The sequence below is a fragment of the Streptococcus wuxiensis genome (assembly GCF_040888245.1).
Lineage (GTDB): Bacteria > Bacillota > Bacilli > Lactobacillales > Streptococcaceae > Streptococcus > Streptococcus wuxiensis.
Window position 1 is genome coordinate 1 of sequence record NZ_JBFNFE010000006.1, and the last position, 57671, is coordinate 57671.

46 protein-coding genes and 2 pseudogenes are annotated in these 57671 nt (G+C 41.1%); 9 read left to right on the forward strand and 39 right to left on the reverse strand.

What is annotated here, in order from left to right:
- Positions 1–76 precede the first annotated feature (76 nt).
- The 5 genes and pseudogenes from AB2B47_RS07130 to AB2B47_RS07150 all read right to left on the reverse strand — a co-directional run bounded on the left by AB2B47_RS07130 (position 77) and on the right by AB2B47_RS07150 (position 5058).
- On the reverse strand, positions 77–2068 hold the full coding sequence (locus AB2B47_RS07130) for an ABC transporter permease (RefSeq protein WP_320693953.1): 1992 nt from the start codon (positions 2066–2068) through the stop codon (positions 77–79).
- A 1-nt stretch (position 2069) separates the two neighbouring features.
- Positions 2070–2828 carry an ABC transporter ATP-binding protein gene (locus AB2B47_RS07135; RefSeq protein ID WP_006152604.1) on the reverse strand — a complete coding sequence of 253 codons (759 nt, stop codon included), beginning with the start codon at positions 2826–2828 and terminating at the stop codon, positions 2070–2072.
- A 475-nt stretch (positions 2829–3303) separates the two neighbouring features.
- Positions 3304–3405: pseudogene (locus AB2B47_RS08665) on the reverse strand (sensor histidine kinase); the annotation flags it as partial.
- An 8-nt stretch (positions 3406–3413) separates the two neighbouring features.
- Complete coding sequence (locus AB2B47_RS07145; RefSeq protein ID WP_320693954.1) at positions 3414–4388, reverse strand: sensor histidine kinase; 975 nt, start codon at positions 4386–4388, stop codon at positions 3414–3416.
- Positions 4381–5058, reverse strand: a complete 678-nt coding sequence (locus tag AB2B47_RS07150) for a response regulator transcription factor (RefSeq protein WP_000548968.1) — start codon at positions 5056–5058, stop codon at positions 4381–4383. The genes AB2B47_RS07145 and AB2B47_RS07150 overlap by 8 nt, the downstream gene beginning before the upstream one ends.
- A 95-nt stretch (positions 5059–5153) precedes the next feature.
- On the opposite strand from AB2B47_RS07150, the gene AB2B47_RS07155 reads away from it, so the two are divergent.
- Positions 5154–6230, forward strand: coding sequence for a DUF2974 domain-containing protein (locus AB2B47_RS07155; protein WP_320694015.1), 1077 nt, complete (start codon positions 5154–5156; stop codon positions 6228–6230).
- Positions 6231–6334: 104 nt separating this feature from the next.
- Positions 6335–6964, forward strand: a complete 630-nt coding sequence (locus tag AB2B47_RS07160; protein WP_049495469.1) for an MBL fold metallo-hydrolase — start codon at positions 6335–6337, stop codon at positions 6962–6964.
- 38 nt (positions 6965–7002) lie between these two features.
- Here AB2B47_RS07160 and AB2B47_RS07165 read toward each other — a convergent pair whose 3' ends face one another.
- Positions 7003–8895 (reverse strand): M13 family metallopeptidase, encoded by a 1893-nt coding sequence (locus AB2B47_RS07165; protein ID WP_320693955.1) that lies wholly within the window; start codon positions 8893–8895, stop codon positions 7003–7005.
- Positions 8896–9074: 179 nt separating this feature from the next.
- Between AB2B47_RS07165 and AB2B47_RS07170 the strand changes: the two genes are divergently transcribed.
- From AB2B47_RS07170 to AB2B47_RS07190, 5 genes are all read left to right on the forward strand, one after another.
- Positions 9075–9797 (forward strand): metal ABC transporter ATP-binding protein, encoded by a 723-nt coding sequence (locus AB2B47_RS07170; protein ID WP_006152594.1) that lies wholly within the window; start codon positions 9075–9077, stop codon positions 9795–9797.
- Complete coding sequence (locus AB2B47_RS07175) at positions 9794–10642, forward strand: metal ABC transporter permease (protein ID WP_004251242.1); 849 nt, start codon at positions 9794–9796, stop codon at positions 10640–10642. The genes AB2B47_RS07170 and AB2B47_RS07175 overlap by 4 nt, the downstream gene beginning before the upstream one ends.
- Positions 10643–10668: 26 nt before the next feature.
- Positions 10669–11601, forward strand: coding sequence for a metal ABC transporter substrate-binding protein (locus tag AB2B47_RS07180; RefSeq protein WP_006152619.1), 933 nt, complete (start codon positions 10669–10671; stop codon positions 11599–11601).
- A 120-nt stretch (positions 11602–11721) separates the two neighbouring features.
- The gene (tpx, locus tag AB2B47_RS07185) at positions 11722–12216 is read left to right on the forward strand and encodes a thiol peroxidase (RefSeq protein ID WP_006152627.1); all 495 of its coding nucleotides are present in this window, start codon (positions 11722–11724) and stop codon (positions 12214–12216) included.
- 238 nt (positions 12217–12454) lie between these two features.
- On the forward strand, positions 12455–13105 hold the full coding sequence (locus tag AB2B47_RS07190) for a metal-dependent transcriptional regulator (protein WP_006152601.1): 651 nt from the start codon (positions 12455–12457) through the stop codon (positions 13103–13105).
- Positions 13106–13145: 40 nt separating this feature from the next.
- On the opposite strand, the gene dtd is transcribed toward AB2B47_RS07190, so the two are convergent.
- From dtd to AB2B47_RS07290, 20 genes and pseudogenes are all read right to left on the reverse strand, one after another.
- Positions 13146–13589: a D-aminoacyl-tRNA deacylase gene (dtd, locus tag AB2B47_RS07195; protein ID WP_006152589.1), complete on the reverse strand. Its 444-nt coding sequence runs from the start codon at positions 13587–13589 to the stop codon at positions 13146–13148.
- A 30-nt stretch (positions 13590–13619) separates the two neighbouring features.
- Positions 13620–15836, reverse strand: a complete 2217-nt coding sequence (locus tag AB2B47_RS07200; RefSeq protein ID WP_006152626.1) for a RelA/SpoT family protein — start codon at positions 15834–15836, stop codon at positions 13620–13622.
- 145 nt (positions 15837–15981) lie between these two features.
- Positions 15982–17112: an ABC transporter ATP-binding protein gene (locus AB2B47_RS07205; protein WP_004251267.1), complete on the reverse strand. Its 1131-nt coding sequence runs from the start codon at positions 17110–17112 to the stop codon at positions 15982–15984.
- A gap of 112 nt (positions 17113–17224) precedes the next feature.
- On the reverse strand, positions 17225–18094 hold the full coding sequence (locus tag AB2B47_RS07210; protein ID WP_320693956.1) for a PucR family transcriptional regulator: 870 nt from the start codon (positions 18092–18094) through the stop codon (positions 17225–17227).
- A complete protein-coding gene (locus AB2B47_RS07215; RefSeq protein WP_006152609.1) occupies positions 18091–18483 on the reverse strand; it encodes a Mini-ribonuclease 3 in 393 nt (130 codons plus the stop codon). Before AB2B47_RS07215 ends, AB2B47_RS07210 begins: the two co-directional genes overlap by 4 nt.
- Positions 18476–19819, reverse strand: coding sequence for a cysteine--tRNA ligase (cysS, locus tag AB2B47_RS07220; RefSeq protein WP_006152599.1), 1344 nt, complete (start codon positions 19817–19819; stop codon positions 18476–18478). Before cysS ends, AB2B47_RS07215 begins: the two co-directional genes overlap by 8 nt.
- A gap of 43 nt (positions 19820–19862) precedes the next feature.
- Positions 19863–20624 carry a nucleoside phosphorylase gene (locus AB2B47_RS07225; protein WP_006152602.1) on the reverse strand — a complete coding sequence of 254 codons (762 nt, stop codon included), beginning with the start codon at positions 20622–20624 and terminating at the stop codon, positions 19863–19865.
- A gap of 34 nt (positions 20625–20658) precedes the next feature.
- Entirely contained in the window at positions 20659–21276 is a 618-nt protein-coding gene (gene cysE / locus AB2B47_RS07230) for a serine O-acetyltransferase (protein ID WP_004251281.1), read from the reverse strand.
- Between the two features lie 14 nt (positions 21277–21290).
- Positions 21291–23513, reverse strand: a complete 2223-nt coding sequence (gene pnp, locus AB2B47_RS07235) for a polyribonucleotide nucleotidyltransferase (RefSeq protein ID WP_320693957.1) — start codon at positions 23511–23513, stop codon at positions 21291–21293.
- A gap of 679 nt (positions 23514–24192) precedes the next feature.
- Positions 24193–25053 carry a methylenetetrahydrofolate reductase [NAD(P)H] gene (gene metF, locus AB2B47_RS07240; protein ID WP_320693958.1) on the reverse strand — a complete coding sequence of 287 codons (861 nt, stop codon included), beginning with the start codon at positions 25051–25053 and terminating at the stop codon, positions 24193–24195.
- A gap of 62 nt (positions 25054–25115) precedes the next feature.
- Positions 25116–27365 (reverse strand): 5-methyltetrahydropteroyltriglutamate--homocysteine S-methyltransferase, encoded by a 2250-nt coding sequence (gene metE / locus AB2B47_RS07245; protein WP_320693959.1) that lies wholly within the window; start codon positions 27363–27365, stop codon positions 25116–25118.
- 243 nt (positions 27366–27608) lie between these two features.
- Entirely contained in the window at positions 27609–27971 is a 363-nt protein-coding gene (locus AB2B47_RS07250; protein ID WP_320693960.1) for a TIGR02328 family protein, read from the reverse strand.
- On the reverse strand, positions 27955–28359 hold the full coding sequence (locus AB2B47_RS07255) for a YbgA family protein (RefSeq protein WP_320693961.1): 405 nt from the start codon (positions 28357–28359) through the stop codon (positions 27955–27957). Before AB2B47_RS07255 ends, AB2B47_RS07250 begins: the two co-directional genes overlap by 17 nt.
- Before the next feature lie 80 nt (positions 28360–28439).
- Positions 28440–28652 (reverse strand): annotated as a pseudogene (locus tag AB2B47_RS07260) (type I restriction-modification system subunit M); the annotation flags it as partial.
- A 67-nt stretch (positions 28653–28719) separates the two neighbouring features.
- Positions 28720–29595, reverse strand: coding sequence for a hypothetical protein (locus AB2B47_RS07265; protein ID WP_320693962.1), 876 nt, complete (start codon positions 29593–29595; stop codon positions 28720–28722).
- Complete coding sequence (locus AB2B47_RS07270) at positions 29588–31015, reverse strand: DUF262 domain-containing protein (protein ID WP_320693963.1); 1428 nt, start codon at positions 31013–31015, stop codon at positions 29588–29590. The genes AB2B47_RS07265 and AB2B47_RS07270 overlap by 8 nt, the downstream gene beginning before the upstream one ends.
- Before the next feature lie 62 nt (positions 31016–31077).
- Entirely contained in the window at positions 31078–32283 is a 1206-nt protein-coding gene (locus AB2B47_RS07275) for a restriction endonuclease subunit S (RefSeq protein WP_320693964.1), read from the reverse strand.
- Entirely contained in the window at positions 32276–33880 is a 1605-nt protein-coding gene (locus AB2B47_RS07280; protein WP_320693965.1) for an HsdM family class I SAM-dependent methyltransferase, read from the reverse strand. The genes AB2B47_RS07275 and AB2B47_RS07280 overlap by 8 nt, the downstream gene beginning before the upstream one ends.
- Positions 33880–36942 (reverse strand): type I restriction endonuclease, encoded by a 3063-nt coding sequence (locus tag AB2B47_RS07285; protein WP_320693966.1) that lies wholly within the window; start codon positions 36940–36942, stop codon positions 33880–33882. Before AB2B47_RS07285 ends, AB2B47_RS07280 begins: the two co-directional genes overlap by 1 nt.
- Before the next feature lie 130 nt (positions 36943–37072).
- Positions 37073–39718, reverse strand: coding sequence for a DEAD/DEAH box helicase family protein (locus tag AB2B47_RS07290; protein ID WP_320693967.1), 2646 nt, complete (start codon positions 39716–39718; stop codon positions 37073–37075).
- A 136-nt stretch (positions 39719–39854) separates the two neighbouring features.
- On the opposite strand from AB2B47_RS07290, the gene AB2B47_RS07295 reads away from it, so the two are divergent.
- The gene (locus AB2B47_RS07295; RefSeq protein WP_074324833.1) at positions 39855–40475 is read left to right on the forward strand and encodes a TVP38/TMEM64 family protein; all 621 of its coding nucleotides are present in this window, start codon (positions 39855–39857) and stop codon (positions 40473–40475) included.
- 41 nt (positions 40476–40516) lie between these two features.
- Here the strand turns inward: AB2B47_RS07295 and AB2B47_RS07300 are convergent, their stop codons facing one another.
- The 13 genes from AB2B47_RS07300 to AB2B47_RS07360 all read right to left on the reverse strand — a co-directional run bounded on the left by AB2B47_RS07300 (position 40517) and on the right by AB2B47_RS07360 (position 56211).
- Positions 40517–41671, reverse strand: a complete 1155-nt coding sequence (locus AB2B47_RS07300) for an MFS transporter (RefSeq protein ID WP_320693968.1) — start codon at positions 41669–41671, stop codon at positions 40517–40519.
- A gap of 179 nt (positions 41672–41850) precedes the next feature.
- On the reverse strand, positions 41851–42777 hold the full coding sequence (ftsX, locus tag AB2B47_RS07305; RefSeq protein ID WP_223332616.1) for a permease-like cell division protein FtsX: 927 nt from the start codon (positions 42775–42777) through the stop codon (positions 41851–41853).
- Positions 42770–43462: a cell division ATP-binding protein FtsE gene (gene ftsE, locus AB2B47_RS07310; RefSeq protein WP_004251332.1), complete on the reverse strand. Its 693-nt coding sequence runs from the start codon at positions 43460–43462 to the stop codon at positions 42770–42772. Before ftsE ends, ftsX begins: the two co-directional genes overlap by 8 nt.
- A 15-nt stretch (positions 43463–43477) precedes the next feature.
- A protein-coding gene (gene prfB / locus AB2B47_RS07315) for a peptide chain release factor 2 (RefSeq protein WP_115253954.1) occupies positions 43478–44573 on the reverse strand; the annotation gives its coding sequence in 2 pieces (ribosomal slippage) (positions 43478–44500 and positions 44502–44573; 1095 coding nt in all).
- A gap of 180 nt (positions 44574–44753) precedes the next feature.
- A complete protein-coding gene (locus AB2B47_RS07320; RefSeq protein ID WP_320693969.1) occupies positions 44754–46013 on the reverse strand; it encodes a TRZ/ATZ family protein in 1260 nt (419 codons plus the stop codon).
- Positions 46014–46297: 284 nt separating this feature from the next.
- Positions 46298–47236: a peptide-methionine (R)-S-oxide reductase MsrB gene (msrB, locus tag AB2B47_RS07325; protein ID WP_320693970.1), complete on the reverse strand. Its 939-nt coding sequence runs from the start codon at positions 47234–47236 to the stop codon at positions 46298–46300.
- 124 nt (positions 47237–47360) lie between these two features.
- A complete protein-coding gene (gene thrB, locus AB2B47_RS07330) occupies positions 47361–48230 on the reverse strand; it encodes a homoserine kinase (RefSeq protein WP_320693971.1) in 870 nt (289 codons plus the stop codon).
- 1 nt (position 48231) lies between these two features.
- Positions 48232–49518, reverse strand: coding sequence for a homoserine dehydrogenase (locus AB2B47_RS07335; protein WP_320693972.1), 1287 nt, complete (start codon positions 49516–49518; stop codon positions 48232–48234).
- A gap of 130 nt (positions 49519–49648) precedes the next feature.
- Complete coding sequence (gene yaaA / locus AB2B47_RS07340; protein ID WP_320693973.1) at positions 49649–50371, reverse strand: peroxide stress protein YaaA; 723 nt, start codon at positions 50369–50371, stop codon at positions 49649–49651.
- 45 nt (positions 50372–50416) lie between these two features.
- Entirely contained in the window at positions 50417–50827 is a 411-nt protein-coding gene (locus AB2B47_RS07345; protein ID WP_320693974.1) for a peptide deformylase, read from the reverse strand.
- Positions 50828–50936: 109 nt separating this feature from the next.
- Positions 50937–53621, reverse strand: coding sequence for a cation-translocating P-type ATPase (locus tag AB2B47_RS07350; RefSeq protein ID WP_320693975.1), 2685 nt, complete (start codon positions 53619–53621; stop codon positions 50937–50939).
- A gap of 189 nt (positions 53622–53810) precedes the next feature.
- Complete coding sequence (locus AB2B47_RS07355) at positions 53811–54779, reverse strand: glycosyltransferase family 2 protein (RefSeq protein ID WP_320693976.1); 969 nt, start codon at positions 54777–54779, stop codon at positions 53811–53813.
- 1 nt (position 54780) lies between these two features.
- Positions 54781–56211 (reverse strand): hypothetical protein, encoded by a 1431-nt coding sequence (locus AB2B47_RS07360; RefSeq protein ID WP_320693977.1) that lies wholly within the window; start codon positions 56209–56211, stop codon positions 54781–54783.
- 145 nt (positions 56212–56356) lie between these two features.
- On the opposite strand from AB2B47_RS07360, the gene AB2B47_RS07365 reads away from it, so the two are divergent.
- Positions 56357–57607, forward strand: coding sequence for a cation diffusion facilitator family transporter (locus AB2B47_RS07365; RefSeq protein WP_320693978.1), 1251 nt, complete (start codon positions 56357–56359; stop codon positions 57605–57607).
- The last annotated feature ends 64 nt before the right edge of the window (positions 57608–57671 follow it).

Here is a 57671-nt window from a genome sequence, read left to right on the forward strand (position 1 = left end):
CGGAGGTGGGACGACGAAATCGAATTCTACCGAATTAACGATTTCTGTCCCACTCTCTTTTTTGATGTTTCTGTTTTTACATTTGAACAATTCTACGATAGCTTCTTGAAGTAATCATAAAGATAAGTACGTAGATGAGGGCAAAGATACCACAAATAGAAAGTGTTACACTTAACATCATAGCTGTATCTACTACCCCAATGACCTTAAGAATCAAACTTAACATATGATAGGCAAAAGCCAAGTGTAGGAAAGCAAAGATTACAGGGAGGAAGAAAACAGTCAAGACCTGCTTGTTAATGGTTTGTTTGATTTGTTTTTGATCCAAGCCCACTTTTTGTAGGATGACAAAGCGTTCACGATCCTCATAACCTTCTGAGATTTGTTTATAGTAGATAACGAGTACAGTTCCAATCATAAAGATGATAGAGAGGAAAATACCAATAAAGAGAACTCCTCCAAAGAGAGCATTCATTTGGGCAATTGCGTCACTTGCAGTGCCTCCACCATAAACCATGCCGTCTTCATTTTTGAGATTATGACTAAAATTATTTACAAACTCCTCAAAATCATCAGATAGCTTTAACTGTTCCTCTAGACTAGCTGTTACATCCATACCACCGTAGAGCTGTGTGTATACAGCTGAATCCTGGTACTGTTCCAAAAAACTTTGAATATCAGCTACTACAAGATAGTTATAATCCGATACCAATAGTACATAGGGATTAGAAACATGATTGGCAATAAAATCCTGCTGGATTGCTTCCTTGATTGTATAGTTCTGATTGTTCAGACTAAATGCTTTCTGATTTTTAAGTTGGTCATTTCGAGCCCAAAGTCCTACTTCGTTACCAGTAAGGTTCAGCTTTTGTCCAGTCATTTTTTCATAATCTTTTTGATCAAAAACCAGGAAGACTGTCTTAGGCATGACATTGTTTTGCCCTTTTTCAAAGATGGTTAATTTGGTCCCTTCTTGACTCGAAAGACCGAAACTTGCATAATTGAGGACGTCCTTATTGCTGATGGTTAGGTTCTTTTCGCTAGCGTATTGAGTCAAAAGCTTGTCTAAATCCTCAACTTCTACATGTTGTCCCTTAACATCAAAATCATGAGGATACATGAGTTTTTTCATATTCTCAGATCCGTTGTAGATACTAGTAGCTGCAGACATAGTAACCAAAACCATGGTTGAAAGGATGGCAATGGTTGCTAATCCGACAGCATTTTTCTTCATACGAAAGATAAGGTTAGAAACAGAGATGAGGTTGTTGGGTTGGTAGTAATATCTCTTGTTTTTCTTGAGCAACTGTAAGAAAACTGTAATACCAGCATTGAATAAGAGATAGGTCCCTACAATAACTAACATAACCGCAATAAAGAAAGTAGCGACAGCTTTGAAAGCATCTGTTACGCTTAGTGCTAAGTAGTAGCCACCACCTAGTGCAATTAGCCCTACAAGTGTCTGAAGAACTAGGAAACGCCCCTTCTTCTCACCCTTCGCTTTTTCTCTAGAAAGCTGGAGAGCATCCATACGGATAATACGTACAGCGTTCAGGAAAACGATGACTAAAAAGATAAGACCAAATACAAGAAGGATTGAAAGCACTACGGACCATTGGAAAGTTGCAACTAACTCTACCTTCATCTTTGCAAGTTTGAGCAGTAAAGCGAAAATCAGATTATCAAAGAGGGCACCAATTCCAATTCCGGCAGTGACTGTTACTAGCCCAAATACCAAAAGTTCCTTAAAGGTCATACCAATCAAATGGCGTTTTTCTAAGCCCAACATGCCATATATACCCAGTTCTTTGGAACGATTTTTCATGACAAAACTGTTGGCATAAAGAACGATAATGGCAGATGCAAATGTCACAACGACAAGCCCTAGTTGTAGGGTAAATTGAATAGCAGATGCACCACGTAAATCCACAATTTTAGGATTAAAGGCTAGAGAGTAAAAGAGATAGCTGATAGTGACTGCCAAAATGACAGACAAAGCAAACGGATAATAGAGTTTGCGGTTTTTAATTAAGTTGGATATGGCCAACTTATTGGTTAATCGAAACATACTAGTTCACCTCACTTGCCATAACAGTCAAGGTGTCAGAGATTTCTTGGAACATCTGACGATCCGTCTTTTCACCACGATAGATTTGATTATAGAGAATACCGTCCTTGATGAAAAGAACACGTTTTGCACGGCTGGCCGCAGCTGTTGAGTGGGTCACCATGAGAATGGTTTGCCCTTGTTCATTGATCTGATCAAAGATATCAAGGAGAGCTGCAGACGATTTAGAGTCTAGGGCACCTGTTGGCTCGTCCGCAAGAAGAATTTCTGGTTCTGTGATGATAGCCCGTGCAACTGCTACCCTTTGTTTTTGCCCTCCAGAGATTTCATAAGGGTACTTCTCCTGCAATTGATTGATTCCAAGATTTTCGGCCGTCACGACCAATTTTTTCATCATTTCTGTAATAGGCTTTCTAGACAATACCAAAGGGAGTAAGATATTGTCTTTAACAGAAAGCGTATCTAACAAATTGAAGTCTTGGAAGACAAAGCCTAACTTTTCACGACGAAAGCTTGATGCTTCAGAATTTTTAATGGTAGCTGTGTCAGTTCCGTTTAGGAAGACCTGCCCACGCGTTGGCTTGTCAAGCATAGCAAGAATATTCAGTAGAGTAGATTTACCAGATCCAGACTCACCCATGATAGCGACGTAGTCGCCTTTTTCAACGGTAAAGTGAATATCTTTCAGGGCTTCTACTTGGTTGCCTTGAAAGCGAGTTTTATAAATCTTTTGAACGTGTTTTACATCTAATAGTGTCATTTTTACTTCTCCTTCTTAATATCCCATTAATTGAAACTGAGCTTGCATCATTTCGATGCCGATTTGAACTCGCTCGATATCCTTTGGACTCGGCTTACTTGTTTGTTTCTTTTGTAAAATTGTTTTCATGGTTCCTCTCCTTTTTTTTATGCTCTAAGTTTACTCCAAAAAAAGAGGGCTTGCCATAACATAACCTTACAAAAGAGACCTTTAATCTTACATTTTTGTAAGATTAAAATTGTTATCTGATTGGAGCCTATTGCCCCCCCTATTTGAAGTCTAAAGAAGAGAGTGGGACAGAAATCGGTAATTCGTTAGAATTCGATTTCGTCGTCCCACCTCCGCACAGTTGAGTAGGGTTGTAAAAGCTGATGAAATCAGCCTAGTAGAGCCCACTCAGCCACTGCGTCTTGCTCGATAATCCAAAGACAATTGAGAGGCTAGGACTTTTGTCCCAGCCTCTTCACAATTCTTTTCACTCAACCAGTAGGTTCACTTCAGAGAACTTGATGCGTACGGTCGTTCCTTGCCCAAGCTCGGATTCTATTCGGATTTGGTGTCCTAATTCTTGGCNCACAATTCTTTTCACTCAACCAGTAGGTTCACTTCAGAGAACTTGATGCGTACGGTCGTTCCTTGCCCAAGCTCGGATTCTATTCGGATTTGGTGTCCTAATTCTTGGCTGATTTTCTGGGTTAGATAGAGCCCAAGTCCAGATGACTGCTGGGTCATTCGACCATTATATCCTGAAAATCCACGTTCAAAGACTCGCAACCGATCACTGTTTTTGATTCCAATCCCAGTGTCTTTGATACAAAGCTCTGAACCTTCCATGTAGATTTCAAGACCACCTTCCTTAGTGTACTTGAGGCTGTTTGAGATGATTTGCTCAAGGACCACTAGTAGCCACTTCTTATCTGTAACAATCCTTCTGTCCAAATCATGCAAATTGACGCTAAGACCTTTCTGAATAAAGAAAATAGAATATTTACGAATGACTTCCTTGACCAGGTCCTCTATATTTTCTTTCTTCAACACTAGATCATCATGGAAACTTTCTAAGCGTAAGTATTGAAGAACGAGGTTAGTATAGGAATCAATCTTAAAAATTTCCTGCTCCAACTGTTGTTTCAGTTGGCGATCTGCCACCTCACTCACTAGGAGTTTACTGGCTGCAATTGGTGTTTTTATCTGATGAACCCAGAGTGTATAGTAGTCCACCAAATCATTATAGCGGTTTTCAGCATCTGATTTCTTTTGATAGAGTTCAGATTCGCTTTTCTCTAATTTTTCAGTTAAAAGGACTTCCATTGGTGACTTAGCTTTTCTTTCGCCATAGAGTAATTCCTTACGATAACGTTGCAATTCTATCAAGAAATCAAATATCAAAAACAAAAATGTCAAAAATGTAGATAGAAAGAAGAAATAGTTAAAGTAGGGCCCTTGCTTATCAAACAAGATTTCAAAGAGAAAAAGCAAACCTGTAAGCGATAGAATAAAAGCAAAAAAACGGCTACGAGAACGGATATAAGCTAGAAAAAAACTTTTAATATCAAGCATGTTTCAATCCGTACCCTATTCCTTTCTTGGTTTCGATAAAACCAATCAAACCTTCTTCCTCCAGTTTCTTGCGCAAACGAGCGACATTAACAGATAAGGTATTGTCATCGATAAAAAAGTCACTGTTCCAGAGTTCCCGCATCAAATCATCACGCGCTACGATATTTCCTGCATGTTCAAATAAAACTCGCAAAATCTGAAATTCATTCTTGGTTAGGCTGATAGCTTTGCCATTGACATGCACATCCATAGACTTGGTATTGAGGATAACTCCTGCATACTCTAGGAGACTCTCATCTCTTCCAAATTCATAAGAGCGGCGCAATAATCCTTGTACCTTAGCTAAAAGGACCTGCTGGTCAAAAGGCTTGGTTACAAAATCGTCAGCTCCCATATTAATAGCCATCACGATGTCCATAGCCTGGTCTCTTGAAGACAGAAACATAATAGGAACTTTGGAAATCTTGCGAATTTCCTGACACCAATGATAACCATTAAAGAGAGGCAATCCAATATCCATGAGAACCAGATGAGGCTCAGACTGAACAAATAGCGTCAGAACTTCCATAAAGTCTTCTACCATGACTACTTCAAAACCCCATTCGGAAAGCATTTTCCCAACTTGCTGACGGATTACTGGATCATCTTCTACTAGTAAAATCTTGTGCATCTGCTCCTCCTTTTTTAATATTATAGCAAAATTCTCCTGACTACTAGCAAAATTGATGTAAATCTGATATGATAAAAGTTAAGAAAGGAATTCTCATGGCCAATATTTTTGACTATCTAACTGATGTTCAATACGATTCTTTTTATGATATCCCATTAAATGAACTGGATGTACTTGCTCTGACTGAGCTGACTTATCTGTCTTTTGATAACTTACTAGACGAATCAGATAATCGCTTACTAGATGTCGCAACACGTGTTCCTCGTGACATTAACGTGTTGACTAATAAAGAACGTCTGCAACTCTTAGATCAACTCTCCACACACAAGCGTTTTAAAAATAGCAAGCTCTCTAACTTTGTCAACGATATTGATGAAGAACTCCAAAAGCAATTCGCTGCTATGACCTATCGTCTGAACCTAGATACCTATCTGATTGTCTTTCGTGGCACAGACGACAGTATTATTGGTTGGAAAGAAGATTTCCATATGACCTATATGAAGGAAATTCCAGCTCAAAAACATGCTCTCCAGTATTTACAGGACTTTTTTGCTCAACATCCTAACCAAAAGGTGGTCCTAGCAGGACACTCAAAAGGGGGCAATTTAGCTGTCTATGCTGCCAGTCAACTCGACCCACTTTTACAAAAAAACATTGTCGCCGTCTATACTTTTGATGCGCCTGGACTTCACAAGGAACTGACCGAAACAGCTGGCTATCAAAACATGATGGAAAGAACAAAAGTATTTGTCCCACAAGGTTCTATCATCGGGATGATGCTGGAAATCCCTGATAAGAAAATCGTCGTTCGAAGCACTGCTTTAGGCGGTCTTGCCCAGCATGACACCTTTAGTTGGCAGGTTGAAGACAAACACTTTGTCCAACTAGAGGAAATTAGTAGCGAAAGTCTCCAAATCAAAGACACTCTTAAAGAATGGGTGGACAGTGTGCCCGATGAAGAACTAGAGCTCTACTTTGATCTCTTTTTCGGAACCATACTAGAATCTGGAATCACTTCCATCAACGATTTATCTTCTAGAAATGCTATTGAACACATTCGACAACTTGTTTCTCAAGCCCAGACACTGGAGCCCGAGCAAGTCGAAATCTTAAGAAACCTGACGCAACTCCTACTGGATGCACGCTTCCAAGCTTGGAAAAATCATTTTTAAAAAGTTAAAAGTCCCTTCCTTTATGGAGGGACTTTCTTGTTGATTCCTTATTTTATTCTTCTGTGTTATACTAGAAACTGTAAATCTATGAAAGAGGAAATCCTATGAAAATCCATAAAACTGTGAATCCTGTCGCCTATGAAAATACTTATTATCTTGAAGGGGAGCAACACCTGATTGTAGTCGATCCTGGTAGCCATTGGGAGGCCATTCGCAAGACTATCGAAACCATCAACAAACCGGTCTGTGCCATTCTTCTGACCCACACTCACTACGACCATATTATGAGTCTTGACTTGGTCAGAGATACTTATGGAAATCCTCCAGTCTATGTGGCAGAAAGTGAAGCTTCTTGGCTCTATACCCCTGTTGACAACCTTTCAGGTCTCCCTCGACATGACGATATGGCAGATGTCATCTGCAAACCAGCTGAACACACTTATGTCTTTCATGAAGAATACCAGATTGAAGAATTCCGCTTTACAGTCTTACCAACGCCAGGCCACTCTATCGGTGGAGTTTCATTGGTTTTCCCAGATGGACACTTGGTCTTAACGGGAGATGCCCTTTTCCGAGAAACCATTGGTCGGACAGACTTGCCAACTGGTAGTATGGAACAACTTCTTCATAGTGTCCAAACCCAGCTCTTCACCCTTCCAAACTACGATGTCTATCCAGGGCACGGACCTGCTACGACTATCGCGCACGAAAAAACCTTCAATCCATTTTTCTAAAGCATAAAAACCAAGGACAATCATCCTTGGTTTTTTGATTACCAAATAATCACACGGTCTTCTGGTGAGCGCCACATGCCGTCGCCTTCTTTGACATCATAGGTTGTAAAGAAGTCATCAAAGTTTGGCACTTGGACATTAACACGGAGTTTAGCTGGGGCGTGCACATCAACGCTGGCCATGAGTTTCATCAACTCTGGGCGACCTTTCATACGCCAGATACGAGCAAAGTTATGGAAGAACTCTTCAGCTGAGAAGTCTGGCTCTCTCTTAGCAGCTTCTAGCGCTGCAGCGATTCCTCCAAGGTCAGCAACGTTTTCGGATACAGTTAATTTCCCATTGATTTTTGCACCGTAAGATTCTTGACCATCAAACTGGTCGATAACCTTCTGTGTTTTTTCTTTAAAGGCTGCGTAGTCGCTCTCAGTCCACCAATCCTTGAGACTTCCATTTTCATCAAAGGAAGCTCCATTAGTATCAAAGGCGTGAGAGATTTCATGGGCGATAACTGCACCAATACCACCATAGTTGGCAGAAGATGACTGATGCAAGTCATAGAATGGTGCCTGTAAGATAGCAGCTGGGAAGACAATCAAGTTCTTTTGTGGATTGTAGTAGGCATTGACCATATGAGCAGGCATTCCCCACTCCTTGTAGTCAACCGGCTGATTCCACTTGCTCCAACTGTGCTTAATTTCCACACGCGCAAAGGCTAGGGCATTATCAAAGAGGCTAGCAGATTCATCTACAACCTTGTCCTTATAGCGAGCTGGCAGTTCTTCTGGATAACCGATATAAGGCTTGATCACATTGAGTTTAACGATGGCTTTTTCTCGAGTTTCAGGAGTCAGCCAGTCGTTTTTAGCCAAACGTTCCTTATAAACATCAATCATGGTCGCCACTTTTTTCTCTACGTCTGCCTTGGCTTCTGGAGAGAATTTTTCATGTGCATACCAAAGACCGAGCGCTTGTTTGAATGGTCCTTGAGCTAAGTGGTAAGCAGCCTTGCGCTTGTCTTGGGCTTCTGGAACTCCTGAAAGGGCACGGCCATAAGCACCTGACAAAATACGGATTTCGTCTGTTAGATAACTAGTTGAAAGATTGACCACACTCAAGATCAAGCTTGCTTTGAGCAAAGGCCAAGCTTCTTCACTATAGAATTGCTCTGCTGCTTGCCAGAAACGTTCTTCATCTACGATAATCTTGTCTGGTGTTTGTCCAATCACCGCTTGGAAAAAATCATCTAAAGGAAGTGCAGGAGCAAACTTTTTGAAATCTTCATAAGAGTATGGATGGTAAAGTTTAGCATATTCTGAACTCTCTTCGTTTGAAAGTACGACTCCTGCGATACGGCGGTCCAACTCCAATCGTTTCTCTAAAAGATCTTCGATTTCTTCATCTGAGAAGTTATAGGCTTTGAGGAGATTAGAAGTACTTTCTTTCCAAAGGTTCAATAATTCCTCACGCTGAGGATGGTCTTCCGCATAGTAGGTTGTATCAGGTAAAATAGTTCCTGGTGCACTAGCCCAGAGAACATTGGTTCTAGCATCCATAAAGTCTGGTGATACACCAAATGGAAGGAAGTTTGGTTTACCAGCTAATTCAAACTCTGCTAGCTTTCTTGTAAAGTCCGCGAAGCTCTCCAAATCTTGGTATTCCTTAAGCATAGGAAGGACTGGCTCAATTCCATCTGCTTCTCGCTTGTCGAAATCTCTCACCATGCTGTGGTACTTGACAAAGTTTGCTAAGATGGCATCTTCTGGCACATCTTCTCCTGCCAACCATTTGTCCGTCGTCGTTAGCATCAACTCTTCAATTTCTTCGTCAAGGTCGATAAAACCACCTGTTCTCGATTTATCTGCTGGAATAACAGCAGTCTTTTCCCACTCACCATTTATAGCATCATAAAAATCATCTTGATATCGTGTCATCTTGTTCTCGCTTTCATTTTTCACTTATTCTTAGCTTAGCAAAAATCCCTGGGGAATGCAATTAAAAATGCCGTCTCCTCCTATTTGATTTCAACGTTAATATTTTAAATTTTTACCAAAATTAACTTGACTTAAAAATAAAATTAATGTATATTAAAATCCAGGAGGAATACAACTGTATGATACGTATCGAAAACCTCAGTGTCTCCTACAAAGAAACGTTGGCACTAAAGGATATTTCACTAGTGCTCCAAGGACCAACGATTACCGGAATTATTGGTCCAAACGGCGCCGGGAAATCAACATTATTAAAAGGTATGCTGGGCATTATCCCACATGAAGGACATGCTTTTATCGAAGATAAAGAAATGAAAAAATCTCTTAAGAAAGTTGCCTATGTCGAGCAAAAAATTCATATCGACTACAACTTCCCTATCAAGGTAAAAGAATGTGTCTCTCTGGGACTCTATCCATCCATTCCACTCTTTCACACTTTAAAAGCAAACCACTGGCAAAAGGTGGCTGAAGCACTAGAAATTGTTGGACTTTCTGACTACGCAGATCGTCAGATTAGTCAACTCTCTGGTGGCCAATTCCAGCGTGTCTTGATTGCCCGTTGTCTAGTTCAAGATGCTGATTATATTCTCTTAGACGAGCCCTTTGTGGGGATTGACTCTGTCAGTGAAGAGATCATCATGAACACGCTGAGAGAACTTAAAAAAGCTGGCAAGACTGTCCTTATCGTTCACCATGACCTCGGCAAGGTTGCCCATTATTTTGACCAGGTACTCCTTCTCAACAAGGAGCTAATTGCCTTTGGTCCAACAAAGGAGACCTTCACCCAAGCCAATCTCAAACAAGCTTATGGTGACCGACTCTTTTTCAATGGAGGTGACCTATGATTGCAGAATTTATAGATGGATTGCAGAACTTCCACTTTCTCCAAAATGCCTTGATTACAGCTGTTGTGATTGGTATTGTTGCTGGAGCGGTCGGATGCTTTATCATTCTCCGTGGTATGTCCCTTATGGGAGATGCTATCTCGCACGCTGTCTTACCAGGTGTAGCTCTTTCTTTTATTTTAGGAATTGACTTCTTTATTGGTGCTATCATCTTTGGACTGCTTGCCTCTGTCATCATCACCTACATCAAGGGGAACTCTATTATCAAGAGTGACACTGCCATTGGGATTACCTTTTCATCTTTATTGGCTCTGGGCATTATCTTGATTAGTGTGGCTAAAAGCTCGACTGACCTCTTCCATATTCTCTTTGGGAATATCTTAGCTGTGCAAGACATAGACATGTATATTACCATCGGTATGGGAGCTCTCATTCTATTGATTATCGGGATTTTCTTCAAGCAACTCTTGATTACATCCTTTGATGAACTCCTAGCCAAAGCTATGGGCATGCCAGTTAATTTCTACCACTATCTACTCATGATACTCTTGACTTTGGTGTCAGTGACTGCTATGCAAAGTGTCGGAACCATCCTTATCGTAGCCATGCTGATTACTCCAGCCGCGACAGCTTATCTTTACGCCAATAGTCTAAAGACCATGATTTTTCTTTCATCAGGCTTGGGAGCTCTAGCTTCTGTCTTGGGACTTTTTATCGGTTATAGCTTTAACCTGGCTGCAGGTTCAAGTATCGTGCTGACATCTGCAAGTTTCTTTCTCATCAGTTTCTTTATCGCACCAAAACAACGTTATCTGAAGCTGAAAAATAAAAAAATCAAACAATAATGAGGGAGCCCCTCTGGAGGAATATAATGAAAAAATTAGGTACATTGCTTGTTCTTTTTCTTGCTATCATTGGATTAGCTGCCTGTGCTAGCGGAAAAAAAGACACAGCATCTACAAACCAAAAACTAAAGGTTGTAGCAACTAACTCTATCATCGCTGATATTACTAAAAATATCGCAGGAGACAAGATTGATCTTCATAGTATCGTGCCTGTTGGACAAGATCCACACGAGTACGAGCCACTACCAGAAGACGTCAAGAAAACTTCGCAAGCCGACTTAATTTTCTACAATGGTATCAACCTTGAAACAGGTGGAAATGCCTGGTTTACAAAATTAGTTGAGAATGCTAAGAAAACTGAAAACAAAGACTACTTTGCAGTTAGTGAAGGCGTTGATGTCATCTACCTAGAAGGGGAAAATGAAAAAGGGAAAGAAGACCCACACGCTTGGCTCAATCTTGAAAATGGGATCATCTATGCTCAAAATATTGCTAAGCAACTCATCGCCAAAGACCCTAGCAACAAGGAATTCTACGAAAAGAATCTCAAAGAATACACTGAAAAACTAGACAAGCTTGACAAGGAAGCCAAAGAGAAATTTAACGCTATTGATGCGGACAAGAAACTCATCGTAACCAGCGAAGGATGCTTCAAATACTTCTCTAAAGCTTACGGTGTCCCAAGTGCCTACATCTGGGAAATCAATACTGAAGAAGAAGGAACACCTGACCAAATCAAGACTTTGGTTGAAAAACTTCGCCAAATGAAAGTTCCATCACTATTTGTTGAATCCAGTGTCGATGATCGTCCAATGAAGACTGTTTCACAAGACACAAATATTCCAATTTACGCACAAATCTTTACTGACTCAATCGCTGAAGAAGGTAAAGAAGGTGACAGCTACTACAACATGATGAAATACAACCTTGACAAGATTGCTGAAGGTTTGTCAAAATAATCCATTAAAAAACGTCAGTCACCATGAATTGGCGTTTTTTGTCTAATCAATTTTCGGTCAAACTATTGGAAAAGTCTGAACGTTTAATGTAAAATGAAAGAAAAAAGATTGGAGTAGCTTATGACTACATTCCTCGGAAACCCTGTTACGTTTACAGGAAAACAACTACAAGTAGGAGACAAAGCACTTGATTTCTCTCTCACAACGACTGACCTCTCTAAAAAAACACTGGCTGACTTTGAAGGCAAGAAAAAGATTTTGAGTGTCATCCCTTCTATCGATACAGGCATCTGCTCGCTTCAGACTCGTCGCTTTAACCAAGAATTAGCTAGCTTAGACAACACTGTTGTCCTAACGGTATCTATGGACCTTCCATTTGCACAAAAACGCTGGTGTGGTGCTGAGGGAATTGAGAATGCCATCATGCTTTCAGACTACTTCGACCACTCCTTTGGACGCGATTATGCCCTCTTAATCAATGAATGGCATCTGCTTGCACGCGCAGTTTTTGTTCTCGATACCGATAATATCATCCGCTACGTCGAATACGTAGACAATATCAACAGCGAGCCAGACTTTGAAGACGCTATTGCAGCTGCAAAAGAACTCAACTAAGTCAAGCTCTTGTAGCAATAGAGAGTGGGACAGAAATCGGTAATTCGTTAAAATTCGAGTTCGTCGTCCCACCTCCGCACAGTTGAGTAGGGCTGTACAAGCTGATGAAATCAGCGTAGTAGAGTCCACTCAACCACTGCGTCTTGCTCGACAATCCAAAGACAAGTGAGAGGCTAGGACTTTTGTCCCAGCCTCTTTTTTGGTATACTAGATGGAGATAATAAACAAGGAAATGCGAATGACACCAAATAAAGAAGACTACTTAAAATGTATTTATGAGATTGGCATGGATGTTCCTAAGATTACCAATAAGGAAATTGCTGCTCGAATGCAGGTATCTCCTCCAGCTGTAACTGAAATGATTAAACGCATGCAGTCTGAAAATCTCATCTTAAAAGATAAGAAGAAAGGATACTTGCTAACCGATATTGGGCTAACACTTGTATCAGAACTTTATCGTAAACATCGTCTGATTGAGGTTTTTCTGGTCCACCATCTAGACTATACTAGTGACCAAATTCATGAGGAAGCTGAAGTATTAGAACATACCGTTTCAGACTTTTTTGTAGAGAGATTAGAAAGTATGCTAGGTTTCCCAAAAACTTGCCCTCACGGTGGTACCATTCCTGCTAAGGGAGAGCTTTTGGTTGAAATCAACAACCTACCACTATCAGAAACCAAAGAAGCTGGAACCTATCTCCTGACTCGGGTTCACGATAGTTTTGATCTCCTAAAATATCTGGAAAAACATGCCATCAATATCGGAGACAAACTCCAAGTTCAACAGTTTGATGACTTTTCTAACACCTTTACTTTGATTCATAAGAACGAAGAACTCTTGGTAAGTCTAGAAATCGCCAAACAGCTCTATGTTGAAAAGATGAACTAAATCCGTCACAAAAAAACCAAGCTAACAAGCTTGGTTTTTCTTATCTATTTTTTGTATCAAGGATGATAGTTACCGGCCCATCATTGACTAATCCCACCTGCATATCTGCTCCGAAGACACCTGTTTCAACAGGAACCTCTTTGGCTAGTTCCTGGTTAAAATCTTGATAGAAGGCCTCAGCCATATCTGGTTTAGCGGCGCCTGTAAATGCTGGACGATTGCCTTTTTTGGTATCAGCAAACAGAGTGAATTGAGAGATGGAGAGAATTTCTCCTTGGATATCCTTAACAGAAAGATTCATCTTGCCTTCACTATCCGAAAAGATACGCATGTTGACAAGTTTTCTGACCGCATACTCCAAATCCTCTTGCTGATCCTCAGGTCCAACACCCACTAAGAGCAAAAGTCCTTGTTTGATTTGACCATGAATCTGCCCCTCAATAGAAACCTGAGCTTGCTTGACTCGCTGAACGATGATTTTCATAGAAATCCTTTCTGACTGTATCGAGCTAACTTAACCATTGGTCCGTTTGACTGAGTAGACTTCTGGTACACTCTTAATCTTATCAACTACCGTTGTCAACATTGAAAGGTTAGAAATTCCAAAGGATACATGGATATTGGCAAATTTCATGTCCTTGGTCGGTTGGGCATTAACCGAAGAAATATTCTTAGTTGTGTTTGATAGGACTTGCAAGATATCATTCAAAAGACCAGAACGGTTGAGTCCATAGATATCGATATGAGCCATATATTCCTTGGTTGAAAATTGGTCTTCCCATTCAACATCTAGCAGACGTTGCTCATAGTTTTCCTGTGAACGAAGGTTCATACAGTCCACACGGTGGATGGCAACTCCGCGACCTTTGGTAATATAACCAACGATATCATCTCCTGGAACAGGGTTACAACATTTGGCAATCCGGACCAAGAGCCCAGAAGCACCTTGGATGACAACTCCACCCTCATGCTTCACCTTAAGCGTGTCCTTGTTCTCTACCTTGACTTCGCCACCCTTGACCAGTTCTTCTGCTTCTGCCTTAGCCTTGGCACGTTCTTCTTCACGACGTTCTTTTTCCGTCAAACGGTTGAAGACGGTAATGGCTCCGATTTCTCCAAAACCAATGGCTGCAAAAAGGGCTTCTTCTGTCTTGTAGCTGGTTTTTTGAAGGACTTCATCCATGTGGCGCTTGTCCATAAATTTATTGGCCACATAGCCGTTTTCTTGGAGCTGACTAATCAGCATTTCACGGCCTTTATTGATGGACAATTCTTTATCTTGGTTTTTAAAGAATTGACGAATTTTGTTGCGAGCCTTACTGGTCTTAACCATGTTGAGCCAGTCGCGGCTTGGTCCAAATGAATTTGGATTGGTGATGATTTCAACCTGGTCCCCTGTTTTCAGCTTGGTAGTCAAGGGTACCATACGGCCATTGACCTTGGCACCAGTTGCTTTTTCCCCGATCTTGGTATGAATCTCATAGGCAAAGTCAATCGGTCCCGAATCCTTTGGAAGAGAACGAACCGCCCCATCTGGAGTAAAGACGTAAATCTCCTCAGCCAGATAGTTTTCTTTGACCGTATCTACAAATTCCTTGGCATCATCCGCCTGATCTTGGAGTTCCATCATCTCCTTGATCCAGTTCATCCCAATGGCAGATTCTTTACTATTAACTTGGCCTTTCATTCCTTTTTTGTAGGCCCAGTGAGCCGCAACCCCGTACTCAGCAACCTCGTGCATTTCCTTGGTACGGATCTGGAACTCAATCGGTCCTTTTGGTCCATAAACAGTCGTATGGATAGACTGGTAACCATTGGCCTTACGATTAGCAATGTAGTCCTTGAAACGTCCTGGCATTGGTTTCCATAGCTCATGAACGTAACCCAACATGGCATAGACATCACTCTGAGTATCTAGGATACAGCGAATGGCAATCAGGTCATAGATCTCCTCAAAGCGTTTTTTCTTGTCCTGCATCTTACGGTAAATAGAGTAGATATGCTTAGGACGGCCATAGATTTTTCCTGTAAGATTACGCTCAGATGAATACTCCTCAAGCTTCGTCACAACTTCATCGACCAAGGCTTCACGTTCTTGACGTTTCTCCTTCATCATGTGAGTTATCTTGTAAAACTCTGTCGGATTGAGATAACGGAAGGAAAGATCCTCTAGTTCCCACTTAACACTTGAAATCCCCAGACGGTGAGAAAGTGGTGCGTAGATTTCCATGGTTTCTCGGGAAATACGTTCTTGCTTGTCCTTACGAAGATGCGTGAGGGTACGCATATTGTGCAGGCGGTCAGAGAGCTTAACCAAAATAACGCGGATATCCTCTGACATGGCCATAAGCATCTTGCGGTGATTCTCAGCCAACTGCTCTTCTATAGACTTGTATTCGACCTTACCAAGCTTGGTAACACCGTCTACAATCACTCGAACATCATGGCCAAACTCGCGCTCTAAATCATCCAAAGTAGCATCTGTGTCTTCTACCACGTCATGCAAAAAACCACAGGCAACAGTAACGGCGTCCAGCTTGAGCTTAGCCAAGATACCTGCTACCTGGATAGGGTGGATAATGTAAGGCTCGCCTGATTTACGATATTGGCCACTGTGGCACTCTACAGCATAAACCAAGGCCTTATGGACAAAAGCCACATCTTCTTTCGATAAATATTTTTGCGTTAAAGCGACGACTTCATCGCCAGAATAAATTACTTCTTTTGGCATGCATACTCTCCAGTTCTTCCTACCATTTTAACACTTTTTAGTCAATAAGAAAACTAGTAAAGTCTCCTTCTATCCGAGTTTCTAAACTTTATAAAAAAACACTACTAGAAAAACTCTAGTAGTGTTGTTTTAGTTCAAATCTATCTTAGTAAACTGTCTTTTCAGTTTCTACGTCAAAGAAGTGAGCTTTGTTCAAGTCAAATCCAAGTTCCACAGTTGCACCAGCTTGCAAGTAGTCACGTGCGTCAACCTTAGCAACGAATTCATCTTTACCAACTTGGCAGTATAGGTGAGATTCTGAACCAAGCAATTCTGATACAGAGATCGTTGCTTTCACAACTGATTCTGGGAATGTTTCAAGGAAAGCAGGTTCTGCGTTCACGTCTTCTGGACGGATACCGAAGATCAACTCTTTACCTTCGTATCCTTTATCGCGAAGAACTTTCAAAGCACCTTCTGGAACTTTCAAGTTAAAGGCGTCACCAACGATGTGGTCACCGATCAATTTTACGTTGATGAAGTTCATAGCTGGGCTTCCGATGAATCCTGCTACGAATTTGTTAACTGGGTTTTTGTAAACTTCTTGAGGAGTACCGATTTGTTCAACACGTCCGATAGTACCAGTACCAGCAGGGTTTTTAGTTGCTGACATGATAACGATACGGTCTGCAAGTGTCATCGCTTCTGTTTGGTCGTGAGTTACGTAGATAGTTGTAGCTCCGATACGACGGTGGATTTTAGCGATTTCAGCACGCATGGATACACGAAGTTTCGCATCCAAGTTTGACAAAGGTTCGTCCATCAAGAATACTTTTGCATCACGGACGATCGCACGACCCATGGCAACACGTTGACGTTGACCACCTGAAAGGTCAGCTGGTTTACGATCCAAAAATTCTTTCAAACCAAGAATTTCTGCTGCTTCTTGTACACGTTTGTCGATGTCTTCTTTGCTGTATTTACGCAATTTCAAACCGAAAGCCATGTTATCGTATACAGTCATGTGTGGGTAAAGAGCGTAGTTTTGGAATACCATGGCGATGTCACGGTCTTTTGGAGCTACGTCATTGACAACAACGCCATCGATAGATGCAGTACCTTCTGTGATATCTTCAAGACCTGCAATCATACGGAGAGTAGTTGATTTACCACATCCTGAAGGTCCTACGAAAACGATAAATTCTTTGTCTTTGATGTCCAAGTTGAAGTCTTCAACTGAGTAATGTTCGCTGTTTGGATATTTTTTGTAAATGTTTTTAAGATTTAATTCTACCATTTCGGTGAACTCCTTTAATTGTTGATAGTTTAATTATAAATGAAAACGCTTTACATTTCTATGGCAAAGTGACCAAAAAAATAAAAAAGTTCTGTGCAACTTGCACAAAACTTTAAATAATATCTGGTAAAATCAATTGATAACACAAGGTCAAATCTGTCAGTTCTTTCAACTGAAGCCCTGTCAATTCTTCCCATTTATCAATCTTGTATTGGAGAGAATTACGGTGCAAATACAGTTGCTGTGCTGTTTTAGTTAGGACTGCACTATTTTCCCATAAGGAGAGAATGATTTCCTGAATTTGATCCTGATCCAAAATCATCTGGTGGAGATAATCTTTTATCAAATCAAGATCCACCATTTTTTCCCCCATACTCCAAAGGTAGAGCTGAGAAAACGTATGGAATCCTTGATGACCTTGACGCCACCAGTTTTTAAACAAGTCACGTTCTGCTTTGATGAGATCTGTCAAACTCTGATTTCCTGTTTGCGACCAGACCTGCCCCAGCATAATGGATAAGCGAACCCCAAAATCGTATTCTACGGCTTCCAAGGTATCTGTTAAGATAGACCGAACAGAAGTGTATTTGTCCTGTTGGAGAACAAATAGGTAATCCTGAACTCCCACCTGAAGCACTGTCTCGCAATTAGGAAAGAGGGTTCTCATCATATCCAACCAAGAAGTCAAGTTTTCCTGTTGGTAATAGGAAAGGTGACAATAGACAACTTGTAGCTTTTTAAAACTTTGCGGTGCTGGTCCCTTGCCTTCAATCAAATAGCTATACCATGGATTGAGAGAGATGGTTTGTTCCTGCTGGGTTAAGAGAGCCACCAACTGTTTCTCACGTTCACTAAGTCCAGCTTCTTCCAGTAAAACCCACTGATTTGCGGATACTGGAAGCGTCAGATAACCTTCCTTATCGACTGGTTGGTCTACGATTTGAGCTTGTGGAAACCAATCTAGTAATTCTTTTGCAATCATTCCAAGCCCTCCACTTTTTGGATGCACCAAGAAATCAAGGTTTCAAGGCGCTCCACATTTTCAGTCATATGAAGATAACCCATGACCGCTTCAAAACCAGTAGACATACGGTAGGTCACTACATCTGCGTTCTTTGCCTTGGTATGACTATTGGTATTACGACCCCGTTTATAGATTTCTTCTTCCTTTTCCGTTAGGACTTGCTCCTCCAACATGAGGGAAATCAAGCGTGCCTGAGCCTTGGCTGACACATACTTAGTTGCCTCTTGGTGGAGTTTATTGGGCTTGGTCATGCCTTTTAGGATGAGGTGACGGCGAATATACATTGAATACACCGCATCTCCTTCAAAGGCTAGAGCAATCCCGTTAATGAGATTGACATCAATCACGTGTCCACCTCACTCCATCCTTGGTATCCAGTAGCTTAATCCCTTGAGCAGCCAGTTGGTCACGGATTTGGTCAGCTGTCGCAAAATCACGATTGGCACGCGCTTCTTGACGTTTTTGAATCAAGGCTTCAATCTCTTCATCCAAAACTTCCTCAACAAAGACAATACCAAAGACCTCTAACATAGCTGCAAGAGCTTCCTTAACCGCTTCATCATAGTTGCCTGAGTTGATCCACTTGGCCATTTCAAAGACGACTGTGATACCATTTGCTGTATTGAAATCTTCATCCATTGCAGCTACGAACTTATCTTTATAAGTTTGCAACTCCCCCGCATCTACAGTTCCAGAAAATGGTTGCTCATAAGTGTTCTTCAGATACTTGAGATTGGTCTCAGCATCACGCACAGCTTTTTCCGTAAAGTTGATTGGCTTGCGGTAATGCTGAGTCGCAAAGAAGAAACGCAATACTTGACCGTCGATCGTTTCGAGGGCATCGTGTACCGTAATGAAGTTCCCCAAAGACTTGGACATCTTGACATTGTCAATATTGACAAAACCATTGTGCATCCAGTAGTTGGCAAAGGTCTTACCTGTCTTGGCTTCTGACTGGGCAATTTCGTTGGTGTGGTGTGGAAACTCAAGGTCAGCTCCACCACCGTGAATATCGATGGTATCGCCTAAAATCTCAGTAGACATGACCGAACACTCGATGTGCCAGCCTGGACGACCAGGACCCCAAGGGCTGTCCCAAGAAATCTCACCTGGTTTAGCTGCTTTCCAAAGGGCAAAGTCTACAGGGTTTTCCTTGCGAGCTGTTTCTTCGTCTGTCCGACCTGAAGCTCCTAGCTCCAAGTCTTCTAAGCTTTTATTGGCTAACTTAGCATAGTTATGGGATTTTTCCACACGGAAATAGACATCGCCCTGACTCTCATAGGCATAACCTTTTTCAATCAGGTCTTCCACAAAACGGATGATGTCAGCCATAAACTCGACTACTCGTGGATGACGGGTAGCAGGCTTGACGCCCAAGGCCGTAACATCCTCACGAAATGCAGCGATATACTTGTCAGCTACTTCTTGAGGTGTGATGCCTTCTTCTTTGGCACGGTTGATAATCTTATCATCCACATCGGTGAAGTTAGAAATATAGGCAACCTCATAGCCACGATACTCAAAGTAGCGACGAATGGTATCGAAAGCTACTGTCGAACGGGCATTCCCCACGTGGATATAGTTGTAGACGGTTGGCCCACAGACATACATCTTGACCTTACCGTCCTCGATTGGGACAAATTCTCGCAAATCACGAGACATGGTGTCATAGATTTTAATCACTCACTGACTCCTTTCTGTGTCTTGTTTATCGTAAAGAGTCGTTTCAATCCAACTCTCTAGCAATTACTAATGCTATCTCAAAGAAAGTCATAGCATCTGCTTTTCTTTCTTCGTATCTTGCATCCCACTCATGATTATGATGGTCAACATAATCAGCTGTATAAAAAAATTGATAAACTTTTGCTTGTCGAAATTGTGCCCAAGCCATGATTGCTGAGGCTTCCATATCTACAACAGTCGCACCTGCTGCTAGTCTACGTTTGACCTTATCAGCTGTTTCACGATAAAAAGCATCTGTGGTCCAAGCCTTTGTTCGAATGTGCTCAATATCAGATTTGTTTAAAGCTTCTTCTATGGTTAAGAGTAGAGTTTCATCATAAGCTATTTCATCACTTGCAGGAGCGTAATGGTAACTTGTACCTTCATCACGTAGAGCTGAACTTGGTAGGATAATCTTATCTGCCTGAATAGACTGATCTAGAACTCCGCAAGAACCCAAAACAATAAAGTTCTTAAATCCTCTTGCTTTGAGTTCTTCTAAGAGTCCAACAACCATCGGGGCTCCAATCGTAGCTATAGCAACTGCTACCTTACTCCCATCTTTTTCATAGATATACCATGGAAATCTACCATTTAGATTGGTTAGATAGCCACCTTCGTAAACATCTTCAAACTGCTTTACTCGTTCAACGATTTCTCCATTAAAAGATAAAATAATCGTATCACAGATTTCTCCACCACTAAGGAGGCTTCGATCAGTTGGCTCGATAACAGCAGGTACATTTTCAAATTCTTCTAATAGCATCGGCCTAACTTCCTAATTAAAGAGTCACTTCTCATTACAAACCAGACGACCTGTGGCTGGCTTCTCTAGCATGCTCAAGTTTATTGACGTAGTATTCACGTTTTTCTTCGACTTCGTGAATGGTTGGTTCATCCTTTTGCCCGTGAACACGAACAATCTTAGCAGGAATACCGACAACCGTCACATCACTAGGAACATCTGCCACAACGACCGCAGCGGCACCGACTTTGGCATTTTCACCGATTTCTACAGGTCCGATGACTTGGGCATGAGCAGAGATGAGAGCTCCTTTACGAACGGTCGGATGGCGTTTGCCACTATCCTTACCTGTCCCACCAAGAGTAACCCCATGGTAGAGAAGAACACCTTTTTCAACGATAGCTGTTTCCCCAATCACAAGTCCTGCTCCATGGTCAATAAAGACACCTGATTCGATCTGAGCACCAGGGTGAATCTCTATCTGCGTCCAAAAACGCCAAAACTGGCTGTGCATACGAGCTAAAAGCTTAAAGCCATGTTTCCAGAGAAAATGAGAGAGACGGTGAGCAGCCAAGGCTTTGACACCAGGATAAGTCAGCAAGACTTCCAAGGTAGTGCGAGCCGCTGGATCATTTTCTTTTACGATATCAATGGTTTCACGCCACCATCCCATACATTTCTCCTTTCTTATTCTGAGTCTTTTGGTGTTTCTGTAGTTTCTTTCTTAGGTTTGTGGTCCTTGTGGTGGTGACGAGGACGATCGCCATGACGATGACCTTTATCCCCTTTTTCTTCTGAACGTTCAGGTTTTGGCGGACGTGGCAAGAGTGCCTTCATAGAAGCATCTACACGACCTTTTTCATCGATCTTAATAATCTTCACATCTACAAAATCACCAATTTGAACTAAATCTTCTACATTATTAGTACGAGTCCAAGCCATTTCAGAAATGTGTACGAGGGCATCTGTCTTGTCAAAGAGGTTGACAAAGGCACCAAATTTCTCGATACGAACAACTTTGGCATGGTAGACTTCGTCCACTTTCGCTTCACGAACCAAACCAGCAATGATTTCTTTAGCACGGTTGATGGCATCTTGGTCGCTAGAGTAGATAGATACGTTACCTTCTTCGTCGATGTCAATCTTAACGCCTGTTTCAGCGATGATCTTATCGATGGTTTCTCCACCTTTACCGATGACAATCTTGATCTTATCAACATCAATCTTAATAGTATCAATTTTCGGAGCTGTTGGAGCCAATTCTGGACGCACTTCTGGAATAGTTGCTTCGATCACATCAAGGATTTCAAAACGAGCTTTCTTGGCTTGAGCAAGAGCTTCCATCAAGATTTCAGCAGTAATCCCTTGGATCTTAATATCCATCTGAAGGGCTGTAATACCATCGCGAGTACCTGCAACCTTAAAGTCCATATCTCCAAAGTGGTCTTCCAAACCTTGGATATCTGTCAATACTGTATAGTTATTACCATCTGAGATGAGACCCATCGCAATACCTGCTACTGGTGCCTTGATTGGCACACCACCAGCCATAAGGGCAAGTGTTCCCGCACAGATAGAGGCTTGAGATGAAGAACCGTTTGATTCCAAGACTTCTGCTACTAGGCGGATAGCGTATGGGAATTCTTCCAAGCTTGGCAAAACTTGAGCAAGGGCACGCTCACCAAGAGCACCGTGACCAATTTCACGACGACCAGGCGCACCGTAACGACCTGTTTCCCCTACAGAGTATTGTGGGAAGTTATAGTGGTGCATAAAGCGTTTCTTGTACTCTGGATCCAAACCATCGATGATTTGCGTTTCACCCATTGGCGCCAAAGTCAAGATAGAAAGAGCCTGAGTTTGTCCACGAGTAAAGAGACCTGAACCGTGCACACGGGGAACGAAGTCAACAACCGCATCCAAAGGACGGATTTCATCGACCTTACGACCATCAGGACGTACCTTGTCTTCTGTGATCAAACGGCGCACTTCTGCGTGTTCCATTTGTTCCAAGATTTCAGCCACATCACGCATGATACGGTCAAATTCTTCGTGGTCTGCATATTTTTCTTCGTAAACGGCTGTGACTTGGTCCTTCACTGCTTGAGTTGCAGCTTCACGAGCCAATTTTTCTTCTACTTGAACCGCTTTTTGGAGGTCACTGTTGTAAGCTGCGATGATTTCAGCTTGCAAGTCAGCATCTACATGAAGCAATTCTACTTCTGCTTTTTCTTTACCAACTGCCGCAACGATTTCTTCTTGGAAGGCAATCAATTCTTTGACAGCTTCATGTCCTTTCAGAAGAGCTTCCAACATGATTTCTTCTGACAATTCTTTGGCACCAGACTCTACCATGTTGATAGCGTGTTTCGTACCAGCTACTGTCAATTCAAGAAGTGATTGATCTGCTTGTTCTTGCGTTGGGTTGATGATAATTTGACCATCAACATAGCCTACTTGTACCCCAGCGATTGGGCCGTCAAATGGAATATCTGAGATAGACAAGGCCAATGATGAACCAAACATAGCTGCCATTGGTGCAGATGCATTTTCATCGTAAGAAAGAACCGTATTGATGACTTGCACTTCATTACGGAAACCTTCCGCAAACATTGGACGGATTGGACGGTCAATCAAACGCGCTGTCAAAGTCGCATCTGTTGAAGGACGTCCTTCACGTTTCATAAAGCCACCAGGAAACTTCCCAGCCGCATACATTTTTTCTTCGTAGTTGACTTGAAGCGGGAAGAAGTCCCCAGTTGCCATCTTCTTAGACATAACGGCAGCAGTCAAGACAGTTGACTCACCGTAACGTACCACAACAGAGCCATTTGCTTGCTTAGCAACCTGACCAGTCTCTACGATTAACTCACGACCCGCAAAAGTCGTTTGAAACACTTGTTTTGTCATTTTAATCCCCTTTGGATTGATAAAATTATACGCCTTGCCTACAAAGATCAAGATACTAAGGCCGTCAAAAGCAAAGTAAAAATAGGAAACTGACGAAGTCTTCGATGAAGACAAGACAGTTTATCTTTTTTACACGGCTTTTCGGCCGGGTTCAATTAATCAAGATATTTTGGACGTTTCGGCTTGCCGAACATTTCTGTAGAAAAATAGGAAGGTGACGCCGCACTCGATGAGTGCTAGAAAGCTTATCTTTTTTCCTAAGAAATGAGGCCAAAATTCAATTATGAATCTTTTTGATATTTCACTGGTACAGTGCGGACGGGAGGTAAAATTATCCAGTGGATGATTTTAGAAATCCAAGGAATTTCATCCCTAATTTTTAAGCCTGAAGTCTCAAAAATTCCGTCCTAGAAAATAACAGAGTTATTCTCTAGGATACCACTATAGCGTGAAATATCTTTTAACACTCACTTCGTTCGTATTTTTTATAGACACCAATTTTCAGATTTTGATTAAAAATTAATCGACTATTAAAAATCGTTAAAACCTAAATACCCTCATCTTTGTATCAAGTACGTACAGAGTCTATTTTATCATATTTTTCTTAAAAAGTACGGTCTTTTCTATAAAAAAGGAACCATTCTGCTATGAAAAGAAGAATGGTTTGCTTTTGATTATTTTAAGGTTGGTGATTGAACAAGGCATGGGTTGCTTGGTGAATGTACTGAGCAGTGTCTGCATTGTTCATGGTGTAGAGATGCACGCCTGCTACGTCTTGCGTTACCAAGTCCACGATTTGGTCTACGGCATAGGCAAGTCCTGCTGCTCTGAGTGACTCAGGGTCATTCTCATACTTGTCCAAGATAGCCTTAAATTTACGTGGGAGATGGATATTCTCACAAGTCTTCAAGAGACGAAGCGCTTGGTTACGATTCAGGATTGGCATGATACCTGCATGAATGGGAACATCAATCCCTGCCAAGGTACACTTGTCTTGGAAATCGTAGAATCGCTCATTGTCAAAGAATAGCTGAGTGACAAGACTTGAACAGCCTGCATCCACTTTTCTCTTGAGATTTTGAATATCTGAGATTTGGTTTGGCGAATCCGGGTGCCCTTCTGGGTAACAAGCTCCAATAATATCAAAGTGTGGTGCCTGTTCATTAATAAACTCAATCAAGTCTGTGGCGTAACGGAAATCCTTCTGTGGCTCAACACCTGGAATGATATCCCCACGAAGAGCCAAGATTTTTTGAACACCAACTTTATCCAAATCCGCAATGGTCTCAGCCACCTTATCCTTAGTCAAGTAGATAGCTGGCAAGTGAGCAATGGTTGGGATCTCCAAATCATTTTGGATATAGTCTGCCAAACGAACCGTCGTCTCTTTGATATTAAATTTATTATTACTAGCAGTCACACTGATGAAGTGTGGTGCCAAGCCCTGCATGTCTTTCAGGGCTGCGATAATTTTGTCATTGCCTACTTCTGGGTTTGGAGGGAAAACTTCAAATGAGAGGGACGGTGTTTGACGTGACATATGTATGAACCTTTTCTAGTTGATTTCTTACTGATCAACCGTGTAGAGAGAACTGTCTTTTCTTACAATTTCTCACGCGCAGCTTTCGCAGCGTCTACAAGGCGGATCAAGCTTTCTTTCGTTTCTGGGATACCACGTGTTTTCAAACCACAGTCAGGGTTGATCCATACTTTCTTGCTTGGAACTTTCGCAAGGATGGCTTCGATGGTGTGGTCGATTTCGCCTTCGTTAGGCACACGAGGAGAGTGGATATCGTAAACTCCAGGACCCACTTCTGTCTGGAAGTTTTGAGCTTTGAGTTCGTCCAAGATTTCAAGATTTGAACGGCTAGCTTCAAATGAGATAACGTCCGCATCCATGTTGTCGATAGCTGGGATGATATCTGTAAATTCTGAGTAACACATGTGAGTGTGGATTTGAGTGTCTGGCGCTACTGTAGAGTGTACCAAGCGGAAGGCTGGAATAGCCCAGTCAAGGTAGTCTTCGTACCAGTCGCTACGACGAAGTGGCAATTTCTCACGAAGAGCAGCCTCGTCGATTTGGATGATTTTCACGCCTGCAGCTTCAAGGTCAAGAACTTCATCCTTAATAGCAAGGGCGATTTGAAGAGTTGAATCCTTGATAGAGATGTCTTCACGTGGGAATGACCAGTTAAGGATGGTAACAGGTCCAGTCAACATACCTTTAACAGGTTTGTCAGTACGGCTTTGTGCGTAGCTAGACCATTTCACAGTGATTGGGTTGAGACGAGTGACATCACCCCAGATGATTGGTGGTTTAACCCCACGCATACCGTATGATTGTACCCAACCATTCTTAGAGAAGAGGTAACCTGACAAGTTTTGACCGAAGTACTCAACCATGTCATTACGCTCGAATTCACCGTGTACAAGAACGTCAAATCCAACTTCTTCTTGCCATTTAATCCATTCGTCGATTTGCTCTGCCAAGAACTTGTCATAGTCTTCTGCTGACAACTCACCCTTACGGAAGGCCAAACGTTTAGCACGAACTTCCTTAGTTTGAGGGAATGAACCGATAGTTGTTGTTGGAAGAGCTGGAAGTTTGAAGGCATCTTCTTGGATAGCTTCACGTTCTGCAAAGGCTGGCAAACGAGTGTAGTCTGCATCTGTCAATCCAGCGATACGCGCACGAAGTTCCGCATTTTCACCAACACGTTCTGTCGCAAAGAGTTCTTTGTTAGCTGCAAGTGCTTCTGCACCTTGACCGTTGCGGATAGCATCCAAGTCACGGATTTCATCCAATTTTTCAACTGCAAATGCAAAGTGGTTCAAGATAGCTGGTTCAAATTCTTCATTAGCTGTTGTAAATGGCACATGAAGAAGTGAGCATGAGCTTGTCAAAACAATGTTTTCAGCTGGGATTTGCTCAAGAACAGCCAAACTCTTTTCGTAGTTGTTGCGCCAGATGTTCTTACCATTGACAATACCTGCATAAAGAGTCTTGTCAGCTGGGAATCCACCTTTAACGAGTTCAAGAGTTTTCTTACCTTCAACGAAGTCAAGCCCGATCGCATCTACTGGCAATTTCACAAGGTCAGCGTAAACGTCACGAACGTCACCGAAGTAAGTTTGAAGCAAGACTTCAAGACCTTTTTTGTCGGCCAACAATTTGTTGTAAAGGTTCAAGAAGAGAGCTTTTTCTTCTTCTGTCAAGTCTTTGACTAGAGCAGCTTCGTCCAATTGGATACGAGTCGCACCAAGTTCAGCCAATTTCGCAAAAACATCTTGGTAAGCAGCCACTAAGCTATCTACGAAATCTTCTGCTTTCACACCTTCTTCATAGTCTGACAATTGAAGGAAAGTGAATGGACCTACAAGGACAGGACGAGTGTTAAGACCAAGTTCTTTAGCTTCTTGGAACTCATCGAAAATCTTGTGACCAGCCAATTTTACTTGAGTGTCTTTTTCAAATTTAGGAACGATGTAGTGGTAGTTAGTGTTAAACCATTTCTTCATCGGAAGGGCACGGACATCCCCTTTTTCTCCTTGGTAACCACGTCCCAAAGCAAAGTAACGTTCAAGATCAGATAATTCCAAGTTTTGAACAGATGCAGGAACTACGTTGAAAAGGAAAGCAGCATCAAGGAAGTTGTCATAGTGAGAAAAGTCATTTGATGGGATTTCAGTGATGCCTTTTTCTTTGACAATGTTCCAGTGTTTCGCACGTAATTCTTTAGCAGCAGCCAAAAGTTCTTCTTCTGAGATTTCTTTTCTAAAATATTTTTCAGTTGTAAATTTTAATTCGCGGAATTCACCCAAACGTGGGAATCCGATAATAGTAGTTGACATGTTTTGTCCTCCAAAAATTGTTGTTGAAACTATCTTAACAGAAAAGAAAGCGTCTGTATAATTGTAAAAAATTAGGCTTTGATATAGTTTGAAACTATATCTTGATTTAAAAGAAAAAAAAAGATTTGGAGAAGATTCTCCAAATCCTTTGATAGACAACGATTCATAGAATTTTTAAATAGCTAGGTTCAGAACAAAACATCAACAAATTGAAAGCCGACTATGGCTTGCTATTAGAAAAGACTATAGGTCAATCCCCTTCTCTCGGAGATTAGCCAGACACTCCTCATAGTAGGCATGGTCATGCTCACTATAGATTGGACTTTTCAGCTTTTCCTCCGCTAAGTCTTGATAAGGAGGGCAGGTCTTGCCACGGTAGTTCTTGTCTAGCCACTCTGGACTGACATTGTAGCCACGACTCGCCATCTCCTCCATGATCAAGCGATGATAGGCATAGAGACGATAGGGCGAGTGGGTAAAGACATAATCAACCGTCGCATGCTTTCTGCCCCAACCATTGCCACGAAGGGCACAACACTCTCGATGTTGCCCCAAGAGTTGAGGACGGGGAAGTTGTGAAATCAAAGTCTCATGCCAAAGTCTCATGGGAGTCTCCTTTCAGCAAGGTAGACTGTTGCAGATAAGCATTTGGGTAACACTCAAGCAAGTCTCGAGTCCTTGTAATCAAGTCTTGCTTGGAAGCTTGACCAAAGCGATAGCGATCCAGCAAGAGCATATAGTCTTTGCGCTCATCAAGGCTGGCTTGCTTTTTAAAATAGCCCCAAATATGCTGAAAGGCGTTGCAAACCTGACCCCTGTGTTCTGGGATCTGGCAGGCACAGTCAATCATCTCTTGAACCCGACTCAGCTCCACCACCTCTTGCTTGAGATACTGGCGAATGTCCTTGTAAATATTGCTGGAATGGCTTAAAACGAGGTATTTATTTTCCGCCCAGAGTTGCTGACAAAGGGCACGTTGGTTGTTGTTTTCCATATTTCTCCTAACTTTCTACTAGTTCCCAGGAAATACGGAAACAAAGTTGTACCTATAAAATGAGCGAATTGATTACCCCATCACCCTTTAAAGTTTTTCAAAAACTCTTTGAGTTCAGCATCGGCTTCTGGTGTAGTTCCGTGGAGTTGACCGAGCATTTCAAGTAGAGAAGCTGTTTGGCTTTCGATTGCTTTATTTGTCTGGTTAATCTTGCTGACGATGTCTGTCAGTGGCTCGACTTCTTCTTCCTCAAAGGTATCCACATAACGAGGGATATTGAGGTTGTAGTCATTCTACAACATCTTCTATGAAAAGCTAATTAAAAAAATTAATTCAATTTTTGAGAGTTAAATATTTTGTTTAAATATCTTGAATTTTAAATATCGAATGCTCATAAAAATCTAATGTTTCTAACATAATTTCTACAGAAATATTCTTAGACAGCGTTTCCATGCCAAGATAATTTTTCATAATCTTAGAATAGTAACTGCTGAATATCCCGTTATAATCACTGGCACTATATTTAGTTATATCTACATCCAAACCTTCAATACTAGTTTTTTTTACGCTATAACAATTATAAGATTCAAATACATCTAACAAGGTCAAAAAATCGTTTCTTACAGCTAAAAATTCATCAAATATCCTTTTGGTAGAGGAAGAAACTACTTCACAACTCTTCGATTGTTCATTAAGAATATTTTTTAAATTTGTAGCCTGTTTTATAAATGTCTTTTCTTTCTCTATTAAATTATATATTGTTGATGTATCAACATCTCCCCAAACTTTATAAATATCATACATCCTTCTCACGGTATATTGAATTCCAACTAACCCCCCTAGAAGAACTTCTACCGATAATTCATGATTACCTTGATGTGCATATCTATTTCTCTCATTAACAATTGAATCTATTAATCTTTTATACTCATCAAAAAAATAGTCCTCTTTAAGTATAGTAAACTTTTCAATTAATAAATCACTTTTTGTAGGAGCAACAAACCTATCATTTATATCTTTATGTACTTTACTTATAGGTAAAAATCTATGATTGCTTTCGATTTCTTGCTTGAGTTCTCTAAGTAATGATTTATTGTATTGTTCAAACGATGAATAAATTTTTATTAATAGATCGTTCACTAATAGACTATACGAATCATCACTATGATCTAAAGGTTCTAAGTTTTCAAGTGATTTTTTCAAATTTATAAGATTATTTTTAAATTTATTAATCATTAAAGAATACCTTTTGCATAGTAGTTATTCGATTGCTAATATTATCTCGCTTGCCAGTTCCTTGTGTAAAAAATAACTCAAAATCACTGTTTTGATCCTCTGATTTATTAATGAAGAGCTCCTTGTACTTTGTTCTAATTCTTTCCTTTTTGGAGAGTAGTTCTTCCTCACTATATTTATTTAAATTTAACATTAACGTAACAATTATTGTTTCAAATAGGATTGGAGAAATTCTAGTCGTAAAAGTATCTGTTTTCCCAATATATCTTTTAAAGGCATCATCCTCTAATATTTTTTTGGCAAGAGTTAAAGAAATTAATAAATCATTAAATAAGTTGTCTATTTTTTCCTCATACTCTCTCAGCATTTCTCTTCTTTCACTTTTTTTATACTCTATGTGATATTTTTCAGCAGTATCATTTTGTAAATTTTTATAAACTATGCTTCCCACAGTAGAAAACGAATCAATTCCTCCATCATTTCTTATTAAGTCAAAAATAGAGATGGTTCTGAGAACAAGTTCAGAATTCATAAGATTAAGATTTGCACTCTGTGAAAAATATTGAGAGATGTATTTTTCTGAAAACTGATTTAATTTTTTGTTAAAGTAACCATAATAAATAGAGTTTCGAATTTGTTGACTAGTTAGAGAAGTTCCACCACTATTTAACCTTTCGAAAACTTGATAAATTGCTGACTCAGTATAAGGACTTGACTGTTTAAATTCTATAACATTAATTGTATTTAGCTCTAAATTATCCGCCAAACCTTCTGAATCTAATTCATCAAAAGTTTTCCCATTAAATTTCTGATTTACGCCACTTAATGCAAAACCTGCATTATTCTTTAATGTTGAGTTAGGTAAACGCCTGTTTTTAATAAAAGAATTAATTGCTGTAATTCTCTGGAGGCCATCAATTACTAAGTATTTTTTTCTCCCCTCTTCTTCAATTTGAACTAAAAAAATACTAGGAAGTGGAAGTCCCATAAGAATTGACTCAATAAGGCGAGAAGCTTGGAGTTTACTCCAAACGAACCCCCTTTGCATATCAGGAACTTTTATTATCTTTTTTTCATACATATTTGATAATTGGCTATATGTTATATTGTATGACCAGTAAGAAATATCGAAACTAGTTTTATTGTTGCGAATTTCAGCTTCTGTTATATCTTCCGATGCTATAACTTCAACAATATTATCACTTTGGTTATAATTTAAGTCAAAAGCAAATAAACTTCCCTGGCCATTTACGAGAAGTTTTACTAAAATAAAATCATTGCTGTCAGCTTGTGTAATAGATTTTACCTCTATCTCTATCTCCGATTCACTAGAGACATTCATCAGATTCTTAATCTTCATTTGCCAATCGTTTTCATTTAAAACACTTAAAATTTCTTCTTTAATTATATTATCTTCCATAAATTTACTCCTTTTAATAAATGCTTTATTTAGTTAAATACCTTTAATAAAATTTAAAATTCCTACTCCACCTTCACCTGTCCATTCATCAGCATTGGCAAGAGCCAATCGCGAAGTTGGGTGAGTTCTTGGTTTTCAAAAATGTTATTCCTAATCTTTTTATAAATCACATCTGCTTTATTTGCGAATTGTAATGATATTTTTTTGTCAGGAACTATAACTAATTTCTCCTTTAAAAATTTAAAATGTCTAGCATACCCATAATTCGATAAATCAAAATCTTCAATCATGTGATAAAGTAATACATTTGAAATATTCTCATTATTTGAAATTAAGACTTGAGTGCCATCAGCTCCTCTAGCATAATCAAAATTTATATATTTTACTACTCTAGTGTGATCACCAAATATTACATGCCCATTTTGAGGTTGAATTAAACCATTTTCATTATTCGTAAAACCTGCAATATATTTTTGACTCTGATCGATAACAGGTATTTTTCCTATAAATTCAATCGAATTATTTTCAATTTTTTCCGCTTTAGTAACTTTATCTAATAAGTTACCAACACTCTCCACTCCCCACCCCTCTGGGATTTCGCGTTTGAGTTCTGGGTGATAGACCATCTTTCCGCCTGATGATTTGTAGGGTTTGCCATTCTGGTCTGGGAAATCAAACTGCACAAACCAGTAGTCATAGAGGGTCTTAGCCATGGCTTCCAACTCTTGGTTGATTTGGTTGTTGGTTTGCTTTTTCTTTTCTAACGAATAAAGGAAATCACCAATTTTCTTTTGAGTATCAAAATCTGGAAGCATAATTTCAAGATATGAAAACATTGCTTCATTGAAACTAGCTCTTAGGGTCATTACAGTATTATTTATTATTGTTCTTCTAAACAAAGGACTTCTTAAATAAAAAGCCATGAATTTAGGATAAACAATTCTTTTATCAACAGGTCTAAGTCTTTTAAGAAATCCACTAAAGCTAGCTTCAGGATAATCCTTCAAAGCAACTGAAGACATAGCTAATTCATCAACTGTTTCACTAGTACGTGTTAAAAAAATATCACCCTCATTTATTGAGTATTTTTGTTTATCACCATCTGTCGTATCCATTAAATCAATTAGACTATCTGGCAAAAAATAGTTATTAAATACAACAGAGAATGAAAGAAATGGTGAACCATGTCCCGCTTGCTCTTTTGTTGAAGAAATTCCCGAACTCATCTCATAAAGGTCCGATAATTTATATCTTTTCCACTCACTCATACTTGATCCCCTTCATTTGCTCTTCAATCTCCTGCTCCAATGCATGTGATTGCTGGAAGAGGTCTGAGAGTTTGTCTTGAAAGGCAGTCATCTTGGCTTCAAACTCTTCTGCTGTGATATCTACATAGTCGATCTTGATGTCAAAGTATTGGCCTGCGCTGAGAGAGTAGTTTTTCTCCTTAATATCCTCATAAGAGACAGTGACAGAAAAGTCCTCGACGGCTTCTTTCTTGATAAAGGTCTCGACGATCTTTTGCTCTTCCTCAGGAGAGAGTACAGTCTTTTGGTTCTTGCCTTCCTTGACCTTGGTTCCGAGGTTTGAGGCATCGATGAGGACGACATCGCCTTTATTTTTCTTATCGATAAAGAGGATAGAGACATTGGTTCCTGTCGTCGCAAAGATATTGGACGGCATAGAGACAACACCTGCCAGCATTTGATTGTCCACCAAGTGTTGACGGATGGTCTTGTCAATCCCTGACTGAGCCGTGATAAAGCCTGTTGGTAGGACAACGGCTGCTTGACCATCTGGCTTCAAGGAGTAGATGATATGCTGAACAAAGAGCTCGTAGATCGCCATCTTGTCCTTAGACTTGGCTGGAACCTTGGGCACACCTGCAAAGAATCGCTCACTAGCTTCTGGCAAGGTCTCCACTTGATCACGCCACTCTGAAAAGTCCAGCTTGAAAGGAGGATTGGACACGATATAGTCCATCTTTTCAGGATGTCGATTAGCGATGATGGTATTTCCCTGTACGATATTATGAATGGAGTGTTGCAGTCCATTCAAGATCAGATTGAGACGGAGGAGATTAGACGATTTTTGCGAGATATCCTGACTATAGACAGTGGTCTTATCTACACCGATACGACTAGCCAGGTTCATAAGCAAGGTGCCCGAACCAGCTGACGGGTCATAGATACGCACGTTTGACGGCTGGTCATTTCCCACCAAGATATCCGCGATAATCTTAGCCACAGAGTGAGGCGTGTAGTACTCAGCGTACTTGCCACCACCATCTTTGTTGTAGTCCTTGATCATGTACTCAAAGAGAGTCGAGAAGAAATCGAAGCCTTGGGAAAAGATGGTCTCATCAAACTTGACGCGTGCAAGGAGATTGATGATAGCTTTTGCCACTTCGTTGCGTTTACTGCTATCTGAGATAGTATCCGTAATCAAACGCTCATCAAAGAGACGAATAGCTGTGTCGCCGTCTGTATGCACAGAGAAAATATCGTTATTATCAATAGCAATTTGGTTGAGAGTATTCTCAAAAATCTCATAGAAAGTCGCTTCATTTTGCTGACGGTGAAGGGTTTCGATCAACTGGTCTGGCTTGAGCCAAGCTGTGCTGGTACCGATATCCTCCAAGAGCCATTCGTAGTCTTCCTCACTCATAGCCAGCAGATTTTCATAGGTGTTGGACTCATCTAGGATCTTGGCTTGATACAAAAACTTGTCGTTTAAAAATTTGTAGAGGAAGGACTGGGTGAGTAGTTTGTATTCACCCGCTTCTCCTCCTAGTCCCGCATGGGTAAAGACTGCTTTCAAATCATCTACCAAGTCTTGGACTTGGACTTTGTATGTTTCATTCATTAGTGTTGGTATTCCTCTTCATATCCTTCAAATAGTGACTCGACGATATAATTAAAATCCTCTCTTGTCAAACTACTTGCAGACTGGTTGGTTTTCATTTCAATCCGAGCTTCTTCTCGAATCATCTTCTTAAGAAAGTCCTCGTTATCGAGTACTCCTTGGTTTTGACCGATTTTACGGTCTAGTCTAACTTTAGAACCCTTGATGACATGGTAAATAGCAGGAAACTCACTGACCATAGTCGAGTTAGTCACGTGTTTGTAGGAACGAGCTGCCATCTCATCTCCATTAAAGTTCATGGTTAGGCGTCTCATACGAGTATGATAGTCCTCCACGGACTTAAAGAGTTCTTCATAGTCTTTTTGGGTTTCTTTGATATTCTCCATGGTGAATCCTTCTTGGCCATGGATCAGGTGTTTTTTCATGATGCGCTGGAATTCTTCGTAGAGAGAGACCCACTCAGGATCCTTTTCATCACGTTGATTTTTAATCCCACTTGCCACTCGTCGTTTCAAGTCTTCCAAGTCATTGGCTGCTAGACGAAGCTCTTCCTCTGCAATCTTGACAAAGCTAAAGCTAGTTTCAGACATGGCAAGATTTAAGAGAGTCCGACTAGAGAAGTCGTCTGGTTTATCGATTAGAGACAGTGTCAGCATCCTTCTAGAGAGGACATTGAGCAAAGTTGCAATCTGAGCAATGTCAATTTGCTGGAGCAGGTGTTGGTAGCCAAGGAGACGGGCGATATTGTAGTACTGCTTGATAGACTCCAAGGCCTTACGAAGATCGATTAACTGCTTCTTATCCTTGATGTCATTGATGGCTTGGGAGAAGTATTCTAGATTATCCGTTGGATAGTCGATGAGGATATGCTCGGTCTTGCTCAACTCTTGAGAAATCTCATCTGCTGACACAAAGAGCGAGCCAAAAACATCCTCGCCATGTTCCCCAGTCAGGGTCGAATCATACTCTTGATTGAGCTCTTCCAGATAGGCACGATTGGTCTTGTCAAACTCTTTCGAGATGTCTGCAAAGTCAATAACATAGCCAAAGAGGTAGTCCTTATAAGGACGATTGACACGAGTTAGAGTCTGCAAAAGATTGTGAGCCTTGATCTTGCGCCCTAGGTAGAGGCGCTTGAGACGAGGTGCATCAAAACCTGTCAGAAGCATAGAGTAGACAATGATGAGGTCAATCTTACCTTCCTTGTAGGCATCTACCTTGTCCTTCTTCTCTTCCTTATCTCCCTCATCATGGAGGATGAGAGCAGAGGTCAACTTGGTTGACCCAGCTTTGCGTCGTTCTTCTAATTGCTTTTCAAGCTCACGCGCCTGCTTAGACGAGTCACAGACAATCATGCCACCAATGGTCTGGTCATCAAAGACCAGATTACGAGCACGATTAAAGTCTTCAATGATAAAGTCCAACATAGGCTCTACGTAATGTGGATGGGCAAAGATATCTTCCTTGGAAAGGTCACCTCGTTGGATTTCTTCGTTGATGGTTCTGAGATTATCCTTATAGGAGGTCTCGATATCTTCTCGCATCAGGCGTAGGGTAAAGCCGTCATCGATAGACTGGTTGTAATAGTATTTGTGGATGTAATCCCCAAAGATATCACGCGTGGTCGCATGACTTTCCTTGGTCTTGCCATCTTTCTTATAGGTGATGAGAGGCGTTCCTGTCAAGGCAATCTTAATGGCCTTGGTATCTGCCTGATAGAGATTTGGCAGGTAGGAACCTCGTTCATTGTAAGAACGGTGGGCTTCATCAATAAAGTAGATATTTTGGTGATTGAGATCATAGCCAGAGCGGTCTGTCAAATCTGAATCATCCTTAAACTTCTGGATATTGACCACAGCGACATCATAGCCGTCTTGTTTTTGATTTAGTTCTTGTGGGTTATTGATGCGCTTAACCTTGAGGCCTCGTTTGATGAATTCCTTAAAGGCCTGGTCTGCCAAGTCCAAACGATCGACGACAAAGTAAAACTGAGGAACGATTCCCTCTTTTGAGAAATAGTTGGTTAGATAGCGAATGTTGAAGAAGGCTAAGGCAGTCTTACCTGAACCTTGGGTATGCCAGATAACCCCCTTCTTAACACCTTTTGCGATCGTTTCTTCGATAGCACGTGTCGCAAAATACTGGGGATAGCGCATGACGTGCTTCTGCAATTGCATCTGACCGTCCTTGCTCTCTTCTTCGACATAGACTAGACCAAAACGAAGCATAAAGAGCAAGCGTTCCTTCTGGTACAAAGAAGACAGAAAGGCATTGCAAGGTGTATCAGGGTTTAGGTTTGTTGTAAACTCTGGCTGGGACTTGAGGGCAAAGCGCTTCATGTCTTCTAGGACAAAGTCGATTTGGTCCTCGGTTAGAGGGGTAAGGGAATGAAGGAAATCTTCTACTCTTTCTTCCTTGAAAGCATTAAACTTGGTTTTTGAATAGGCGTTTGAACCGTAATAAGAACCCTGTTTTTGTTGCCCTTGTCCACTGATATACGCTAAGTTATCAGATAAGGATATCAACTGGGTGATATTGTTAAAACGACGGAACTTACGGTTTTCAAAACGGTATCTGGTTCTGTCCTGCTCTGACTGAATTCCAGTCTTGCCATCACGAATTGCATTTGGCTGTTTCACTTCGATATAAGAAAGAGGCAAACCATTGACAAAAATAACGATATCCGGACGAAATTCATCCTGACCATTTTGACAAGTGACTTCAAGCGCCAGATGGAAGGTATTAGCTTCAGGATGCTCCCAGTCAATATAAATGGCATCTTCCTGACCTTGCAGACGTTTAAAGAAAGAACGTCCCAAATCATTTTGATCTAGTTCCAACTTGATATTGGCTAGTTCTCTCTCAAAGTCATCCTCTGTCAAGTAGTTGTTAAATTTTAAAAATTGCTCCTTAAAAATAGATACGAGGATATTGGTATCTGGATCTCTTTCTGCAATTTCCTTCCCATTGCGAGGAAGATAGGTATAGCCCATACGCATGAGATGCAGAGCTGCTGGGATTTGTACTCTGGTTAGTTCAGAAAAATCTTTTCTCTTTGCCATAAAACTTCCTTTTGCTAGTCAGAACTGTCTATTTTTACTAACAATACCTTTCAGACTATCTCTCCAATTTATCGAATTCTTAATTATCTATTATTATATCATATTCCTAGCAGAAAACGCTCACTTCCTTCTATTTCAAAGCACTTTTGACCTTTTTCTTAGTGATGATGCGGTCATTTTTGTTGGCTAGGGATTTGAGTCTAGCTTCGAGTAGGATTTTTCGACCTGCTTCGTTGCGGGTGTAGACGAGTTGATAGTTGCCTATGTGTGGTGCGACAGCATTTTGGAAGACCTGGGCATCTTCCTTGCGTTTTTCAAAGAGGCTAGGCACTACGAAATACTTGGACTGACCTGCTGGTGCTTTTTGAGCGACTAAGAGGTAGCGTTGATTGTCTACTGGGGCAAAGAATTCTCCTAAGACCTTGGAAAAGAGTTCCTTGTCTCGCATACTGCCACCTTTTAGATAGGCAAAGACATTAAAGCTTTCCTTGTCCTCATCGACCTGCACGCGCGACTGGTCATCAGACAAATGCCCTGCAGTCACCATGGCTTTGCGAATAGCTTCACCGACCTGGCGCAAGCGTTTATAAGGACTCTTGTAGCTGTAATAGCGAAAGGCTGTGATAGCTAGGAAGAGGACACAAAGAGCTGTCAGCCATGGCAAGGCAAATAAGGTTAGTCTAAAGACATAGGTTAGGAGACTAATGGCAAATACCATCAGAGCATAGCGAAGCCACTTTTCAGCATCTGCTAGGGCAAGCAGAGGGATTCGTTTGCTGTCTGTCGCCACTTCGTTGACAATCTCAATCTTGTCAGCAACAATGAGAGATTCCTGCCATTTTTTACGTAGGGAGGCACGATCCTTGGATAGTTCCTTGATCTTCTCGTTGTAGTCTTCGAGTTTCTTTTTCTTAAATGGGAACTCAGGAAAGTTCAAGCGATCCAGACCTGTTTCAATGGTATCTTCCTTATAGGACAAGCCAAGGAAATGGTCCATCCGACGGGCAAGGGTTTGCAGGTCCTGATATGGATTGAGGTCTTGTTCTTCTTGATTTTCATTTGAAAAGGCTGGATTTTTGTATGGTTTGATGGCTACTAGGTGCCAGATATTGCTGGTCTTATCTGGATGTCCTGGCCAGATACGGATAGCACGGCCCCGCATCTGATTACTCAGCATAAAGCTTCCGACAAAACTTCCTAGGATGAGAGAGTTGACACAAGGCGCATCCCATCCTTCTCCCAAGAGTGACTTTGTTCCGACCAAGACCTGGATAGAACCACGTTGGAAGAGTTCAGTCACTGCTGCGACCATCCCCTTAAAGCTAGATGGAAATCCTACTTGGAGATAGGCGCCTTGGTCGAGTTTTCCGATGGCAGAGAAGGTCAAGCTAGTATTTGGGATGAGCGCTTCGAGTTCTTCCTTGACACTGGCCGGTATGATCACGACACTACCAGAAAGGACTGCTATGGGGACAGAAAGACCTTGTTTTTGCGCACTTCGGCGAATGGTTTCAAAGTAAGGGAGGACACCTAATTGCGTGATTGGTGCTTGGTCATCTCCCAGATAACTGGCAAAGTCCTTGCGAATATAGTCCGCCAAGACCAACTGTCTCAAGTCCTTTCCTAGACTAGCATACTCGGTCTCAAAAATAGATGCAATCCCAGCCAGTTTTCCTAGAGATTGGTTGAGGATTTGGTCATTGGCCTTAGATTTGACCAAGAAAACCTGACGTTTTTCAATCAGTCCTCTCGATTTCAGTTCTGCTTCTATTTTTTTCTTTGTCTCCTGCGGATCCTCATACCAGTCAGGTGTCTGATAGAGAAGGCCTTGCAAGAGAACTTCGAGCCAGTAGTAATTAAGAGCAGGCAAACCTTCAGCACCTAGTAAATCTCGTAGATACTTGGGGATTTCCAGCTTTTGAGCCTGTAGATAAATGAGGAGGGCTGAAAGATACTTGGGATCTTCTAGGAGCATATCCGCAGAAATTTCCCCTTTAAGAACCTTGGAACTCCGAATCAACTCTTGGAAGTCAGGTTCAACGACTAGTTGGCTGACATACTGCCACTTGGTGTCTTCAAACTCTTCCAAGCGTTTGTCTTCTTCCTTAGTCGGAAAACAGATATAGACAAAGTCCTGATGAGGGCAAAGAGTGTCTTCCTTGACCAGTTCTGGCACTGTGATTTCTTGGTCAATCTCGCCACACATCTGGAGATAGCGATCCCAGAGTTCTGGTTCACTGTCATAAGGCGGTGTCGCAGTGAGAGAGATGACTTGCAGTTGCTGGTAGTTTTTACGGAAGTCTTCTAGACTTTTCCACCATTCATTTCTCAAGTGATGGCATTCGTCCAGACAGAGGGTTTCGACACCCCTTTCCTTGAGTCTGGCAAGCAGGTCAAAGCCGACAAAATCCTCAACCTCGCCGTTATCTTCTTGAGATTGCACCTGTTGCATAGCACTGTGAAAAGCTTGGTAGGTGGCGATGGTGATTTGCTTCATGTCTTTGAGATTTTGAGACACGAGACTTGTGACCTGGTTCTCATCCTCTAAAAAAGCCTGGCCAATCCTATCCACCCATTGTTCCCGAATGGTAACCGTCGGCACCAAAACAAGAGCAGGCTTATCAAAGCGGGCAATCAACTCGATCCCTATGGTTGTTTTCCCTGAACCAGGCGCTGCCACCAAGTGGACATGACCATCTGCTTGGTATTCTTGGAAATTGTCCAAGACCTGTTTTTGGTAGTTGCGCCAAGTGCCATTAAACTTCAATCCTAACATGATTTTCCTCATTCTAAGCTGTCATTTTCTTATTCCCATTTTACCATACTTGAGGCAAAGTCACACGAAGTATCCCATGTAGTCTTTCTCCCTAAAATATGGTATAGTAGAATCATACTACACAAGAGGAGTTTACATGTCACACGAGAAAGAAATGAAAGCTGTTTCTCCCCTTCTACAGCAAGCCATTCATATTTCCTCCATCGTCGGTGGAGTTGGTACTGTAATATTCTGTATCTGGGCCTATCAGGCGGGTATCTTGCACTCCAAGGAAACCCTATCTGCCTTTATCCAACAGGCGGGTGTCTGGGGCCCACCACTCTTTATCTTTTTACAGATTTTGCAGACGGTTGTTCCCATCATTCCAGGTGCTCTGACCTCCGTTGCAGGTGTCTTTATCTACGGACATATCATCGGGACCATCTACAACTATATCGGTATTGTCATTGGTTGTGCCATTATCTTTTACTTGGTGCGTCTCTACGGAGCACCCTTTGTCCAGTCCATGGTCAGCAAGCGTACCTATGACAAGTATATCGGTTGGCTGGATGAGGGCAATCGCTTTGACCGATTCTTTATCTTTATGATGATTTGGCCAGTTAGTCCAGCTGATTTTCTCTGCATGTTGGCTGCTTTGACCAAGATGAGCTTCAAGCGGTATATGACCATTATCATCCTGACCAAGCCCTTTACCCTGGTCGTTTACACTTATGGCTTGACCTACATCATCGATTACTTTTGGCAGATGTTTGGCTAATACACAAAAAACTCAAGGATTCATCCTTGAGTTTTTCTTTGTTAGGCTTCTTTTTTCAATAAGAGGGAAACAATGACTGATGTAGCAATCATCCATGCTCCTAGAATGATGAAGGTCATTCGACCATCTGTAGTCACCAAGCCAATCCCTGAAAGAACGAAGGGTGTTAATGATGCTCCAAAAGAACATCCCAAAACAGCATAGGAAGTTGCTTTGTTGAGGAGTTTTGCAGGAATTCGCTCAGATATCAACTGAAAGACTGTCGTCAGAGCGATACTATAGGCAAATCCTCCCAGGATAGAACCTGCAACCACCACCCAGAGTGATGGGGAAAGAGCAATGATGATTTGCCCGATACCAAAAGTAACACCAGCGACCAATAGAAGTCTTTCCTTGAAGGTCGAAATCAGGAAAGAAAAGCTGATTCCAGCTAGAATCCCAATCAACTGCATGGCACTAAGTACCAAACTGGACAGCTGAGCATCTCCAAACCCTGCCTCAATCATGAGACTTGGGATACGGAAGGTGATAGCCGTATTGGTACATACAATCACTGCAGCTGCAATAGCAAGGAAGAAAATCAATTGGAGCATGGAACGAGTCAGTTTCGCTGTTTCTTCTGTCTGATGTTTGGACTCATGAATTTCTTCCTTGTTGTAAGGGACAAAGAGAAGGAAGAGTACGAGAACTACTAGACCAGCTGCATAGGCTAGGAAGGTTGCTGTCCAACCAAATGCTAAGAGCTGACCGACTGCCAGCGTCAAGATAGAGGCTCCTACTACCTCAGCCGATCCACGAAAACCAAGCATCTGGATACGGGTTTTGCCGTGGTAACGTTCACTGATGATCGAAATAGCCTTGGCATTGAGCATCCCAACTCCAAGCCCAAATAGCAAACGGGTTGCAAAGACAAAGTAATAACCTTGATACCAGAAAGGTGCAGTTCCACTGATGGATAAAATCAAGAGTCCCAAGGTCAACTGGAGACGTTCAGGAAAAATACGCTCTAGAACTCCGTTTAATAAAAGCATGGCCATAATCCCAAAGGATGGGAGGCTGACCAAGAGTTCGACCTGACCGGTCGAATAGCCCTGATAATAGTCAAACATAGCAGGCAGGGCGCTCGAAATAGAAAACGATGTGATCAATACTAACGATAGGGAGAGTATGCTCACTTTTTCCAAAAATTGTTTCATCTTTTCCTCATTCATTGTTCATTTTTCATATTAGTAAAAAGGTCCTTTCCTATCATACACTCTTTAGCCAAAATTGGCAAGCGACTGAGCACCAAGACCAAAAGAAAAAGCGGGGCATCAAGAGCTGTGAAGTCTTGATGACATCCCACTTTTTTATGTGTTTTATCCAGTTATGTGACTTAGATTTTCAAGAATCGACGCATTGAGATTCCTGAACCAAGTGAACCGATACAGATTCCGATGAGGAACAAGAGACCAATCATCAATGGAATAAAGGTATTCGGTGTAATCAAAGATAGGTTTTGACCAACCAAGGATGGGTTGACAGATTGGAACACTCGGTTATAGATAAAGTAAACCAATGCTGATGGAAGAGCTGCTCCCAACAATCCGATAAAGGCACCTTCTAGCAAGAATGGGCCACGGATATAACCGTTTTTTGCACCAACCAAACGCATGATTTGGATTTCACGGCTACGTGAAATGATAGTAATACGGATGGTATTTGAAATCAAGAAGACTGCGATGAAGATCAAGAGTCCTGCGATGACCAATCCCCATACACGGATGAAGGAAGCCAACTTGAAGAGACGTTCGGTATTGGCACCACCGTCTTGAACTTCAGAGACACCTTCGATTTTCTTAGCTTCTTCAGCTACAGGTTTTACATCACTTGGTGAATTGGTATCTACGATGTAGGCATCATGAAGAGGGTTTGCATCTCCTTCAAATACCTTCCACTCATCACCCATAGTTTCAGTCAGCTTTTGGTACTGCTCTTCTTTACTTGAGAAAGTTACATTTTTTACAGCTGGCAGAGCTTTAAGGGCGTTATAGACCTTGTGGTAGTCATTGTTCGTGACTGTTTGGCCTTCTTTTACAATGGTTTCACTGTTGTCTTCAACGTCTTTACGAACATAAACCATGACGCGGACGTTGTTTTCAATATCAGTTGCTAATTTCGCAGTATTGAAGATAACTGAAGCAAAGATAGCAACCAAGGTCAAGGTAATCATTACTGAACTGATAGCAGCAATGGTCATCCATCCATTACGCTTTAAACTCTTTAAAGCTTCAAACAGATGGCGGAAAAATCTACTAATCATCGTATCCGTACTCTCCTTTCGCTTCATCACGTACCACGCGACCATTCTCGATGGCAATAACGCGGTGGCGCAAGGTATTTACGATTTGGCTGTTGTGGGTCGCCATCAAAACAGTTGTCCCTTGAAGATTGATACGTTCCAAGAGGTTCATGATTTCCCATGAGTTATCTGGGTCCAAGTTACCTGTTGGTTCGTCGGCAATCAAGACCTTAGGATTGTTTACGATGGCACGCGCAATGGCGATACGTTGTTGCTCACCACCTGAAAGCTCATTTGGGAATGAACGAACCTTGTGCTTCAAACCGACAAGGTCCAAGACTTCCATAACACGTTTTTTGATGTTACGACGACTTTCACCAACAACCTCCATTGCGTAGGCAATGTTCTCATAAACGGTTTTCTTTGGCAAAAGTTTGTAATCCTGAAAGACTACTCCAACGTTTCTACGCAAGAACGGAATATCTTTCTTTTTAATCTTAACGAGGTTATAACCTGCAACTTGCAAGCTTCCTTTGTCGATTTTGACCTCACGATACAAGGCACGGATAAAAGTTGATTTACCAGCACCTGAAGGTCCTACGATGTAGGCAAATTCGCCTGCATCGATATTTACAGTGATGCCACGTAGGGCTGTTGTCCCGTTGTCGTATTTTTTGACAACATCTCTCATTTCAATGATTGACATGTGACTTCCTTTCTTTTAACTGATACGCCATTTCAGATAAGCATCGATGAAACCATCTAGGTCTCCATCCATTACCTTATCTACTTGCGCTACTTCAAAGTTTGTACGATGGTCTTTTACCATTGTATAAGGCGTAAATACATAGGAGCGGATTTGGCTTCCCCATGTAATTTCCTTTTTCTCACCCTTGAGCGAGTCTACCTCAGCAGCTTTCTTTTCCTGCTCCATCTGGTAGAGTTTTGCCTGAAGCATCTTCATAGCACGGTCACGGTTTCCGTACTGAGTACGGTCGACGGTTGATGCTACGACGATTCCTGTCGGAATGTGAGTCAAGCGGACACCTGTTGAAACCTTGTTGACGTTTTGTCCACCTGCTCCACCTGAACGGAAGGTATCCATCTTGATATCATCCTCACGGATGTCAACTTCGATGGTATCATCCAACTCTGGCATAACTTCTACAGAAGTAAATGAGGTGTGGCGACGTTTAGCAGAGTCAAATGGTGAGATACGGACCAAACGGTGAACTCCCATCTCTGACTTGAGAAGACCATAGGCATTTGGTCCTTCAAAAGACAAGGTTACTGACTTGATTCCTGCCTCATCACCTGCTTGGTAGTCTAAGACCTCGACCTTGAATCCTTTGGCATTTCCATAGCGAGTATACATACGAAGGAGCATATCGCCCCAGTCTTGAGCCTCTGTCCCCCCAGAACCAGGATGGATTTCAAGGATGGCGTTGTTGTGATCATAGGGTTCTGACAAGAGAAGGGTCATTTCGTAGCTGGTCATCATCTGATCTAACTCAGAGAGTTTTTCAACCAGCTCATCCTTAACGGATTCATCCTCTGCCAAAAAGTCCAGTAAAATCTCAACTTCATCCTGCAACTCATCCATCTTGTGGAAGGTATTATAGGTATTTTTGAGTTCGTTTAATTCTTGCGACGTTTTTTGGGCCGCAATATTATCGTTCCAAAAATCAGGTTCTGTCATTTTGTTTTCCAAAATGGCAATTTCTTCCTCTAAACCTTCGAGGTCAAAGAGACCCCCTGAAAGAAGCTAATTTTTCACGATTTGCATCAATTTTTTGACGAATTTCTGAAATGTCCATACATACTCCTTTTTTTGCATCTTATTATTATACCACAATTTTTCTTATTTATCTAATTGGTATTTTTTAAAATTTAGTTTCAATATATTTCTGTAAGAAGTCAAACAGGCTTATTTCTGGCAAAATTTTAAAAACCTCACAAGAAATTTCCTATGAGATTTAGTGATTTTATACTAGTTTTTACAATTCTACAGTCAATACTTGACCATCCTGCACAACCTGCTCCCCTGCAATGTAGACGTCATCAATATCACTGGATTTGACGGCATAAACGAGGTGAGATAGCATGTTTTCTTGAGGTTGAAGATGGATTTTGCCTTGGGGTTGGATGACTAGGAAATCTGCTTGCTTGCCGACTTCTAGGCTGCCAATTTCATCCTCCATTCCCAATACCTTAGCACCTTCAATAGTCAGTGCCTTGAGGGCTGTTTCAATTGGAAATTGGCTAGCATCGCCACTCTTCATTTTCTGTAAGAGTGCTGCAGTCCGCCCTTCCTCAAACATATCGAGATTGTTATTAGAAGCAACTGAGTCCGTCGCAATCCCGACTGGCACTCCTGCCTTTTTAAGTTGGACGACTGGTGCAATCCCTGAGGCTAATTTGAGGTTGCTGATAGGATTGTGAGCGATAGCGACTTGCGAATCTGCCAAGCGGGTAATTTCTGCTTCATTTAACTCCACACCATGGGCAAATACAGCCTTATGGTCTAAATAGCCAAGATCATCTAGAAAGGCTAGTGGTCGTTTGCCATAGCGTTTCAGGATAATACCTGACTCTTCCTGTGTTTCTGCAACATGGATATGAAGAGGAATGTTTTCTTCTTTTGCTAGCTCAAGACTTGCCTCCAGCAAATCTCGACTACAACTGTAGGGCGAATGAGGGGCCACCATAACCTTGAAATTTGGGTCTTGATAGCCTTTGATTGTCTCGATAACAGCTCGAATTCTGGCTATAGTTTCAGCCGTCGTCTCCACATCTGAAGAAAAGAGGGTTGGAGAAAAATAGCAACGCATCTTGGATGCCTTGACTGCCTCATAAATCTCAGCTATATCCACTCCATTAGGATTGTACATATCATTGAAAGTTGTCGTTCCAGACTGGAGCATCTCTGTCAGAGCCTCTTTGACAGCCTTTGTAGTCATCTCTGGTGTGAATTCTGCTTCTGCTGGCCAGATATAGTCCTCTAGCCATTCGTGGAGATTGCTATCATCACGAATACCTCTCAAGCCTGTCATGGCAGAATGAGTATGGCAGTTAACCAAGCCAGGCATAATCCAGGCACCCTGATAGTCTATGATTTGATCTGCTTGTTTAAGAATCTCTTGATTTTCCTGACCGACATAGACGATTTGGGATTCTTTGACAGCCAAAATCCCATCTAGATAGACATGGAAATCTTGGTCACAAGTCACGATATTTACATGCTGAAAGACTTTCATCCCTAGGCTCCTTTTCTAAATTATACTCTTCGAAAATCAAATTCAAACCGCGTCAACGTCGCCTTACCGTACTCAAGTACAGCCTGCGGCTAGTTTCCTAGATTGCTCTTTGATTTTCATTGAGTATTAGCTTTCATACCAGATAATTTTTCTAGCTATTGTAACAAAAAAGTCACCCGAAGGCAACTTTTCTTATTGTTTATGGGGTTTAAAGTAAGAAAGTAAGTGTTTCATGTGTCCCTTCTATTTCCAAAATGAAGAAGGTGGAAAACCCACCATCTTTTTTACTTGTTCAAATATGGAAGTAGATAGCCATAACCAGCCTCTTCCATCTCATCCTTCGCAATGAATCGTAAAGAGGCAGAATTGATACAATAGCGTAAACCACCAAGTTCCTGAGGTCCATCGGTAAAGACATGTCCCAAGTGAGCATTTCCTGAACGTGAACGAACTTCAATACGCTCCATACCGTGACTCAAATCCTGGTAGTAATGGATGAGTTCCTTGGAAATAGGACGGCTAAAACTTGGCCAACCACAGCCTGAGGCAAACTTATCCTTGGCAAAGAAGAGAGGCTCACCAGTAGTGATATCGACATAAATTCCTTCCTCAAAAGTTTGGTCGTAGGCATTTCTAAATGGAGCTTCCGTTGCAGCCTCTTGGGTAACTCGGTAGGACTCTTCTGATAAACTTTCTCGTAAAACTGCCTGACTCGGTTTTTCATAGTTAGCAGCATCTATAAGTGGTTTCTCAGCATCCCTCACATCGATATGGCAATAGCCTCCAGGATTTTTCTTGAGGTAGTCTTGGTGATAGTCTTCAGCTAAGATATAGTGGCGAAGCTTCTCCACTTCAACTGCTATCTTACGACCAAGCATGCGCTCCTGCTCTTGGACAAGACCATAGATAGTCGGTAAATCCTCTTCATCTAGGTAATAAATCCCTGTGCGGTACTGACGACCACGGTCATTTCCTTGTTGGTTGACAGATAAAGGATCAATGACTCGGAAATAATAGAGTAAAATCTCACGGAGCGAGACCGCCTTCTCATCATAAATGACTTGCACAGTCTCTGCGTGATCTGTTTCTTTGATCAGTTGATAATTGGTGGTTTCTACTTGACCATTGGCATAACCAACACTTGTTTGCAGCACTCCAGAAATACGGGAAAAGTACTCTTCTAAGCCCCAAAAACAACCACCTGCTAGATATATTTCTGCCATTTCAAATCCTCCTTGACCATCTGTTGGTCGCTAAACACAGGAAATATTTCATTTCCCATCTTTCATTTTCAAAAAAAGGACAGGAAGCCCTCTCATAGAGAGTTTCCCCATCCTATTGTTCTGTTTATTTTGCTTCGACGCGAACGCCTTGTGTATCTACTTGCAAATCATGAAGCTTGCCTTTGAAAGGTTGCTTTTCAAGCTCAGCCTTAATCTTAGTCATCTTGTCAGGATCAGCCAAGACCATAACAGTCGGACCAGCACCAGACAAGTAAGTCGCATAAGCACCATTTCTCTTGGCAACTTTCTTGATCGTTGCAAATTCTCTCACCAGTTCTTGACGGTAACGCTCATGAAAGAGGTCACTCTCAATCGCCTGGCCTGCTTTGACCATATCTCCAGTCAGTAGGGCTGCAATAGCCACATTAGCGATAGAACTTGCCGCAACAGCTTCCTTGTAAGAGAGTTTCTTAGGCAAGACACCACGACTATCGCGAGTTCGCAATTCATAGTTCGGAATGTAGGCTAGGAAGGCACACTCTGGAAAAGGCGCCACTACTGCTGAAACCTGACCTTCGACTGAGCTTGCAATGACCAGATTACCATAGATAGCAGGTGCAACATTATCAGGATGCCCTTCAATCTTAGTCGCCAATTGTAATTTTTCATGTTTGCTTAGCTTCAAGTTTCCGAGTTGATTTGCCAGTTCAATCCCAGCAACGATGACCGAGCTCGATGAACCTAGTCCACGCGCAAGCGGAATATCACTGACCATCTTCAGACGTCTAGGTTGGAGGTCTGGAACAATTTGTAGAGCAATCTTCAGCAAAAGATTACGTTCATCACGTGGAATCCATTTGCCTAATTGGTGCTCAATCATCCATTCTTCACGTTCCTCACAAACCTGAATTTCTAGATACTTAGTTACAGCTACACCAACCGAGTCAAAACCAGGACCCACATTGGCACTTGTAGCAGGTACAATAATCTTCATCTTAGTCTCCTAAAACCTTGAAGGTGTTGAGAAGTTCAAATTCAGCTACACCCTTCAAGGCTGCTGTAATATTTTCAAGTTGCGCCTTGTTGATTTTATGAGTGATGATGACAACACGAGCCTTTCCTTCTTGCTTACCATCTTGAAGGATTTGCTTGAAGGAAATATCTTCTGCGTTAAAGAGCTCTGCCAATTTCAAGACTTGCCCTTTTGAGTCTGGAGCCAAGATTGAGAAATAGTAGTTAGCTTTGACATCTTCTGGCTTAGCCAAGACTACTGGACGGCTGTATTCATTAAAGGCTTTTCCAATTGTTCCATCATTCAGGCGACGAACGATGCGGGCAATATCAGCCACAACACTTGTTGCAGTTGGCTTTTGACCTGCACCTGGTCCATAGTACATAGACTCGCCGATACCGATAGATTCCACAAAGACAGCATTCATAACACCATTAACACTTGCAAGCGGGTGAGTTTTAGGAAGGAAGGTTGGCGTAACCTCAGCAGCAATTCCTGAAGCTGTTTCTTCGATAGAACCAACTAATTTCACAACATAACCAAGTTCTTGAGCTACTGCCACATCTTCTGGAGTGATGTTGCGAATTCCTTGGTGACCCACATCTTCAAACTTAACATTCATTCCAAAGGCGAACTGACTGAGGATGACCATCTTGTAAGCCGCATCAATTCCATCAACATCATTGGTAGGGTCGCTTTCAGCAAAACCAAGTCGTTGGGCTTCTGCCAAAGCATCTTCATAAGACCAACCTTCTGTTACCATTTTGGTCATCATGAAGTTAGATGTTCCATTGACAACACCAAGAACACGAGTGATCTTGTCTGACGCTAGTGAGTTAACCAAGGTACGAAGGATTGGAATTCCTCCTGCAACAGCTGCTTCATAGTATAGGGCAACATTGTGAGCTTTTGCTACCTCAAGCAATTCTGCACCATGAACTGCCAAAAGATCCTTGTTAGCTGTCACGACGTGTTTCCCTGCTTCTAAAGCACGAGTGATAAATGTTTTAGCAGGTTCGATACGCCCCATCAACTCAACAACAATAGTGATGTCTTTGTCTGACAAGATTTCATCGATATTGGTTACAAAATTAAAATCATTTCCTGCTTCAAACAAGCGTGCTTTCTCTTGATCGTCTTTAACCAAAACTTTAGCGACTTCAATTTCTGACTGGGCTGCTTGAACAATTTTTTCTCTATTTTCCTTTAGCAAGAATGGCACACCACTGGCTACTGTACCAAATCCAAGTAAGGCAATCTTAACTGACATGTTTGTCTCCTCGAAATTTTCTAATAGTCTTATTATACCAAAATTGTGAGAAAATTCCTACCATTCTAAACTAAAAATAGGAGCACCAAATCACAGAAAAAGTCTGCCCTGATACAATCTCGGACAGACTCTATTTTACAAAAGCCAATTCCTTGTCACTAGACAGGTCTTCTCGATAATTGAAACCTGCAAAGCTGAGTTTTGTAATCTCTTCAACCGAAGTTACTTGATTTTCCATCAAGGCTGTTAAGAAGGCACCTCTAGCTTTTTTAGAAATGGTTGAGTGGATTTTAAGTTTTCCATCTCTTTCTTCCATAAACTTGAAGGTCACCATTTTCTCACGAATTTCTTTAGGAAAGACATTTTCAAACTCCGAAGACAAGAGAGAAATGATTAACTCCTGGTCTTTCATTGACTCCTCATAGGCTAGCTGCCAGTGACTTTTCAAGCTTTTTCCAGCGACTTTGAGCTTCATCAAAAAGTCCAGTCTGTGAGGTGCAATCGGCGCAAAGGCTGGAATCACACCATAGAGAGCTGACGTTATCATGAGGTGTTTTTCGAGATAGGCTTGCTCCTCCTTGGTTAGATTGTCCCGTTTGATGTTGCGATACATGAGTCCATCAAAGAGGTGCAAGGCTGGATAGTTTGTCGCAGTTCCATTTTTCAAGGCTTGGATATGGTCATATTCCTCTTGCGCTTTTTCGGCGGAAATTTTGTAAAAGTTCTCCAGCTCTTGGGCAGAATATCTTGCCAATGCATCCAGCACTGCCTGACTTTCAGGACGCAAAGGTTGTGCCTCTAAACTAGAGATTTGGGTGTTCATTTCTTTTGCAGTTGGGATTAGAATTTTCATAGTGTTAGTGTAGCATATTTTTTTAGGACTACCAAGGATTTAAGCCTAAATAATAATCCCTTCCAAATGGTCCAGTTCGTGCTGGCAAATCTGAGCAGGAAATCCTGTCAGGGTAATGGTCTGTTCTTGCCAATGGATATCCCGATAAGCCACGGTAATCTTTTCATACCGAGTTGTCGGTCTGACACCTGTCAGAGACAAACATCCTTCCTCCGTCTTGTATGGACCTTCAAAGGATTGGAGAATAGGATTAAACATGACCATGGGAATCATGCCGATATTAAAAATAATGACGCGTTTTTGCACCCCAATCATATTGGCGGCCAGTCCAACACAAGTTTCTCGGTTAGCCTGTAGGGTATCTTGTAAGTCCTTTGCTAGGGGTAGATCTTCCTGACTAGCAGGCTGGGATACCTGCGACAAAAACAAGATATCTGTTACAATTTTCTTTTCCAAGACTCTTTCCTCCATACGATATCAGTCTACTTGATTATAACACAAAATCTTTGGCAGTTTATCTTTATATATAAACAAAAAGCCATCCGAAGATGACTTTTCATAGTGCTTAAATAGCGTTTTTATCTTTTCCAAGGGCTCGTTGGACTGCTTTGACAATCTCAACAAGAACCACAATCATGAGTGCTCCTACAGCGACCACTATCCATTGAGTCAAACTCAAATGAGAAACGTGGAAGAGACTGTTAAATCCTGGAACCAAGATTGTCACCATCAAGAGGACAAAGGCAACAGGGATAGACCAGTTAAAGGTCTTGTTGGTAAAGAGTCCCACTTTAAAGATTGATTGGTAAACCGACTTAACGTTAAAGGCATGGAGCAATTGGATCAAACCAAGAGTTGCAAAAGCCATGGTAAGGGCATCCGCATGGATTTCAGTATGACTTTGGTGCTCTGGGAAGAGAAGTGCCCATCCGTAAACACCTAAAACGAGCATAGTTTGGAAAATCCCTTGATAAATGATTGCTCCAAATACACCACCATCAAAGAAGTTAGACTTACGACCACGTGGTTTGTGGGTCATGACACCTGGCTCAGCTGGTTCCACACCTAGGGCGATGGCTGGTAGCGTATCTGTTACCAGGTTAATCCATAGCAAATGCACTGGTTGAAGCACATCCCAACCTAACAAGGTTGCAAAGAAGATGGTGAAAACTTCAGCCATATTAGCAGACAAGAGGTATTGGATTGATTTTTGGATATTTGAGAAGACCTTACGTCCTTCTTCTACCGCTACGATAATGGTTGCAAAGTTATCATCAGCAAGGACCATATCCGAAGCTCCCTTAGAAACTTCTGTACCTGTAATCCCCATACCGATACCAATGTCAGCTGTCTTAAGTGAAGGTGCATCGTTGACCCCATCACCCGTCATAGCGACAACCTTACCTTCATTTTGCCAAGCTTTAACGATGCGAACCTTGTGTTCAGGCGATACACGCGCGTAGACAGAGTATTGCTTGAAGACTTTTTGGAATTCTTCATCAGTGAGTTCATTCAACTCAGCACCCGTGAAGACATGGTCTTCTGTATCATTTGGATCGATGATTCCAAGACGTTTGGCAATAGCTTCCGCTGTATCTTGGTGGTCACCAGTGATCATGATTGGACGGATACCTGCTTCCTTAGCAACACGGACAGCTTCTGCAGCTTCTGGACGCTCAGGGTCAATCATGCCGACCAAACCAGAGAAAATAAGGTCAGATTCAACAATTTCAGATTCCAAGGTTGGAATTTCGTTACTTGTCTTGTAAGCCATCATCAAGACACGAAGGGCTTGTTTAGCCAAGTCTTTGTTGGTTGCAAGGATGGCATTTTTATCTTCTTCTGTGATTGGGCGAACTTCCCCATTGACTTCGATACGAGTCACACGCTTGAGCAATTGGTCAGGTGCACCCTTGACAGCGATAAAGTAAGAACCGTCAGATTCCTTATGGATAGTCGACATAAGCTTACGGTCTGAGTCAAATGGCAATTCAGCCACACGTGGCTCATCCTTCAAGACTTCACGAACATCAAAGTTGTGGTCCAAACCAAACTGTACAAGAGCAGTTTCAGTTGGGTCACCAATCAATTTGCCAGATGGGTCTACCTTGGTATCGTTGGCAAAGTTCATGACACGAAGGGTATTGTTGCTAGCCGCAATTTCTGTTGCAGAGCTTTGCAATTGACCGTTGGTATAAACTTTCTCAACCGTCATTTGGTTCATAGTCAAGGTACCTGTTTTATCAGATGCGATGATTTCTGTTGAACCAAGCGTTTCAACCGCTGGCAATTTGCGGACAATCGAATTACGTTTTGCAAGGGTTGTAGTTCCCAAAGATAGAACGATAGTTACAATGGCAGGAAGCCCTTCTGGAATAGCCGCTACTGCAAGGGCAACTGCCACCATCAAGCCTTCTAATGGATGTTCACCACGAACAAAGACACCAACCAAGAAGGTAATCACTGCAATCACAATGATTAAGTAAGTCAAGGCCTTAGATAATTGTTCCAGGCTTTGCTTCAATGGTGTCTCTGTCTCGTCAGCATTAGCCAACATATCTGCAATCTTACCAACTTCTGTATACATACCAGTGTTGGTCACGACACCAATACCACGACCGTATGTTACGTTTGAGTTTTGGTAACCCATGTTAACACGATCTCCGATACCAGCATCTGCTTCTACCATTTGAGTAATATCCTTTTCAACCGGTACAGACTCACCAGTAAGAGCAGCTTCTTCGATTTTAAGAGACGCCGCTTCAAGCAAACGCATATCGGCAGGCACCACATCTCCCGCTTCAAGCAAGACGATATCTCCAGGTACCAATTCTTTCGAGTCAATCTCAATCACATGACCATCACGACGAACCCGAGCCATCGGGCTAGACATATTTTTCAGAGCTTCAATGGCTGCTTCTGCTTGCCCTTCTTGGTAAACCCCAAAGGCAGCATTCAAGACAACAACGGCCAAGATGATAATGGCATCTGTTAAACCATCCATCCCTTCTGTAACCACAGAAAGTGCCGCTGCCGCGAGCAAGATGATAATCATCAAATCCTTAAATTGATCAAGGAATTTAGCTAATAGGCTACGTTTCTCTCCCTCTTCTAACTCATTTCGACCATAAGTCGCTAAGCGTTCTTGAGCTTGGGCAGTTGACAAACCTTCGATCGATGAGTCCAAGTTCTTTAGGACTTCTTCTGAGGTTTGTGTGTAAAACAAGTCTTTATTTTGTTCTTTTGACAAAACAGTCTCCTCCTTTTTGGCCTCTTTTTACAAAAAAGAGACCTGTTTTTTAAAAAAACAAGTCTCGCTGTTTAATATAGTGCCGGAAATAATTCGTAATGACGACACTATCGCGGTAAACCGCCAGCTACTCCCTTGAGTAGTTCTATTATATCAGAATTTCAAAAGTTTTCAAGGGTTGAGGTATAGTTAATCTTCATTCTCATTATAAGTACGTTCACTAATAATATATCTTGGACGGCGCTTGGTTTCTAAATAGATTTTTCCAATATATTCTCCAATTACACCAAGACTAATCAGTTGAACTCCACCAAGTAAGCTTACAATTGCGTAAGTACTGGCCCATCCAGCTACTACGTTACCAGCAAATTTACTCCACAAAACCCAGATTATCAATAAGAAACTTAAAAACGAAGTCAAGACTCCCAAGCTAGTAATCAAGCGAATGGGTTTAATAGATAGGCTCGTAATACCATCCATTGCTAGACCAAGCATTTTAGAAAGTGGATAGTGACTCTCTCCAGCAATTCGCTCATGACGTTTATAAGTCACGTAGGAATACTTAAATCCTACAAGAGGCATAATGCCACGAAGAAATAAGTTTACTTCTTTAAATTTAGCAAGTTCATGAATAAAACGTTTGGAGACTAAACGATAGTCCGCATGATTAAAAACGACATCCGCTCCAAATAAATGCATCACTTTATAGAATCCCTCTGCTGTAATACGTTTAAAGGCTGAATCTGTCTCTCGGTTATCTCGAACGCCGTAGACTATCTCTGAGCCTGACTTGTATTCAGCAATCATCTGATTCATACAATGAATATCATCTTGACCATCTGCATCAATGGTAATCACGATATCCGCAAATTCTGCAGCTTCGTACATACCAGCAAGAACACTACTTTGATGACCGCGATTTCTGCTTTGTGCAATACCAACAACATGACTATTTTCTTTTGCATATTGTTGAATTAATGACCACGTCGCATCTTTACTACCATCATTGACATACATCACTTTACTGTTTGGATGCACTTGTCCAGTATTGATTAAAGATTCAATCTTTTCAATAAACATTGGATTTGTGTAAGGTAATACTTGCTCTTCGTTATAACATGGAATCACGATATATAAAATCGGGTTATTTCTACTCATCTTAACTTCCTATTTTTCTATAAATCATAGATGTTTCAATCTGTTTTTCTAACTTATAATTACTACGTACATATTCTTTTATAAAAGAATCTGTCAATTTCCCATAATCCCATTCAGTATCAAAAACAATATAAAGTGGAGGATTTTCAGTAATGGATTTTTTGAAATCTTCGATTAATATTTTATCGTTGGTTACAGCTGGAATAAAGAAAAATTTAGTACTGGATAACCGTTCACTATATAAATAGATTGTTCCATTTTGACGATGAGTATAAATTCTATCTCCCTCTTGAGAATTACTTTTTATATAGCTTGCAACACTTTGTTGTAAATAAGATGAATTTCTATCTCTTGTTTTTATGCTTTCCCTTACATAATTAATGTTCGCCAGATATATGACACACAAACCTAATAATAATAATGTAAATTTCTTTATAGTAAAATTTTTAAATAAGTTAAACATATAAGAAATATACGGTACTAATAGTGGAATAATTACAAGAATATAATGTCCATAACTACGTTTCGAAATAAGAGCTAGTAACAAACATAATAAGAAGGCGACATGGTATAGAATTGATTTATATTTAAACTTTTCCCATAATAGAAAAGATGATATGAGAATCATTAAATTTAAACTTAATGAATTAGATTGAGATAAATACCATTTAAATATTTCTTTTATCGATCCATTATTAGATTCTGTAGTGTATATAAAATTAATTCCTATCGATTGATATAACATCTCAAAAAAAATACCTTTATAAATTAAATAAATAAATAAAGGAATCGTAAAAATTAACACTCCAATGAAAAATCTAACAATTGTACTAATCAAATCTTTATACCTTTTCAAGGTAACATAATGAACTATTATATAAAGACCAAAAATAAGCCAGATCCCAATCATATTTGCTTTCGTAAAAAATACAATTGCAAAACATAAACCCGCTAATATAATCTCATAATTTTTGATATTATTTTTAATGAAGAATTTTAAAAACACATATAAAGAGTAAGAAATTAAAGGAAGAATATACCCTTCTAAACTCCAACCACCATCAAAAAAATGTTCATAGACCAAAAAAATTAAAAATAAAACTAATATCGATTGTTTATTTCCCGTAAATAACTTTGAAGTCAAAAAGCTAATTACAAAAAAGAAAAAAGTACAAAACAAATACAGAAGCTTTATGCCTAATGACCCACCAATTAAATAACCTAAATAATTCAAAATAAAAATCACAGGGCCTTTATGATCAAATAAATTAGCATACATTAATTCTCCATTATTCATTGCATATCCAAAATATTCAAAAATACTTGCATCTGAAAATGGAATACCTTTTTTCACACTAGTTACCATAGTTAGCCAAACCAATACGGTAAAAAATAAAGATATTAATCCTGTAAATAAATAATTCTTTTTCATTTATTCCTCCCATTATCTAAATAATTCTACCACATTTACTTATGAAAAACCAGTTTAATGTAAAAATTCAAACTTTCCTCCATTTGAATTTTCCTTGGAAAACCAGTATAATGAAAGAATACTAAAATGCTAGAAGGGAAGTTAGATGAATCAATCGGTTTCAAACTTAAAATTAGCTGAGCGTGGTGCTATTATCAGCATTTTGACCTATCTATTCTTGTCTGCAGCTAAGCTAGCAACCGGACACCTGCTCCATTCATCAAGTTTGGTGGCAGATGGTTTTAACAACGTTTCAGATATCGTCGGAAACGTGGCCCTCCTCATCGGGATTCGTTTGGCTCGCCAACCGGCAGATAGAGACCATCGCTTCGGTCATTGGAAAATAGAGGACTTGGCAAGTCTCATCACTTCCATCATCATGTTTTACGTTGGTTTTGATGTTCTACGGGATACCATTCAAAAGATACTCAGCCGTGAGCAAACGGTCATTGATCCACTTGGGGCGACTCTGGGAGTCATCTCTGCCATCATCATGTTTGCCGTTTATCTCTACAATACCCATCTGAGCAAACAGTCTAAGTCCAAGGCCCTTAAGGCTGCAGCCAAGGATAATTTGTCAGATGCAGTGACTTCTCTTGGAACATCTATTGCTATTCTAGCCAGCAGCTTCAATTATCCAATCGTGGATAAGTTGGTCGCCATTATCATTACCTTCTTTATCCTTAAAACTGCTTATGATATCTTTATCGAGTCATCCTTCAGCCTTTCTGACGGTTTTGACGAACACTTGCTAGAAGATTATCAAAAGGCTATCATGGAAATTCCTAAAATTAGCAAGGTCAAATCTCAACGCGGTCGTACTTACGGAAGCAATATTTATCTAGACATTACTCTGGAAATGAACCCAGACCTGTCTGTTTTTGAAAGTCATGAAATTGCGGACCAGGTTGAATCAATGTTATCAGAACGCTTTGGTGTTTTTGACACAGACATTCATATCGAACCAGCACCAATCCCTGAAGATGAAATCCTAGATAATGTCTATAAAAAATTGCTCATGAGAGAGCAACTGATTGACCAAGGAAATCAACTGGAAGAGTTACTTGCAGAAGACTTCATTTATATCCGCCAGGACGGCCAAGAACTGGACAAGGATGCCTATAAGGCTGAAAAAGAACTGACATCTGCCATTAAAGAGCTTCATCTAACCTCGATCAGTCAGAAAACAAAACTCATCCGCTATCAAGTCGGTGACACCATTCACACCAGTATCTGGCGCCGCCACGAAACTTGGCAAAATATTTTCCATCAGGAAACGAAAATAGAAAAAGAGAGTGGGACAGAAATCGGTAAGTCGTTAGAATTCGATTTCGTCGTCCCACCTCCGCGCAGTTGAGTAGGGCTGTAAAAGCTGATGACATCAGCGTAGTAGAGCCCACTCAACCACTGCGTCTTGCTCG

What these genes read in the sequence shown, in the direction of transcription:
- AB2B47_RS07130 (WP_320693953.1), bottom strand. Translation starts at nt 2,068, where the DNA reads ATGTTTCGATTAACCAATAAGTTGGCCATATCCAACTTAATTAAAAAC.
- AB2B47_RS07135 (WP_006152604.1), bottom strand. Translation starts at nt 2,828, where the DNA reads ATGACACTATTAGATGTAAAACACGTTCAAAAGATTTATAAAACTCGC.
- AB2B47_RS07145 (WP_320693954.1), bottom strand. Translation starts at nt 4,388, where the DNA reads ATGCTTGATATTAAAAGTTTTTTTCTAGCTTATATCCGTTCTCGTAGC.
- AB2B47_RS07150 (WP_000548968.1), bottom strand. Translation starts at nt 5,058, where the DNA reads ATGCACAAGATTTTACTAGTAGAAGATGATCCAGTAATCCGTCAGCAA.
- AB2B47_RS07155 (WP_320694015.1), top strand. Translation starts at nt 5,154, where the DNA reads ATGGCCAATATTTTTGACTATCTAACTGATGTTCAATACGATTCTTTT.
- AB2B47_RS07160 (WP_049495469.1), top strand. Translation starts at nt 6,335, where the DNA reads ATGAAAATCCATAAAACTGTGAATCCTGTCGCCTATGAAAATACTTAT.
- AB2B47_RS07165 (WP_320693955.1), bottom strand. Translation starts at nt 8,895, where the DNA reads ATGACACGATATCAAGATGATTTTTATGATGCTATAAATGGTGAGTGG.
- AB2B47_RS07170 (WP_006152594.1), top strand. Translation starts at nt 9,075, where the DNA reads ATGATACGTATCGAAAACCTCAGTGTCTCCTACAAAGAAACGTTGGCA.
- AB2B47_RS07175 (WP_004251242.1), top strand. Translation starts at nt 9,794, where the DNA reads ATGATTGCAGAATTTATAGATGGATTGCAGAACTTCCACTTTCTCCAA.
- AB2B47_RS07180 (WP_006152619.1), top strand. Translation starts at nt 10,669, where the DNA reads ATGAAAAAATTAGGTACATTGCTTGTTCTTTTTCTTGCTATCATTGGA.
- tpx (WP_006152627.1), top strand. Translation starts at nt 11,722, where the DNA reads ATGACTACATTCCTCGGAAACCCTGTTACGTTTACAGGAAAACAACTA.
- AB2B47_RS07190 (WP_006152601.1), top strand. Translation starts at nt 12,455, where the DNA reads ATGACACCAAATAAAGAAGACTACTTAAAATGTATTTATGAGATTGGC.
- dtd (WP_006152589.1), bottom strand. Translation starts at nt 13,589, where the DNA reads ATGAAAATCATCGTTCAGCGAGTCAAGCAAGCTCAGGTTTCTATTGAG.
- AB2B47_RS07200 (WP_006152626.1), bottom strand. Translation starts at nt 15,836, where the DNA reads ATGCCAAAAGAAGTAATTTATTCTGGCGATGAAGTCGTCGCTTTAACG.
- AB2B47_RS07205 (WP_004251267.1), bottom strand. Translation starts at nt 17,112, where the DNA reads ATGGTAGAATTAAATCTTAAAAACATTTACAAAAAATATCCAAACAGC.
- AB2B47_RS07210 (WP_320693956.1), bottom strand. Translation starts at nt 18,094, where the DNA reads ATGATTGCAAAAGAATTACTAGATTGGTTTCCACAAGCTCAAATCGTA.
- AB2B47_RS07225 (WP_006152602.1), bottom strand. Translation starts at nt 20,624, where the DNA reads ATGCTATTAGAAGAATTTGAAAATGTACCTGCTGTTATCGAGCCAACT.
- cysE (WP_004251281.1), bottom strand. Translation starts at nt 21,276, where the DNA reads ATGGGATGGTGGCGTGAAACCATTGATATCGTAAAAGAAAATGATCCA.
- pnp (WP_320693957.1), bottom strand. Translation starts at nt 23,513, where the DNA reads ATGACAAAACAAGTGTTTCAAACGACTTTTGCGGGTCGTGAGTTAATC.
- metF (WP_320693958.1), bottom strand. Translation starts at nt 25,053, where the DNA reads ATGTCACGTCAAACACCGTCCCTCTCATTTGAAGTTTTCCCTCCAAAC.
- metE (WP_320693959.1), bottom strand. Translation starts at nt 27,365, where the DNA reads ATGTCAACTACTATTATCGGATTCCCACGTTTGGGTGAATTCCGCGAA.
- AB2B47_RS07250 (WP_320693960.1), bottom strand. Translation starts at nt 27,971, where the DNA reads ATGAGACTTTGGCATGAGACTTTGATTTCACAACTTCCCCGTCCTCAA.
- AB2B47_RS07255 (WP_320693961.1), bottom strand. Translation starts at nt 28,359, where the DNA reads ATGGAAAACAACAACCAACGTGCCCTTTGTCAGCAACTCTGGGCGGAA.
- AB2B47_RS07265 (WP_320693962.1), bottom strand. Translation starts at nt 29,595, where the DNA reads ATGATTAATAAATTTAAAAATAATCTTATAAATTTGAAAAAATCACTT.
- AB2B47_RS07270 (WP_320693963.1), bottom strand. Translation starts at nt 31,015, where the DNA reads ATGGAAGATAATATAATTAAAGAAGAAATTTTAAGTGTTTTAAATGAA.
- AB2B47_RS07275 (WP_320693964.1), bottom strand. Translation starts at nt 32,283, where the DNA reads ATGAGTGAGTGGAAAAGATATAAATTATCGGACCTTTATGAGATGAGT.
- AB2B47_RS07280 (WP_320693965.1), bottom strand. Translation starts at nt 33,880, where the DNA reads ATGAATGAAACATACAAAGTCCAAGTCCAAGACTTGGTAGATGATTTG.
- AB2B47_RS07285 (WP_320693966.1), bottom strand. Translation starts at nt 36,942, where the DNA reads ATGGCAAAGAGAAAAGATTTTTCTGAACTAACCAGAGTACAAATCCCA.
- AB2B47_RS07290 (WP_320693967.1), bottom strand. Translation starts at nt 39,718, where the DNA reads ATGTTAGGATTGAAGTTTAATGGCACTTGGCGCAACTACCAAAAACAG.
- AB2B47_RS07295 (WP_074324833.1), top strand. Translation starts at nt 39,855, where the DNA reads ATGTCACACGAGAAAGAAATGAAAGCTGTTTCTCCCCTTCTACAGCAA.
- AB2B47_RS07300 (WP_320693968.1), bottom strand. Translation starts at nt 41,671, where the DNA reads ATGAAACAATTTTTGGAAAAAGTGAGCATACTCTCCCTATCGTTAGTA.
- ftsX (WP_223332616.1), bottom strand. Translation starts at nt 42,777, where the DNA reads ATGATTAGTAGATTTTTCCGCCATCTGTTTGAAGCTTTAAAGAGTTTA.
- ftsE (WP_004251332.1), bottom strand. Translation starts at nt 43,462, where the DNA reads ATGTCAATCATTGAAATGAGAGATGTTGTCAAAAAATACGACAACGGG.
- AB2B47_RS07320 (WP_320693969.1), bottom strand. Translation starts at nt 46,013, where the DNA reads ATGAAAGTCTTTCAGCATGTAAATATCGTGACTTGTGACCAAGATTTC.
- msrB (WP_320693970.1), bottom strand. Translation starts at nt 47,236, where the DNA reads ATGGCAGAAATATATCTAGCAGGTGGTTGTTTTTGGGGCTTAGAAGAG.
- thrB (WP_320693971.1), bottom strand. Translation starts at nt 48,230, where the DNA reads ATGAAGATTATTGTACCTGCTACAAGTGCCAATGTGGGTCCTGGTTTT.
- AB2B47_RS07335 (WP_320693972.1), bottom strand. Translation starts at nt 49,518, where the DNA reads ATGTCAGTTAAGATTGCCTTACTTGGATTTGGTACAGTAGCCAGTGGT.
- yaaA (WP_320693973.1), bottom strand. Translation starts at nt 50,371, where the DNA reads ATGAAAATTCTAATCCCAACTGCAAAAGAAATGAACACCCAAATCTCT.
- AB2B47_RS07355 (WP_320693976.1), bottom strand. Translation starts at nt 54,779, where the DNA reads ATGAGTAGAAATAACCCGATTTTATATATCGTGATTCCATGTTATAAC.
- AB2B47_RS07360 (WP_320693977.1), bottom strand. Translation starts at nt 56,211, where the DNA reads ATGAAAAAGAATTATTTATTTACAGGATTAATATCTTTATTTTTTACC.
- AB2B47_RS07365 (WP_320693978.1), top strand. Translation starts at nt 56,357, where the DNA reads ATGAATCAATCGGTTTCAAACTTAAAATTAGCTGAGCGTGGTGCTATT.